At 60.4% G+C, this 56,580-nt stretch carries 50 protein-coding genes and 1 pseudogene (2 of these 51 running past the window's edge); 31 read left to right on the forward strand and 20 right to left on the reverse strand.

The window, feature by feature from the left end; translation table 11 throughout:
- The 3 genes from hydA to preA all read left to right on the forward strand — a co-directional run.
- Positions 1–677, forward strand: the 3' end of a protein-coding gene (gene hydA, locus QZH45_RS18410) for a dihydropyrimidinase (protein ID WP_024780068.1). Its footprint begins 763 nt before the window's first position; only the last 677 of its 1,440 coding nucleotides appear in the window; its start codon lies beyond the left edge, outside the window; the stop codon is at positions 675–677.
- A gap of 154 nt (positions 678–831) precedes the next feature.
- Complete coding sequence (locus QZH45_RS18415; RefSeq protein WP_024780069.1) at positions 832–2,199, forward strand: NAD(P)-dependent oxidoreductase; 1,368 nt, start codon at positions 832–834, stop codon at positions 2,197–2,199.
- The gene (preA, locus tag QZH45_RS18420) at positions 2,200–3,474 is read left to right on the forward strand and encodes an NAD-dependent dihydropyrimidine dehydrogenase subunit PreA (protein WP_024780070.1); all 1,275 of its coding nucleotides are present in this window, start codon (positions 2,200–2,202) and stop codon (positions 3,472–3,474) included.
- A 114-nt stretch (positions 3,475–3,588) separates the two neighbouring features.
- On the opposite strand, the gene QZH45_RS18425 is transcribed toward preA, so the two are convergent.
- Complete coding sequence (locus QZH45_RS18425; RefSeq protein WP_024780071.1) at positions 3,589–4,209, reverse strand: TetR/AcrR family transcriptional regulator; 621 nt, start codon at positions 4,207–4,209, stop codon at positions 3,589–3,591.
- A 465-nt stretch (positions 4,210–4,674) separates the two neighbouring features.
- Here QZH45_RS18425 and QZH45_RS18430 point away from each other — a divergent pair, with 465 nt between their 5' ends.
- The 8 genes from QZH45_RS18430 (at position 4,675) to QZH45_RS18465 (ending at position 12,256) form a co-directional block, all read left to right on the forward strand.
- Entirely contained in the window at positions 4,675–5,904 is a 1,230-nt protein-coding gene (locus QZH45_RS18430; protein ID WP_055137624.1) for an OprD family porin, read from the forward strand.
- 82 nt (positions 5,905–5,986) lie between these two features.
- A complete protein-coding gene (locus tag QZH45_RS18435; RefSeq protein ID WP_432783472.1) occupies positions 5,987–6,448 on the forward strand; it encodes a hypothetical protein in 462 nt (153 codons plus the stop codon).
- A gap of 33 nt (positions 6,449–6,481) precedes the next feature.
- A complete protein-coding gene (locus QZH45_RS18440) occupies positions 6,482–7,303 on the forward strand; it encodes an NAD-dependent epimerase/dehydratase family protein (protein ID WP_024777388.1) in 822 nt (273 codons plus the stop codon).
- Between the two features lie 43 nt (positions 7,304–7,346).
- On the forward strand, positions 7,347–8,252 hold the full coding sequence (locus QZH45_RS18445; protein ID WP_024777387.1) for an SMP-30/gluconolactonase/LRE family protein: 906 nt from the start codon (positions 7,347–7,349) through the stop codon (positions 8,250–8,252).
- Between the two features lie 54 nt (positions 8,253–8,306).
- Entirely contained in the window at positions 8,307–9,284 is a 978-nt protein-coding gene (locus QZH45_RS18450; protein WP_053191061.1) for a TRAP transporter substrate-binding protein, read from the forward strand.
- Positions 9,285–9,357: 73 nt separating this feature from the next.
- The gene (locus QZH45_RS18455; RefSeq protein ID WP_024777385.1) at positions 9,358–9,885 is read left to right on the forward strand and encodes a TRAP transporter small permease; all 528 of its coding nucleotides are present in this window, start codon (positions 9,358–9,360) and stop codon (positions 9,883–9,885) included.
- Positions 9,885–11,165 (forward strand): TRAP transporter large permease, encoded by a 1,281-nt coding sequence (locus QZH45_RS18460; protein ID WP_024777384.1) that lies wholly within the window; start codon positions 9,885–9,887, stop codon positions 11,163–11,165. Before QZH45_RS18455 ends, QZH45_RS18460 begins: the two co-directional genes overlap by 1 nt.
- A 221-nt stretch (positions 11,166–11,386) precedes the next feature.
- Positions 11,387–12,256 (forward strand): aldose 1-epimerase, encoded by an 870-nt coding sequence (locus QZH45_RS18465; RefSeq protein ID WP_024777383.1) that lies wholly within the window; start codon positions 11,387–11,389, stop codon positions 12,254–12,256.
- Between the two features lie 132 nt (positions 12,257–12,388).
- Here QZH45_RS18465 and bkdR read toward each other — a convergent pair whose 3' ends face one another.
- A complete protein-coding gene (gene bkdR, locus QZH45_RS18470; RefSeq protein ID WP_003202929.1) occupies positions 12,389–12,877 on the reverse strand; it encodes a Bkd operon transcriptional regulator BkdR in 489 nt (162 codons plus the stop codon).
- A gap of 191 nt (positions 12,878–13,068) precedes the next feature.
- Between bkdR and QZH45_RS18475 the strand changes: the two genes are divergently transcribed.
- The 5 genes from QZH45_RS18475 (at position 13,069) to QZH45_RS18495 (ending at position 19,288) form a co-directional block, all read left to right on the forward strand.
- Entirely contained in the window at positions 13,069–14,304 is a 1,236-nt protein-coding gene (locus QZH45_RS18475) for a 3-methyl-2-oxobutanoate dehydrogenase (2-methylpropanoyl-transferring) subunit alpha (protein WP_024777382.1), read from the forward strand.
- 1 nt (position 14,305) lies between these two features.
- Positions 14,306–15,364 carry an alpha-ketoacid dehydrogenase subunit beta gene (locus QZH45_RS18480; RefSeq protein ID WP_024777381.1) on the forward strand — a complete coding sequence of 353 codons (1,059 nt, stop codon included), beginning with the start codon at positions 14,306–14,308 and terminating at the stop codon, positions 15,362–15,364.
- The gene (locus tag QZH45_RS18485; RefSeq protein ID WP_024777380.1) at positions 15,365–16,639 is read left to right on the forward strand and encodes a dihydrolipoamide acetyltransferase family protein; all 1,275 of its coding nucleotides are present in this window, start codon (positions 15,365–15,367) and stop codon (positions 16,637–16,639) included.
- 14 nt (positions 16,640–16,653) lie between these two features.
- Positions 16,654–18,039 (forward strand): dihydrolipoyl dehydrogenase, encoded by a 1,386-nt coding sequence (gene lpdA / locus QZH45_RS18490; RefSeq protein ID WP_024777379.1) that lies wholly within the window; start codon positions 16,654–16,656, stop codon positions 18,037–18,039.
- A gap of 229 nt (positions 18,040–18,268) precedes the next feature.
- On the forward strand, positions 18,269–19,288 hold the full coding sequence (locus QZH45_RS18495; RefSeq protein WP_024777378.1) for a branched-chain amino acid aminotransferase: 1,020 nt from the start codon (positions 18,269–18,271) through the stop codon (positions 19,286–19,288).
- Between the two features lie 107 nt (positions 19,289–19,395).
- On the opposite strand, the gene QZH45_RS18500 is transcribed toward QZH45_RS18495, so the two are convergent.
- Positions 19,396–20,151: an ArsR/SmtB family transcription factor gene (locus tag QZH45_RS18500; RefSeq protein WP_053191053.1), complete on the reverse strand. Its 756-nt coding sequence runs from the start codon at positions 20,149–20,151 to the stop codon at positions 19,396–19,398.
- Positions 20,152–20,233: 82 nt separating this feature from the next.
- Between QZH45_RS18500 and QZH45_RS18505 the strand changes: the two genes are divergently transcribed.
- Positions 20,234–21,367, forward strand: a complete 1,134-nt coding sequence (locus QZH45_RS18505; protein WP_055136084.1) for a cytochrome P450 — start codon at positions 20,234–20,236, stop codon at positions 21,365–21,367.
- 15 nt (positions 21,368–21,382) lie between these two features.
- Here the strand turns inward: QZH45_RS18505 and QZH45_RS18510 are convergent, their stop codons facing one another.
- The gene (locus QZH45_RS18510; RefSeq protein ID WP_055136086.1) at positions 21,383–21,724 is read right to left on the reverse strand and encodes an FKBP-type peptidyl-prolyl cis-trans isomerase; all 342 of its coding nucleotides are present in this window, start codon (positions 21,722–21,724) and stop codon (positions 21,383–21,385) included.
- A 177-nt stretch (positions 21,725–21,901) separates the two neighbouring features.
- Here QZH45_RS18510 and QZH45_RS18515 point away from each other — a divergent pair, with 177 nt between their 5' ends.
- A complete protein-coding gene (locus QZH45_RS18515; protein ID WP_053191049.1) occupies positions 21,902–22,963 on the forward strand; it encodes a M4 family metallopeptidase in 1,062 nt (353 codons plus the stop codon).
- Positions 22,963–23,286, forward strand: coding sequence for a protealysin inhibitor emfourin (locus QZH45_RS18520; RefSeq protein ID WP_024777373.1), 324 nt, complete (start codon positions 22,963–22,965; stop codon positions 23,284–23,286). The genes QZH45_RS18515 and QZH45_RS18520 overlap by 1 nt, the downstream gene beginning before the upstream one ends.
- Before the next feature lie 26 nt (positions 23,287–23,312).
- On the opposite strand, the gene QZH45_RS18525 is transcribed toward QZH45_RS18520, so the two are convergent.
- Both QZH45_RS18525 and QZH45_RS18530 read right to left on the reverse strand, forming a co-directional pair.
- Positions 23,313–23,621, reverse strand: a complete 309-nt coding sequence (locus QZH45_RS18525) for an RcnB family protein (protein WP_024777372.1) — start codon at positions 23,619–23,621, stop codon at positions 23,313–23,315.
- A gap of 310 nt (positions 23,622–23,931) precedes the next feature.
- Positions 23,932–26,010, reverse strand: a complete 2,079-nt coding sequence (locus QZH45_RS18530; RefSeq protein WP_024777371.1) for a putative bifunctional diguanylate cyclase/phosphodiesterase — start codon at positions 26,008–26,010, stop codon at positions 23,932–23,934.
- A 319-nt stretch (positions 26,011–26,329) separates the two neighbouring features.
- Here QZH45_RS18530 and pncA point away from each other — a divergent pair, with 319 nt between their 5' ends.
- Together pncA and QZH45_RS18540 are read left to right on the forward strand one after the other, a co-directional pair.
- Positions 26,330–26,959: a bifunctional nicotinamidase/pyrazinamidase gene (pncA, locus tag QZH45_RS18535; protein ID WP_024777370.1), complete on the forward strand. Its 630-nt coding sequence runs from the start codon at positions 26,330–26,332 to the stop codon at positions 26,957–26,959.
- 3 nt (positions 26,960–26,962) lie between these two features.
- The gene (locus QZH45_RS18540) at positions 26,963–27,604 is read left to right on the forward strand and encodes a DUF1345 domain-containing protein (RefSeq protein ID WP_055137686.1); all 642 of its coding nucleotides are present in this window, start codon (positions 26,963–26,965) and stop codon (positions 27,602–27,604) included.
- A 96-nt stretch (positions 27,605–27,700) separates the two neighbouring features.
- On the opposite strand, the gene QZH45_RS18545 is transcribed toward QZH45_RS18540, so the two are convergent.
- Positions 27,701–29,005 (reverse strand): ATP-binding protein, encoded by a 1,305-nt coding sequence (locus tag QZH45_RS18545; RefSeq protein WP_024777368.1) that lies wholly within the window; start codon positions 29,003–29,005, stop codon positions 27,701–27,703.
- A gap of 4 nt (positions 29,006–29,009) precedes the next feature.
- Positions 29,010–29,711 (reverse strand): response regulator transcription factor, encoded by a 702-nt coding sequence (locus QZH45_RS18550; protein WP_024777367.1) that lies wholly within the window; start codon positions 29,709–29,711, stop codon positions 29,010–29,012.
- 267 nt (positions 29,712–29,978) lie between these two features.
- Here QZH45_RS18550 and QZH45_RS18555 point away from each other — a divergent pair, with 267 nt between their 5' ends.
- The 3 genes from QZH45_RS18555 (at position 29,979) to QZH45_RS18565 (ending at position 34,875) form a co-directional block, all read left to right on the forward strand.
- On the forward strand, positions 29,979–31,136 hold the full coding sequence (locus QZH45_RS18555; RefSeq protein ID WP_024777366.1) for an efflux RND transporter periplasmic adaptor subunit: 1,158 nt from the start codon (positions 29,979–29,981) through the stop codon (positions 31,134–31,136).
- Positions 31,137–31,150: 14 nt separating this feature from the next.
- Positions 31,151–34,249 (forward strand): efflux RND transporter permease subunit, encoded by a 3,099-nt coding sequence (locus tag QZH45_RS18560; RefSeq protein WP_055135628.1) that lies wholly within the window; start codon positions 31,151–31,153, stop codon positions 34,247–34,249.
- A gap of 179 nt (positions 34,250–34,428) precedes the next feature.
- Positions 34,429–34,875: a hypothetical protein gene (locus QZH45_RS18565; RefSeq protein WP_055135627.1), complete on the forward strand. Its 447-nt coding sequence runs from the start codon at positions 34,429–34,431 to the stop codon at positions 34,873–34,875.
- 109 nt (positions 34,876–34,984) lie between these two features.
- Here the strand turns inward: QZH45_RS18565 and QZH45_RS18570 are convergent, their stop codons facing one another.
- Complete coding sequence (locus tag QZH45_RS18570) at positions 34,985–36,691, reverse strand: autotransporter outer membrane beta-barrel domain-containing protein (protein ID WP_237140483.1); 1,707 nt, start codon at positions 36,689–36,691, stop codon at positions 34,985–34,987.
- Positions 36,692–36,716: 25 nt separating this feature from the next.
- On the opposite strand from QZH45_RS18570, the gene QZH45_RS18575 reads away from it, so the two are divergent.
- Entirely contained in the window at positions 36,717–37,202 is a 486-nt protein-coding gene (locus QZH45_RS18575) for a hypothetical protein (protein WP_237140484.1), read from the forward strand.
- 327 nt (positions 37,203–37,529) lie between these two features.
- Here QZH45_RS18575 and QZH45_RS18580 read toward each other — a convergent pair whose 3' ends face one another.
- The 4 genes and pseudogenes from QZH45_RS18580 to QZH45_RS18595 form a co-directional block, all read right to left on the reverse strand.
- On the reverse strand, positions 37,530–39,551 hold the full coding sequence (locus QZH45_RS18580; protein WP_055135626.1) for a hypothetical protein: 2,022 nt from the start codon (positions 39,549–39,551) through the stop codon (positions 37,530–37,532).
- Between the two features lie 121 nt (positions 39,552–39,672).
- Entirely contained in the window at positions 39,673–40,455 is a 783-nt protein-coding gene (locus tag QZH45_RS18585; protein WP_055135625.1) for a hypothetical protein, read from the reverse strand.
- Positions 40,456–40,656: 201 nt separating this feature from the next.
- Positions 40,657–41,823 (reverse strand): annotated as a pseudogene (locus tag QZH45_RS18590) (pyridoxal phosphate-dependent aminotransferase); the annotation flags it as partial.
- A 241-nt stretch (positions 41,824–42,064) separates the two neighbouring features.
- Positions 42,065–43,201, reverse strand: a complete 1,137-nt coding sequence (locus QZH45_RS18595) for a glycerate kinase (protein ID WP_055135624.1) — start codon at positions 43,199–43,201, stop codon at positions 42,065–42,067.
- 217 nt (positions 43,202–43,418) lie between these two features.
- Here QZH45_RS18595 and QZH45_RS18600 point away from each other — a divergent pair, with 217 nt between their 5' ends.
- Together QZH45_RS18600 and rarD are read left to right on the forward strand one after the other, a co-directional pair.
- On the forward strand, positions 43,419–44,432 hold the full coding sequence (locus tag QZH45_RS18600; protein WP_024777358.1) for an aldo/keto reductase: 1,014 nt from the start codon (positions 43,419–43,421) through the stop codon (positions 44,430–44,432).
- 175 nt (positions 44,433–44,607) lie between these two features.
- Positions 44,608–45,492 (forward strand): EamA family transporter RarD, encoded by an 885-nt coding sequence (gene rarD / locus QZH45_RS18605; RefSeq protein ID WP_024777357.1) that lies wholly within the window; start codon positions 44,608–44,610, stop codon positions 45,490–45,492.
- A gap of 126 nt (positions 45,493–45,618) precedes the next feature.
- On the opposite strand, the gene hppD is transcribed toward rarD, so the two are convergent.
- Together hppD and QZH45_RS18615 are read right to left on the reverse strand one after the other, a co-directional pair.
- Positions 45,619–46,695 (reverse strand): 4-hydroxyphenylpyruvate dioxygenase, encoded by a 1,077-nt coding sequence (gene hppD, locus QZH45_RS18610; RefSeq protein WP_024777356.1) that lies wholly within the window; start codon positions 46,693–46,695, stop codon positions 45,619–45,621.
- A 248-nt stretch (positions 46,696–46,943) separates the two neighbouring features.
- A complete protein-coding gene (locus QZH45_RS18615; RefSeq protein ID WP_024777355.1) occupies positions 46,944–47,888 on the reverse strand; it encodes a DMT family transporter in 945 nt (314 codons plus the stop codon).
- Between the two features lie 231 nt (positions 47,889–48,119).
- Here QZH45_RS18615 and QZH45_RS18620 point away from each other — a divergent pair, with 231 nt between their 5' ends.
- Both QZH45_RS18620 and QZH45_RS18625 read left to right on the forward strand, forming a co-directional pair.
- A complete protein-coding gene (locus QZH45_RS18620; RefSeq protein ID WP_024777354.1) occupies positions 48,120–48,986 on the forward strand; it encodes a LysR family transcriptional regulator in 867 nt (288 codons plus the stop codon).
- A gap of 325 nt (positions 48,987–49,311) precedes the next feature.
- Entirely contained in the window at positions 49,312–49,677 is a 366-nt protein-coding gene (locus tag QZH45_RS18625; protein ID WP_024777353.1) for a histone-like nucleoid-structuring protein, MvaT/MvaU family, read from the forward strand.
- A 90-nt stretch (positions 49,678–49,767) separates the two neighbouring features.
- Here QZH45_RS18625 and QZH45_RS18630 read toward each other — a convergent pair whose 3' ends face one another.
- Entirely contained in the window at positions 49,768–50,304 is a 537-nt protein-coding gene (locus tag QZH45_RS18630) for a DUF4946 domain-containing protein (RefSeq protein ID WP_024777352.1), read from the reverse strand.
- 173 nt (positions 50,305–50,477) lie between these two features.
- Here QZH45_RS18630 and gloA point away from each other — a divergent pair, with 173 nt between their 5' ends.
- Positions 50,478–50,999 (forward strand): lactoylglutathione lyase, encoded by a 522-nt coding sequence (gene gloA / locus QZH45_RS18635; RefSeq protein WP_024777351.1) that lies wholly within the window; start codon positions 50,478–50,480, stop codon positions 50,997–50,999.
- Between the two features lie 128 nt (positions 51,000–51,127).
- Here the strand turns inward: gloA and ahpF are convergent, their stop codons facing one another.
- The 4 genes from ahpF to galU all read right to left on the reverse strand — a co-directional run bounded on the left by ahpF (position 51,128) and on the right by galU (position 56,189).
- A complete protein-coding gene (gene ahpF, locus QZH45_RS18640; protein ID WP_024777350.1) occupies positions 51,128–52,690 on the reverse strand; it encodes an alkyl hydroperoxide reductase subunit F in 1,563 nt (520 codons plus the stop codon).
- Between the two features lie 124 nt (positions 52,691–52,814).
- On the reverse strand, positions 52,815–53,378 hold the full coding sequence (gene ahpC / locus QZH45_RS18645) for an alkyl hydroperoxide reductase subunit C (RefSeq protein ID WP_020294651.1): 564 nt from the start codon (positions 53,376–53,378) through the stop codon (positions 52,815–52,817).
- Positions 53,379–53,634: 256 nt separating this feature from the next.
- The gene (gene gorA, locus QZH45_RS18650) at positions 53,635–54,990 is read right to left on the reverse strand and encodes a glutathione-disulfide reductase (RefSeq protein WP_024777349.1); all 1,356 of its coding nucleotides are present in this window, start codon (positions 54,988–54,990) and stop codon (positions 53,635–53,637) included.
- Positions 54,991–55,349: 359 nt separating this feature from the next.
- Positions 55,350–56,189, reverse strand: a complete 840-nt coding sequence (gene galU / locus QZH45_RS18655; RefSeq protein ID WP_003182953.1) for a UTP--glucose-1-phosphate uridylyltransferase GalU — start codon at positions 56,187–56,189, stop codon at positions 55,350–55,352.
- Between the two features lie 234 nt (positions 56,190–56,423).
- Between galU and QZH45_RS18660 the strand changes: the two genes are divergently transcribed.
- On the forward strand, positions 56,424–56,580 hold the 5' portion of the coding sequence (locus QZH45_RS18660; protein ID WP_024777348.1) for a hypothetical protein. The gene runs 59 nt beyond the window's last position; only the first 157 of its 216 coding nucleotides appear in the window; the start codon lies at positions 56,424–56,426; its stop codon lies beyond the right edge, outside the window.

Below are 56,580 nucleotides of genomic sequence, written 5' to 3' on the forward strand. Positions count from 1 at the left end.
AAGGCCAACCGGTCTACGGTGAAGTGCTGGCCGGGCACCTGCTGCTGGACGACAGTGTCTATCGCCACCCCGACTGGCAGACCGCAGCCGGTTACGTGATGAGCCCGCCCTTCCGTCCCCGCGGACATCAGGAAGCGCTGTGGCACGGCTTGCAATCGGGCAGTCTGCACACCACCGCCACCGACCATTGCTGTTTCTGCGCCGAACAGAAAGCCGCAGGCCGCGACGACTTCAGCAAGATCCCCAACGGCACCGCCGGCATCGAAGACCGCATGGCCGTGCTCTGGGACGAAGGGGTCAACAGCGGCAAATTGTCGATGCAGGAGTTCGTCGCACTGACCTCCACCAACACCGCAAAGATCTTCAATCTCTACCCACGCAAAGGGGCGATCCGCGTCGGAGCCGACGCCGACCTGGTGCTCTGGGATCCTCAAGGCAGCCGCACGATTTCGGCCAAGACCCACCACCAGCAAGTGGACTTCAACATCTTCGAAGGCAAGACCGTGCGCGGCGTGCCCAGTCATACCATCAGCCAGGGTCGGCTGGTGTGGGCCGACGGTGACTTGCGGGCCGAGCGCGGTGCCGGGCGCTATATCGAACGACCGGCGTATCCGGCGGTGTTCGATTTACTGAGCAAGCGGGCTGAGTTGCATAAACCGACTGCGGTGAAACGCTGAAATCGAGGCCTTCGGCCGATCGCGAGCGGGCTCGCTCCCACAGGGGGCCGCATTTCCAATGTGGGAGCGAGCCTGCTCGCGATGAGGCCAGCGCAGCACCCAGAAAAACACTGCCCACCAGAGGCAGCACCTCCAACACCGTGAGGCCCATACCATGATCCAGCCCTTGAGCCATCTTCCCCATTCCCTGGAAGACCCGACCACCCTCGCCGCCCGCTTCAGCGACCTGGCACCACCGCTCAACGCCAGGCAAGCCCATCTGGAAGCGTCCCGGTGCCTGTACTGCTACGACGCTCCGTGCGTGAACGCTTGCCCGAGCGAGATCGATATTCCTTCGTTCATTCGCAACATCCACCAGGACAATGTCCAGGGCGCGGCCCAGAAGATTCTTTCGGCCAATATCCTCGGCGGCAGTTGCGCCCGGGTGTGCCCTACGGAAATCCTTTGCCAGCAAGCCTGCGTGCGCAACAACAGCCACGAGTGCGCCCCGGTGTTGATCGGCCTGTTGCAGCGCTTTGCCGTAGACAATGCCCGTTTCAGCGAACACCCGTTCAAACGGGCCGCCAGCACTGGCAAGCGCATTGCCGTGGTCGGTGCCGGCCCGGCGGGCTTGTCCTGCGCTCACCGCAGTGCGATGCACGGTCATGACGTGGTGATTTTCGAGGCCCGGGACAAGGCCGGCGGTCTCAACGAATACGGAATCGCCAAGTACAAACTGGTAGACGATTATGCCCAGCGTGAACTGGACTTCCTGCTGGAGATCGGCGGCATCGAAATCCGTCACGGTCAGAAGCTCGGCGAAAACCTCAGCCTGAGCGAACTGCACCAACAGTTCGACGCGGTGTTCCTCGGCCTCGGCCTGGCCGCCAGCAAACAACTGGGCCTGAGCGATGAACAAGCGCCGGGATTGCTTGCCGCCACTGACTACATCCGCGAGCTGCGCCAGGCCGACGACCTCAGCCAGTTGCCGTTGGCAGACCGTTGCATCGTGCTCGGTGCCGGCAACACGGCCATCGACATGGCCGTGCAGATGGCCCGCCTCGGCGCCCGGGATGTCAGCCTGGTTTACCGCCGCGGTCTTGAGGACATGGGCGCAACCGGCCACGAGCAGGACATTGCCAAGGCCAATCAGGTCCGCCTGCTGACCTGGGCCCAACCGCAGCAGGTACTGCTCGACGACGCCGGGCACGTGCGAGGAATGCGCTTCTCGCGCACCCATCTGGAAAACGGTCGACTGGTCATCGATGCCGACACGTTCGACCTGCCGGCCGACGGCATTTTCAAGGCCATCGGCCAGGCCTTTGACGAGCACGCACTGGCGGACCCATTGGCCCGGGAACTCAAGCGCCAGGACGGGCGGATCCTGGTAGATGAACAACTGCGCACCAGCATCCCCGGGGTCTATGCCGGCGGCGATTGCACCAGTCTGGACCAGGACCTCACCGTACAGGCGGTGCAGCACGGCAAGCTCGCCGCCGAGGCGATCAATGCCCAACTCATGCTCAACGTGGAGGCTGCGTAAATGGCCGATCTGTCGATTGTCTTCGCCGGCATCAAAGCCCCCAACCCGTTCTGGCTGGCCTCAGCGCCGCCCACCGACAAGGCCTACAACGTGGTGCGTGCCTTCGAGGCCGGCTGGGGGGGCGTGGTCTGGAAAACCCTGGGTGAAGACCCGGCGGCGGTGAACGTATCGTCGCGCTACTCGGCCCACTTTGGCGCCAATCGCGAGGTGCTGGGCATCAATAACATCGAGTTGATCACCGACCGCTCCCTGGAGATCAACCTGCGGGAAATCACCCAGGTGAAAAAGGACTGGCCGGACCGGGCGTTGATCGTGTCGCTGATGGTGCCCTGTGTCGAGGAATCCTGGAAACACATCCTGCCCCTGGTGGAAGCCACCGGTGCCGACGGTATCGAGTTGAACTTCGGTTGCCCCCACGGCATGCCGGAACGGGGCATGGGGGCAGCGGTCGGCCAGGTGCCGGAGTACGTCGAGCAGGTGACCCGCTGGTGCAAGACCTATTGCTCGCTGCCGGTGATCGTCAAGCTCACGCCGAACATCACCGACATCCGCGTCGCCGCCCGGGCGGCCCATCGCGGTGGCGCGGACGCGGTGTCGCTGATCAACACCATCAACTCCATCACCAGCGTCGACCTGGACCGGATGGTCGCGCTGCCCACCGTCGGCAGCCAGAGCACCCATGGCGGTTACTGCGGCTCGGCGGTCAAGCCGATCGCACTGAACATGGTGGCGGAAATCGCCCGTGATCCGCAGACCCACGGCTTGCCCATCTGCGGCATCGGCGGCATCGGCAGTTGGCGCGACGCCGCGGAATTCATCGCCCTGGGCAGCGGCGCGGTGCAGGTGTGCACGGCGGCGATGCTGCACGGTTTTCGCATCGTCGAGGAGATGAAGGACGGCCTGTCACGTTGGATGGACAGCCAGGGATACGCCAACCTCCAGGCGTTCTCTGGTCGCGCGGTCAGCAACACCACCGATTGGAAATACCTGGACATCAACTATCAGGTCATCGCCAAGATCGACCAGGAGGCCTGCATCGGCTGCGGCCGCTGCCACATCGCCTGCGAAGACACCTCGCACCAGGCCATCGCCAGCCACAGGCAGGCTGACGGAACGCATCAATATGAAGTGATCGATGAAGAGTGCGTGGGCTGCAACCTGTGCCAGATTACCTGTCCGGTGCAGGATTGCATCGAGATGGTGCCGGTGGAAACGGGCAAGCCGTTCCTGGACTGGGATCATGATCCGCGTAATCCCTACCATGTAGCCGTTTGAGAGCTGCGGTGCCTGGACTGGCGCCATCGCGAGCAGGCTCGCTCCCACAGGGGATCGCATTTCCAATGTGGGAGCGAGCCTGCTCGCGATAGCGCCGTCAGCCCCACCACAACACTAAGGCTCCAACCCGATCCCCCGCAGAATCACCGCGGTCACTGTCTGTACCGCCCGCTCGAACTGCATGTCCGACAGTGGCTGGTGATCGTTGAGGATGTTGATCTGGTGGTCGAAGTCGGCGTAATGCTGGGTCGAAGCCCAGATCATGTAGAGCAGGCTCGACGGCTCCACCGGCAGGATGCGTTTGTCCTCCACCCACTGGCGAATTTTTGCTTCCTTCATCTTGGCCCATTCATAGAGGCTGGCATCCAGCGCCTGCCCCAGCGTGGGCGCGCCATGGATCACTTCATTGGCCCAGACCTTCGAACCATAAGGCCGGCTGCGGGAATGATTCATCTTGGCGCGGATATAGCTGCTGAGCACCACCCGCGGATCGTCGAACATTTCGAAGCACAAGGCGTCCTGCTTCCAGACTTCCAGCAGATCGAACAGCACGGCGCTGTACAACTCGTTCTTGGTGCTGAAGTAGTAATGCAGGTTGGAACGGGGCAACTGCACTTCAGCCGCGATGTCAGCCATGGTGGTGCTGCCGAAGCCTTTTTCGGCAAAGACCTTCTCGGCGGCCAGCAGGATTTTCTCGACGTTACTGCGACGAATCTCGATCTTGTGATTGCCCATGAGGGCTCCCTGGCAACAGCGATGCCCAAGACTAGCATCCACCCTCTTTCGAAAACACCGGGGCTCCCTGTGGGAGTCGCTTCTTGTGGCGAGGGGATTTATCCCCTCGCCACAAGAACTGAGGTGCTTCGAGGGGACCATTCGACCAATGTCTTAGACCAGTCATCGCATAACTTTCAAGCAAGACCACAACCAGTAAAAAGCCCCCGCCAAGGCCTCGTTCTGCACTTTTCTTTGCTGCGACCATTGATCCAGCCGATTTTCAAGCGTCGCCCAATTGGATAATTCCGATCATGGCCAGTTGACAACGCGTAACGGGCCACAAATAATCCACGCCATGTTGTACGACGACGTATGACAAATAAAAACAACAAAAAGGTAGGAGCAGTCATAGTGAGCACACGTGTCCGTTTTTCGCCCGACAATCGTCCCACCCGCCGCGCCCTCTTCAATTCCAGTCCCGCAATGCTGCTGCTCGGTTGCACCGGCCTGGCCGCTTTCCTGCCAACCGTCGCCCACGCCGAAGGTTTTGTCGACGACGCCAAGGCCACGTTGACCCTGCGCAATGCCTACTTCAACCGCAACTTCACCAACCCGAACAACGCCCAGGGCAAGGCCGAGGAATGGACCCAGAGCTTCATCCTCGACGCCAAGTCCGGTTTCACCCAGGGCACGGTGGGGTTCGGCATGGACGTGCTGGGCCTGTATTCGATCAAGCTCGATGGCGGTCGCGGCACCACAGGAACACAGTTGTTGCCGGTGCACGATGACGGCCGCCCGGCCGATGATTTCGGCCGCCTGGGTGTCGCCCTCAAGGCCAAGGTGTCGAAGACCGAATTGAAGGTCGGCGAATGGGCACCGGTGTTGCCGATCCTGCGTTCCGACGATGGCCGCTCCCTGCCGCAAACCTTCCGTGGCGGCCAGGTCACCTCCACCGAAATCAGCGGCCTGAGCCTCTACGGTGGCCAGTTCCGCGCCAACAGCCCGCGCAACGATGCGAGCATGGAGGACATGTTCATGAACGGCCGCCCGGCCTTCACCTCCGATCGCTTCAACTTCGGCGGCGGCGAGTACGCCTTCAACGACAAACGCACCCAGGTCGGCGTCTGGTACTCGGAACTGAGCGACATCTACCAGCAGCAGTATTTCAACCTGACCCACAGCCAGCCCATCGGCGACTGGACCCTGGGCGCCAACCTCGGCTACTTCATCGGCAAGGAAAACGGCAGTGCCCTGGCCGGTGACCTGGACAACAAGACCGCCTTCGCCATGCTCTCGGCCAAGTACGGTGGCAACACCTTCTACGTCGGCCTGCAAAAACTCAGCGGCGACGATGCCTGGATGCGCGTCAACGGCACCAGCGGCGGGACCCTGGCCAACGACAGCTACAACTCCAGCTACGACAACGCCAAGGAAAAATCCTGGCAAGTGCGCCACGACTTCAACTTCGCCGCCGTCGGCGTACCGGGCCTGACCCTGATGAACCGCTACATCAGCGGCGACAACGTGCACACCGCCACGGTGGACGACGGCAAGGAGTGGGGACGTGAGACCGAACTGGCGTACACCGTGCAGAGCGGTGCACTGAAGAGTCTCAACGTGAAGTGGCGTAATGCATCGATCCGTCGGGACTACAGCAGCAATGAGTTCGACGAGAACCGCCTCTTTATCAGCTACCCGATCAGCTTGTTGTAAAGCGGCTGCGGTGGGTCTGTCGCTCAAGTGGCGACTGACCCACCGCTATCGCGAGCAAGCTCGGCTCCCACAGGGAATGGTGATGAACACATTATTTGCACGCGACGCCAAACCACTGTGGGAGCCGAGCTTGCTCGCGATGGCGGCGGTACATCCAACTTCTATGCGAGCTGACCCACCGCTTTTGCGAGCAGGCTCGCTCCCACAGGGGATGGTGATGAACACATTATCTGCACGCGACGCCAAACCACTGTGGGAGCCGAGCTTGCTCGCGATGGCGGCGGTACATCCAACTTCTATGCGAGCTGACCTACCGCTTTTGCGAGCAGGCTCGCTCCCACAAGGGATGGTGATGAACACATTATCTGCACGCGACGCCAAACCACTGTGGGAGCCGAGCTTGCTCGCGATGGCGGCGGTACATCCAACTTCTATGCAAGCTGACCCACCGCTTTCGCGAGCAGGCTCGCTCCCACAGGGGAATGGCGCTGAAGATCAGCATGAGGACAAGGATATTTTCCAGCGGTCAAACGGCAACCTATAACTGATACCTCTCACTGTTTGCTCAGGTAATTCAATGACTACCACACACATTCGTCACCCCTTCAATCGCTTGTTGCTGACCGGCGCCAGCGGCGGCCTGGGCAAAGTCCTGCGCGAACGCCTCAAGCCTTTCGCCCGGCACATTCGCCTGTCAGACATCGCCAACATGGCGCCCGCCATCGATGAAAGCGAGGAAGTGGTGCTGTGCGACCTGTCCGACAAGCAGGCGGTGCATCAACTGGTGGAAGGCGTCGATGCGATCCTGCATTTTGGTGGTGTGTCGGTAGAACGCCCATTCGAAGAAATCCTCGGCGCCAACATCAGCGGCGTGTTCCATATCTATGAAGCCGCCCGCAAGCACGGCGTCAAGCGCGTCATTTTCGCCAGTTCCAACCACGTCATCGGTTTCTACAAGCAGGACGAAGCCCTCGATGCCCTTTCCCCTCGCCGTCCGGATGGCTACTACGGCCTGTCCAAATCCTACGGCGAAGACATGGCCAGCTTCTACTTCGATCGCTATGGCATCGAGACCGTCAGCATCCGCATCGGCTCTTCGTTCGTCGAACCCCAGAACCGCCGGATGATGAGTACCTGGCTGAGCTACGACGACCTCACCCAACTGATCGAATGCTCGCTCTACACGCCAGAAGTCGGGCATACCGTGGTGTACGGCATGTCCGCAAACCGTGACGTCTGGTGGGACAACAGCCACGCCGCGCACCTGGGCTATAAGCCCAAGGACAGCTCCGAGATTTTCCGCGCCAAGGTCGAAGCGCAGCCAATGCCGGCCGCCGATGACCCGGCCAGGATCTACCAGGGCGGTGCTTTCGTAGCGGCCGGTCCGTTCGACGACTGATTCACCTGTATTTCATGGGATACGAATGCACAAGGGAATCACCATGCAAGCTGAATTGATTGTCGACGCACGCAACGCCGTCGGGGAAAGCCCGGTCTGGGTCCCCGAGGAAAACGCGCTGTATTGGGTGGACATCCCCAGCGGCGGCCTGCAGTGCTGGAACGCCGGGACCGGTCAACTCAAGGGCTGGGAAGCTCCCGAGATGCTCGCCTGTATCGCCCGCCACCAGAACGGTGGCTGGATCGCCGGCATGGAGAGCGGTTTCTTTCGCCTGCATCCCAACGATGACGGCAGCCTGGACAGCGAACTGCATGCGAATGTCGAGCACAGCCGCACTGACATGCGCCTCAACGATGGTCGCTGCGACCGCCAGGGGCGTTTCTGGGCCGGCAGCATGGTGCTGAACATGGGCGCCAACGTCGACCAGGGCCGGATGTATCGATATGACGCTGGCCAGCGCAGCCCGGTCGAGGCGCAGTTGAGCGGCTTCATCGTGCCTAACGGCCTCGGTTTCAGCCCGGACGGACGGACGATGTACCTCTCCGACTCCCACCCTCTGGTGCAACAGATCTGGGCCTTCGACTACGACACCGACAGCGGGACGCCCTCCAACCGGCGACTGTTCGTCGACATGCAGCCCTTGGCCGGACGCCCGGACGGCGCAGCGGTGGACGCCGAAGGTTGCTACTGGATCTGCGCCAACGACGCCGGGCTGATCCATCGTTTTACCCCGGATGGCCGGCTGGACCGCTCGCTGGCCGTACCGGTGAAGAAGCCGACGATGTGCGCTTTTGGCGGCAGTCGTCTGGAGACTCTGTTCGTCACCTCGATCCGCCCCGGCGACGACACCGACCCACAGTCCCTGGCCGGAGGCGTATTTGCCCTCAACCCGGGCGTCAGGGGCCTGGCCGAACCCGCTTTCGGGGGAGTGAACATTCCCGCCAACTGACCTGCAACGCCGTTTCACTCGATAGCTATAAAAACAACAAGACTGGAGATTGACATGAATTTCAAACGCACACTTTTGATCGCCGCGCTTCCCCTGGCCTTCCTGGCCCAGTCGGCGCAAGCCCTGGAGATCAAGTTCGCCGACATCCACCCCGAAGGCTACCCCACCGTGGAAGCGGAAAAGGTCCTGGGCAAGACTCTGGTCGACGAAAGCAAGGGCATGAAGGACCCTATTACTTTCAAGATGTACTCCGGTGGCGTATTGGGCTCCGAGAAGGAAGTTGTCGAGCAACTTCAAGTGGGGGCAATACAAATGGCACGCGTCAGCCTGGGCATCGTCGGCCCCGTGGTGCCGGATGTGAACGTTTTCAACATGCCATTCGTGTTCCGCGACCAGGCGCACATGCGCAAAGTCATTGACGGTGAAATCGGCCAGGAAATCCTCGACAAGATCACCAACTCCGAATTCAACCTGGTGGCCTTGGCCTGGATGGACGGTGGCACGCGTAACCTCTACACGAAGAAGCCTGTGCGCAAGCCCGAAGACATGCATGGCATGAAAATCCGGGTAATGGGCAACCCGATGTTCATCGAAACCCTCAATGCCATGGGCGGTAACGGGATCGCAATGGACACTGGTGAAATCTTCAGCGCCCTGCAGACAGGCGTCATCGACGGCGCGGAAAACAACCCGCCGACCATGCTCGAACACAACCATTACCAGAACGCCAAGTTCTATAGCCTGACCGGTCACCTGATCCTGCCTGAGCCGGTGGTGATGTCCAAGTTCACCTGGGAAAAACTCACCCCGGAGCAGCAGGAACTGGTGAAAAAAGCCGCCAGGCAATCTCAGCTGGACGAGCGCGTGCTGTGGGACAAGAAGACCGTTGCCAGTGAAGAGAAACTCAAGGCGGCAGGCGTCGAATTCATCACCGTGGACAAGAAACCCTTCTACGACGCCACCGCGCCGATCCGCGCCAAATACGGCGCTCCGTATGCCGATCTGATCAAGCGTATCGAAGCCGTTCAGTAATACCCCTTACTAGTACCCTGAAAGGCCTGGCGCGCCGGATATCTCCCGGCGCGCCCGGTTACGGTGGAACCCGATGAAGAATTTACTGCTGCGTATCAATGACACGATCTACATGACTTGCATCTGGGTCGCCGGTCTCTCTGTCCTGGCAATTGCGCTAATGATTCCCTGGGGTGTTTTTGCCCGCTACGTGTTGGGTAGCGGCTCGAGCTGGCCGGAACCCACCGCCATCTTGCTGATGATCGTTTTCACATTCATCGGCGCCGCCGCCAGCTATCGCGCTGGCGCACACATGGCCGTGGACATGCTCACCAATCGCATGCCTCCCGCCTTGAAAGTCATCTGCTCGGTAGTCTCCCAATTACTGATGGCTGCGATCTGCCTTTTCATGATCGTCGGCGGCACCAAACTGTGCATCGCCACGTGGAACCAGTTCATGAGCGCCCTTCCCACCCTGCGGGTCGGCATCACATATATGCCCATTCCGATCGGTGGTTGCCTGACATTGGTGTTTGTCCTGGAAAAACTCTTGCTGGGTGATCAAAGCCAGCGTCGGGTCGTGCAGTTCGACCTGGTTGAAGAAAACGAAGGTGCCGCTTAATGGACGCTCTGATTCTGCTGGGCAGTTTTTTCGTATTGGTCCTGATCGGCATGCCGGTCGCCTATGCACTGGGCGCTGCCGCCCTGATCGGCGCATGGTGGATCGATATTCCGTATCAGGCCGTGATGATTCAGGTGGCGGGTGGGGTGAACAAGTTCTCCCTGCTGGCCATTCCCTTCTTCGTGCTGGCAGGTGCAATCATGGCCGAAGGCGGCATGTCTCGCCGCCTGGTGGCTTTCGCCGGTGTTCTGGTCGGGTTCGTGCGCGGCGGCCTGTCGCTGGTCAACCTCATGGCATCGACCTTCTTCGGTGCAATCTCCGGGTCTTCGGTGGCCGACACCGCCTCGGTTGGTTCAGTGCTGATCCCTGAAATGGAACGCCGCGGCTACCCACGGGAATTCTCCACGGCGGTCACCGTCAGTGGCTCGGTCCAGGCGTTGCTGACCCCGCCAAGCCACAACGCGGTGTTGTACTCCCTGGCAGCCGGCGGGACGGTTTCCATCGGAGCACTGTTCATGGCAGGTATCGTACCCGGCCTGCTGATGAATGCATGCCTGATGGCGCTGTGCCTGATCTTCGCGAAGAAGCGCAATTACCCCAAGGGCGAAGTGATTCCCCTCAAGCAAGCGCTGAAAATCTGCCGGGAAGCCATGTGGGGCATGATGACCATGTTCATCATCCTTGGCGGCATTCTGTCGGGTGTGTTCACCGCCACTGAATCAGCAGCCATCGCCGTAATCTGGGCATTCTTCGTGACCATGTGCATCTATCGCGACTACAAATGGAGCGAGTTGCCCAAACTGATGCATCGCACGGTACGCACCATCTCCATCGTGATGATCCTGATCGGCTTCGCCGCCAGCTTCGGCTACATCATGACGTTGATGCAGATCCCGGCGAAGATCACCACCCTGTTCCTGACCATCTCCGACAACCGCTATGTGATCCTGATGTGCATCAACGCGATGCTGCTGATCCTCGGCACCGTGATGGACATGGCGCCACTGATCCTGATCCTGACGCCAATCCTGATGCCGGTAATCATGGGCATCGGTGTGGACCCGGTACAGTTCGGCATGATCATGCTGGTGAACCTGGGTATCGGCCTGATTACGCCACCGGTGGGTGCGGTGCTGTTCGTCGGCTCGGCTATCGGCAAGGTGAGCATTGAATCCACCGTCAAGGCGCTGCTGCCCTTCTACGGCATGCTGTTCCTGGTACTGCTGGCCGTGACCTATATCCCTGCGATCTCGCTGTGGCTGCCGCATCTGGTGTTGTAACTCGAAGCAATCCCCTTGTGGCGAGGGGATTCATCGAAACGTCGCACCGCCCCGCTGGGCTGCGCAGCAGCTCCAAAACCTCCCGACTCGGTGTGTCAGACAGATTGAGTCTGCTGTGATGGGGCTGCTGTGCAGCCCAGCGGGGCGGTGCGACGTTTCGCGAAATCCCCTCGCCACAACAGCGTTCGCATTAGACCTTCTCCTCAGCAGGCAAGATGATCATGACGCCCCCCCTATTACACCTCGAAGACAAGTTGACCCGCCTCACCGTGGCGCCACACCTGGGTGCCAGCCTGGTCAGTTGGACCTTGCGCAGCGACGGTCATCCCTTGCTGCGGCCACCCGCACCACAAGCACTGGAAAACCGCCTGCCCGGGAAACTCGGCTGTTTTCCATTGATTCCCTGGTCGAACCGGATTGCCAACGGCGGCTTCGATTGCCCCGGTGGCTGGCTGGCACTGGAGACCAACAGCCCCAACGACCCTTTGCCAATTCACGGCAGCGCCTGGCAACAAGCGTGGCAGGTGATCGAGCAAGGCCCTCAAGAGGCGTTGCTGCAACTGCACAGCCAATACCCGTTCGCCTACTGCGCCAGCCTGCGAATCCGCCTGGACGATGGCCACTTGCAGATCTCGATGCACGTCACCCACCTGGCCGAACAGGCGGCCTGGCATGGGTTGGGCTTGCATCCCTACTTTCCGCGCACCGCTGCTACCCGCCTGCAGACCCGTGCCACCAACGTCTGGCTGTGTGATGCCACGAAGCTGCCGACGGAACTGAGCGATGTTCCCGCGCACTGGGACTTCCAGCAGCCTCGCGTCCTGCCGGATACCCTCGTGGACAATGGTTTCGGCGGTTGGGACGGACACTGCCTGATTGAGCAACCCGACCTTGGCTATGCACTGGAATGCCGGGCCAGCGGTAGCGATTACTTCCTATTGTACTGCCCCGTGGGCCTGGACTTCTTCTGCATTGAACCGGTCAGCCACCCGGTCAACGCCCACCACTTGCCAGCACGACCGGGGTTGCGCCTGCTGGAGCAAGGGCAGTCGGTGGCGCTGGGGTTTTCGATGCAGTGCCGGCTGCTGTGAATTCCTGCTGACCACGCCCATGGGAGTTGCAAAGCTGCGATCTTTCGCTCCTGAGACTGCATTTGCAGGACGTCTTGGGCCCTCACTAAGCTACGGAGCGCTCCCACAGGGATTGCGGCTATCCATTGATGTTCAGGTACCCAAGGTCAATCCATTCGCCGGCAGCGGCAACGCCGTCTTGTAGCGAACCTGCTTGAGCGCAAAGCTGGAGCGGATATTTGCTACCCCCGGGACCTTGGTCAGGAAGTCCATCATGAACCGCTCCAGGGACTGGATCGTCGGCACCAGCACGCGGATCAGGTAATCCGGATCGCCCGCCATCAGGTAGCACTCCATCACCTCGGGTCGATCGGAGATCGCCTCTTCGAAATGCTGCAGAGCCTCCTCCACCTGCTTCTCCAGGCTGACGTGGATGAATACATTGACGTGCAGGCCCAGCAGATCGGCGTCCAGCAGCGTGACTTGCTCGCGGATCACTCCCAACTCCTCCATGGCCCGTACGCGGTTGAAGCACGGCGTCGGCGAAAGGTTGACCGAGCGGGCAAGATCGGCGTTGGTGATGCGGGCGTTCTCCTGAAGGCTGTTCAGAATGCCGATGTCGGTGCGATCCAGTTTACGCATGAGACAGATATTCCTGTTTTTTATCGTTGTGCAGATTTTTTATCTGCAAATAGTCCGAACAGCAAGCCAACAGAGAAAAATATTCTTCACGGTCGAGCCTATGATTGTTGTAGGACAATTCTCCGTACCCGGGAGACTTGTCAGCTAGCGCGCCCACTACAAGAAATTCACAAGATCGAGCGTAGAAAGCCATGAACCCAGCGTACGAACCGCTACGCCTGCACGTCCCTGAACCTTCGGGCCGTCCCGGCTGCAAGACCGACTTCTCCTACCTGCATCTGAGCGATGCGGGCACGGTGCGCAAACCGTCCATCGATGTTGAGCCTTCCGATACCGCCGACCTGGCCCGAAGCCTGATCCGCGTGCTCGACGACCAGGGCAATGCCCACGGTCCATGGGCCGAAGACGTGCCCCTCGACATTCTGCGCAAGGGCATGCGCGCCATGCTCAAGACGCGGATCTACGACAACCGCATGGTGGTCGCCCAACGCCAGAAAAAGATGTCGTTCTACATGCAGAGCCTCGGCGAGGAAGCCATCGGCAGCGGCCAGGCCCTGGCGCTGAACATCGACGACATGTGCTTCCCTACCTATCGCCAGCAAAGCATCCTGATGGCCCGTGACGTGTCTTTGGTGGACATGATCTGCCAACTGCTGTCCAACGAGCGGGACCCGCTCAAGGGCCGCCAACTGCCGATCATGTATTCGGTCAAGGAAGCCGGCTTCTTCACCATTTCCGGCAACCTCGCCACGCAGTTCATCCAGGGTGTGGGTTGGGGCATGGCGTCGGCGATCAAGGGCGACACCAAGATCGCGTCGGCCTGGATCGGTGACGGCGCCACCGCCGAGTCGGACTTCCACACCGCCCTCACTTTCGCCCACGTCTATCGGGCGCCGGTGATCCTCAACGTGGTCAACAACCAGTGGGCAATCTCCACCTTCCAGGCCATTGCCGGCGGTGAAGCCACCACCTTCGCCGGACGCGGCGTCGGTTGTGGCATCGCCTCGCTGCGGGTCGACGGCAACGACTTCATGGCCGTCTATGCCGCCTCGCGCTGGGCCGCTGAACGCGCCCGTCGCAACCTCGGGCCGACTCTGATCGAATGGGTCACCTACCGCGCCGGTCCGCACTCCACCTCCGACGATCCCTCCAAGTACCGTCCTGCCGATGACTGGAGTCATTTCCCGCTGGGCGACCCGATTGCCCGTCTCAAGCAGCACATGATCCGCATCGGCCAATGGTCGGAAGAAGAGCACGCCGCCGTCACCGCCGAGCTGGAGGCCCAGATCATCGCGGCCCAGAAGGAAGCGGAACAGTACGGCACCCTCGCCGGCGGCCAGGTGCCGAGCGCCGCGACAATGTTCGAAGACGTCTACAAAGAGATGCCGGAGCACTTGAAGCGCCAGCGTCAGCAGTTGGGGATCTGACATGAACGATCACAACAACACTATTGCGCTGGATACCGCCATGACCACTACCACCATGACCATGATCCAGGCCCTGCGCTCGGCCATGGACGTGATGCTCGAGCGCGACGACAACGTCGTGGTGTTCGGCCAGGACGTGGGTTACTTCGGCGGCGTGTTCCGCTGCACCGAAGGCCTGCAGAACAAATACGGCACCTCGCGAGTGTTCGATGCGCCGATCTCCGAAAGCGGCATCGTCGGCGTGGCCGTGGGCATGGGCGCCTACGGATTGCGACCGGTGGCCGAGATCCAGTTCGCCGACTACGTCTACCCGGCCTCCGACCAGATCATTTCCGAAGCGGCGCGCCTGCGCTATCGCTCGGCCGGCGAGTTCACCGCGCCGATGACCTTGCGCATGCCCTGCGGCGGCGGCATCTATGGCGGCCAGACCCACAGCCAGAGCATCGAGGCAATGTTCACCCAGGTCTGCGGCCTGCGCACTGTGATGCCATCGAACCCTTATGACGCCAAGGGCCTGCTGATCGCCTCCATCGAGAACGATGACCCGGTGATCTTTCTCGAACCCAAGCGCCTGTATAACGGCCCATTCGACGGCCACCACGACCGTCCGGTAACGCCGTGGTCGAAACACCCGACAGCACAAGTACCCGACGGCTATTACACGGTACCGCTGGATGTCGCCGCCATCACCCGCCCTGGCAAGGACGTGACCGTCCTCACCTACGGCACCACGGTGTACGTGTCCCAGGCCGCCGCCGAGGAAACCGGCATCGATGCCGAGGTCATCGACCTGCGCAGCCTGTGGCCGCTGGACCTGGACACCATCGTCAAGTCGGTGAAGAAGACCGGCCGTTGCGTGATCGTCCACGAAGCCACCCGTACCTGCGGCTTCGGTGCCGAGCTGGTGTCGCTGGTCCAGGAACACTGCTTCCATCACCTGGAAGCCCCTATCGAGCGTGTCACCGGTTGGGATACTCCCTACCCGCACGCGCAAGAGTGGGCGTATTTCCCAGGGCCGTCCCGTGTGGGCGCGGCGTTGAAACGGGTCATGGAGGTCTGAATGGGCACGCACGTTATCAAGATGCCGGACATCGGCGAAGGCATCGCGGAAGTAGAATTGGCGGCATGGCACGTCAAGGTTGGAGACCTGGTGACCGAGGATCAGGTCCTGGCCGATGTCATGACTGACAAGGCCATGGTGGACATTCCTTCACCGGTGCATGGCCGGGTCATCGCCCTGGGTGGTGAGCCGGGTGAAGTCATGGCGGTGGGCAGCGAACTGATCCGTATCGAAGTGGAAGGTGCCGGCAACCTGAAGGAATCGGCACAGCCACCGGCTGCGGCTGCGACTCCAGCCGCCGAGCCCGCACCGCCCAAAGCGCCTGAGCCGCTGGCGGAAAAACCTGCCGCCGCACCCCGCCCGGCCCAGCAACCCCAGGCCCCCGTGGCCCGCAATCCCGACGAGCGCCCCCTGGCCTCGCCAGCTGTGCGCAAACACGCCCTGGACCTGGGCATCCAACTGCGTCTGGTCCAGGGCAGCGGCCCTGCCGGCCGGGTACTGCACGAGGACCTGGAAGCGTATCTGGCCCAAGGCCCCTCGACGCCAGCCAAGGGCGGCTCAGGCTACACCGAACGCCACGACGAGCAGCAGATCCCGGTGATCGGCATGCGGCGCAAGATCGCCCAGCGCATGCAGGAAGCCACCCAACGCGCCGCCCATTTCAGCTATGTCGAGGAAATCGACGTTACCGCCCTCGAAGAGCTGCGGGTTCACCTGAATGAAAAACACGGCGCCAGCCGTGGCAAGCTGACCTTGCTGCCATTCCTGGTGCGGGCGCTGGTTGTGGCCTTGCGGGACTTCCCGCAGATGAACGCGCGCTATGACGACGAAGCCCAGGTCATCACCCGATCCGGTGCAGTGCACGTCGGTGTTGCGACCCAGAGCGACGTCGGCCTGATGGTGCCGGTGGTGCGTCATGCCGAGACCCGCAGCCTGTGGGACAGCGCGGCGGAGATCGCACGCCTGGCCACGGCGGCCCGCAATGGCAAGGCCAGCCGCGACGAACTGTCCGGCTCGACCATCACCCTGACCAGCCTCGGCGCGCTGGGCGGGATCGTCAGCACTCCGGTGCTGAACCTGCCGGAAGTGGCGATCGTCGGCGTGAACAAAATCGTCGAGCGGCCCGTGGTCATCAAGGGCCAGGTGGTGATCCGCAAGATGATGAACCTCTCCAGCTCCTTCGATCACCGGGTGGTCGACGGCATGGATGCTGCGCAATTCATCCAGGCCATGCGTGGCCTGCTTGAACAACCCGCCACCTTGTTTGTGGACTGATACCAGGAGCAGGCATGCAACAGACTTTGAACACCACCCTGCTGATCATTGGCGGTGGCCCTGGCGGTTACGTAGCGGCGATCCGCGCTGGCCAGTTGGGCATTCCGACCATTCTCGTAGAAGGCCAGGCACTGGGCGGGACTTGCCTGAACATCGGCTGCATTCCGTCCAAGGCGCTGATCCATGTGGCCGAACAGTTTCATCAGGCAAGACACCATAGCCAGGGCTCTGCCCTGGGTATCACGGTGTCGGCGCCGGTGCTGGACATCGACAAGAGCGTGGAATGGAAGAACGGCATCGTCGATCGCCTGACCACCGGCGTTGCGACACTGCTGAAAAAGCACAAGGTCCAGGTCATTCACGGCTGGGCCAAAATCATCGATGGCAAGACCGTTGAAGTCGGCGATACCCGCATCCTGTGCGAACACCTGCTGCTGGCGACCGGCTCGAAAAGCGTCGACCTGCCGATGCTGCCCATCGGTGGCCCCATCGTGTCTTCCACCGAAGCCCTCGCCCCGACCTCGCTGCCCAAGCATCTGGTAGTGGTCGGTGGCGGTTACATCGGCCTGGAATTGGGTATTGCCTACCGCAAGCTCGGTGCCGAAGTCAGCGTCGTGGAAGCCCAGGAACGGATCCTGCCGGCCTACGACGGCGAGCTGACCCAGCCGGTGCATGAGGCGCTCAAGCAATTGGGCGTGAAGTTGTACCTCAAGCACAGCGTCGAGGGTTTCGACGCCCAGGCCAGCATGTTGCAAGTGCGTGACCCCGCCGGCGATACCTTGAACCTGGCCACCGACCGGGTCCTGGTGGCGGTCGGTCGCAAGCCCAATATCCAGGGCTGGAATCTCGAGGCCCTGGACCTGACGATGAACGGTTCGGCAGTGAAAATCGACAGCCGCTGCCAGACCAGCATGCGCAACGTCTGGGCTATCGGCGACCTGAGCGGCGAACCGATGCTCGCCCACCGGGCCATGGCCCAGGGCGAAATGGTTGCCGAACTGATCGCCGGCAAGGCGCGCGAATTCGCCCCGGCGGCCATCCCTGCAGTGTGCTTTACCGATCCAGAGCTGGTGGTGGTGGGCAAGACACCGGACGAGGCCAAGGCAGCCGGCCTGGATTGCATCGTTTCCAGCTTCCCGTTCGCCGCCAACGGTCGGGCGATGACGCTGGAATCGAAGAGTGGTTTCGTACGGGTAGTAGCGCGTCGGGACAACCATGTGATCGTCGGCTGGCAAGCGGTCGGCGTCGGCGTCTCGGAACTGTCCACCGCGTTTGGCCAGTCCCTGGAAATGGGCGCACGGCTGGAAGACATCGCCGGCACCATCCACGCCCATCCGACGCTCGGCGAGGCGGTACAGGAAGCGGCGCTGCGGGCATTGGGGCATGCGTTACATCTGTGAGATAGCGACCTGGGGATCGTTCCCACGCTCCGCGTGGGAATGCAGCCAGGGACGCTCCGCGTCCCAAAGCCGAACGCGGAGCGTCCGTTGAAGTATTCCCACGCGGAGCGTGGGAACAATCATGCGAGTGAGGCTGCGAAATACCCCCGGAATGAAGTATTGTTGTCCCCATCCAAAAAACGTCAGAAGCCTTGACCGTTTCGACGGTTATGAAGATATAGAGGGTGTCATGGGTAACGAGAGCATCAATTGGGACAAGCTGGGCTTTGACTACATCAAGACCGACAAGCGCTACCTGTCGCACTGGCGCAATGGTGCCTGGGACACCGGCACCCTGACCGACGACAACGTGCTGCACATCAGCGAGGGCTCCACTGCCCTGCACTACGGCCAGCAGTGCTTCGAAGGCCTCAAGGCCTACCGCTGCAAGGACGGTTCGATCAACCTGTTCCGCCCGGACCAGAACGCCGCCCGCATGCAGCGCAGCTGCGCCCGCCTGCTGATGCCACACGTCGACACCGAGCAGTTCATCGACGCCTGCAAGCAAGTGGTTCGTGCCAACGAGCGCTTCATTCCACCTTACGGCACCGGCGGCGCGCTGTACCTGCGCCCCTTCGTGATCGGTGTGGGTGACAACATCGGCGTGCGCACCGCACCCGAGTTCATTTTCTCGGTGTTCTGCATTCCGGTCGGTGCCTACTTCAAAGGCGGCCTGACCCCGCACAACTTCCTGATTTCCAGCTTCGACCGCGCCGCCCCACAAGGCACCGGCGCCGCCAAGGTCGGTGGCAACTATGCCGCCAGCCTGATGCCCGGCTCCCTGGCCAAGAAGGCCAGCTTCGCCGACTGCATCTACCTCGACCCGCTGACCCATTCGAAAATCGAAGAAGTCGGCTCGGCCAACTTCTTCGGCATCACCCATGACAACAAATTCGTCACGCCCAACTCCCCGTCAGTCCTGCCGGGCATCACCCGCCTGTCGCTGATCGAGCTGGCCAAGACCCGTCTGGGCCTGGAAGTGGTTGAAGGTGATGTGTTCATCGACAAGCTGTCGGACTTCAAGGAAGCTGGCGCTTGCGGTACCGCGGCGGTAATCACCCCGATCGGAGGCATCAGCTACAAGGACAAGCTGCACGTGTTCCACAGCGAAACCGAAGTCGGCCCGATCACCCAGAAGCTCTATAAAGAGCTGACTGGCGTGCAGACCGGCGACGTTGAGGCGCCGGCTGGCTGGATCGTCAAGGTCTGATCCGATTGTACCGGGGGGCTTGCTCCCCCGCGTGGCGGTGCTGCTGATGACGCCATCGCGAGCAGGCTCGCTCCCACAGGGATTCTCAGTGGTCATGAGGCTTGCGTTCAACGCAAATCCACTGTGGGAGCGAGCCTGCTCGCGATAGCGCCGGCGGGTTCGACATCCCTCTGCGCACTGACACCCAATCGCCCGGGCATTTCCCGGCGCCCCTTGGCCGTCACTGCCAACGCCCGGCTGTCCAGATCCTGGATCACCCACTGGCGCTTGATCGCCAGTTGCAACAACGCCGCCCCCAAGGCACCGCCCAGATGCGGCCGACGCATGCTCCAGTCCAGGCACGGGCAGGCGAATCGGCGTCGTTCACTGGCCAGGGCCTGGGCGTCAATGCCTAACGCCTCGAACAGCATCTTGCCGGATTCGCTCAGCCGATAATCCTGCCCCTCCACCTCCACCAACCACCCGGCTTCGATCATGCGGTCATGCAACCGTACCGCCAGGGTGCCGGCCATGTGGTCATAGCAGGTGCGGGCGAATTGCAGGCGATCCGGGGTACGCGACACAAAAGCCGGCGCGGGCTTCTGACCGATCACCATCAGCGCTTCCAGAGCCTGGGCGACACGCTTGTCCGCCAGGCTGTAGTAGCGATGGCGACCCTGGACATGCAGACGGACCAGGGCCAGGTCCTTGAGCTTCGCCAGATGGGCACTGGCAGTGGAGGCGCTGACCTCGGCAATGCTTGCCAATTCCGTACTGGTGCGGGCATGGCCGTCCATCAACGAACAGAGCATCCGGGTACGCGCCGGTTCGGCAATGGCCGCAGCCACCTGGGACACACCGATATCTGAGTGCTCTGCGTTCATATTTCGCTCCCGGACGAATCAAGCCATGTATCAGCTGGAGATAGTAGCAACACTTTCGCCCTCACGAACAAGGCAGCGCTTCATGGATCCGATCACCGTCGCGACCCATCCCGACCCCTACCCTTACTACGCCAGCCTGCGAGCCCTGGGCGGGCTGACATTCGACGCTCACCTGACACTGTGGATCGCCAGCAGCGCCGAAGCGGTGTGCGCCGTGCTGCGCCACCCCGATTGCCATGTGCGCCCGGCCCACGAACCCGTGCCGAAAGCCATTGCCGATGGCCCTGCCGGCCGGGTATTCGGACGCCTGATGCGCATGAACGAAGGCGAGCGCCAGCACTGCCCCCGATCGGTGATTGCACCGGCGTTGCAGGACATCGATCCGCAACAGGTGGAAACACTGGTCAGGGCCCCTGTCATCACGGAGGCCGCCGAAGGTCTGCACCATGGACAATTCGTCGGACCGACCAGTGTAATAGCCACACTACTGGGCTTCAGTCCAACGCAAAGCCGCCTGGTCAGTGCGCTGACGGGGGATTTCGTCGCCTGCCTGTCGCCCTTGAGTCAAGCGACCCAGTTGCAAGTGGCGCACCGGGCCACCGAGCGATTGGAAGCACTTTTCCGGGAACGCATCGAGGCGCCGCATACCCCCTTGCTGGCGAGTATATGCCGAGGCTTGGCAACCGACCCCGACAGCCTGATCGCCAACCTGATCGGCCTGCTTTCGCAAACCTTTGAAGCCACGGCGGGCTTGATCGGCAACACATTACTGGCGCTGATCCGCGATCCGGCGTTGCGCCGGGCAGTCATGGCCGATCCCAAGCGGATCAGTCTGTTGCTGGCCGAGGTCCAGCGCTTCGACCCTGGCGTGCAAAACACCCGCCGCTTCGTCGCCGCCCCCTGCGAGATCCTGGGCACGACACTGAACCCCGGCGAAGTAATCCTGGTGCTGCTGGCCTCGGCCAACCATGACCCGCGGCTCAACCCGCAACCGGATGACTTCTTGCTGGATCGCCCGAACCGTCGCAGTTTCAGCTTCGGAACCGGGCGTCATGAATGTCCCGGGCAAACCCTGGCGCTGAGCATCGCCCACGCCACACTCCAAGCGATGCTTGAACGAGAACCGCGATGGGACCGTTTGACCTGGAGCTACCGCCCCTCGATCAACGGACGCATCCCGATGTTCAGCGACCGACCAGGCACCCAAGCACCTTGACGTGCCCCAGCGCCATCAGTCGTCCCTGGTCAGCACTTCCAGCAGTTCGATTTCAAAGATGAGGTTGGCGTTGGGCTTGATGTGGGCACCCATGGATCGCTCGCCATAGGCCAAGTGCGCCGGCACCAGCAGCTTGCGCTTACCACCGACCTTCATACCCATCAGGCCCAGGTCCCAGCCCTTGATGACGCGTCCGGTTCCGATCACGCACTGGAAAGGTTTGCCGCGACTGTAGGACGAATCGAACTCGGTGCCGTCCTCGAGGGTGCCGCGGTATTGCGTCGTAATCAGCGCACCTTTGACTACGCTTTTGCCATCGCCCTGTTCCAGGTCGATGATCTGCAGTGCTTCGTTCATGAGCATTACCGTGTGATTTCCAGGCGCGGGTTTTCGCAGAAATCAGCGCGCCTGGCAACTCCAACGGCCTGTGGGCTCAGTCTGCGCCTGCAGATGAACCCCGTGAACAGGAGGGAACCACAGCGTCCGCGTCGGTTCACATGGGTATCGACCCTGTATTCAGATAAGGATGTTCTGATGATCGACTCTCGTGCGCCCCATGGCTTCATTCCTCCCTATATTCTCAATCGCATCATCGCCCACGGTTCCGAACAACAACGTTCCTGTGCCCTCGGCACCCTGACCCATGTGCGCAGCCTGCGGCACAACCCGGGTCCGCCCCACAACCCTGCCGCCACCGCTGCGCCAGCCAAGCCGGACAAGGCCGGACACCCCCAGCGTAGCGTGCACGACGCACAGAACAGAATGGAACTGCCCGGTCAGCCCATACGCCTCGAGGGCCAACCAGCCAGTGGCGATGCGGCAGTGGACGAGGCCTACAACGCCCTGGGCGCCACCTATGACTTCTTCTGGAAAGTCCTGGGCCGTGACTCCATCGACAACAAAGGCTTCGCCCTGGTGGGCAGCGTGCATTATGGCGAAGGCTACGAAAACGCCTTCTGGAACGGCGCGCAGATGGTTTTTGGCGACGGCGACGGGGAAATTTTCCAGCGCTTTACCCGGTCCCTGGACGTCGTGGCCCATGAGCTGGCCCATGGCGTTACTGAAAGCGAAGCCGGGTTGATCTATGCCAATCAGTCCGGCGCCCTGAACGAGTCCATGTCCGATGTGTTCGGTGTGCTGGTCAAACAGTTCGTCCTCGAACAGACTGCCGACCAGGCAGACTGGCTGATCGGCGCCGACCTGCTCACCGACAAGATCAACGGCGATGGCCTGCGCAGCATGGCCAATCCTGGCACCGCGTACGATGACCCGCTCCTGGGCAAGGACCCGCAGCCCGCGCACATGCGCCAATTCGTCATCACTCGCGAGGACAACGGTGGTGTGCACATCAACTCCGGTATTCCCAACCGCGCCTTCTATCTGATAGCCACCGCACTGGGCGGATTTGCCTGGGAAAAGGCCGGGCGGATCTGGTATGAAACATTGTGCGACAGGAAACTGGCCAACGACGCAACCTTCAGTGCCTTCGCCCACCTGACCGTCGAGCATGCCCGCCGACGTTTTGGCGAGCGGGAGGTACGCGCGGTACAGGACGGCTGGGCCCAGGTCGGCGTCAACCTGACCGAGGAAAGCTGATGAAAACCCTTCCAGACCTTGGCGACCACGCCGTGGTGCGCCTGTCACGCCAGGGCGGCGTGGCAGCGATCCATGCCTTGACCCGCCCGCGGGAAATCGAATTCGCCCAATGCGACCTCGACCAGCGCACGCGCATCCATTCGGTTCTGGAGGGTTGCCTGCCGCTGACCTCCTCCACCTCGGGTCAGGGGGATCAACGCTTCTTCCAGATCGAAGTACGCTATCGCACTGACGATCAGGACAATGAAATGGTGTTACAAGTGCCCGAGGACCGGGCACCCGGCGAGCTGGTTCACTTGTGGGACAAAGGAGAAGTGCTCTGAAGTCCTAAAGACTTTTCACACAGAGCCTAACGCGTGGCCGGAACGATCTTGACGATCGCGCCGGACACGATTTCGATCAGCAAATACTTGTCGTCGATATGCACCCATTGCTGGTCGTTTGTCGGCTGTTCGAGCTTCTTCTGTTTCCAGTCTTTCATCGCTCTGTCCGCGCGCTGGTAATCGGCGGGTACCCGGTCGTTCTCCACCAGCCTGCGGCCATTGCTCGGCGAATGCTCCAAGGCATCCCCGGTTTTCTCGACCGCTTGTGCGACAGGCCCAAGGGCTCCAAGGCCGACGATCAGGACCAGGCTGGCGATCAGGGTTGGTTTGCGCATAGAAAGACTCCAGTTATCAAGGTACTGAATCTCCGACTTCAACAGCGGCGAATCATTCCTTTTACTGTAGCTACCCACCAAGGTACATAAAACCTGTGGGAGCGGGCTTGCTCGCGAAAGCGGTGTATCTGCCACAAAGATGTTGAATGAACCGCCGCCTTCGCGGGCAAGCCCGGCTCCCACAGGTCCAGCGGCGTACTCGATGTCTCCTGCACCATGACTCCCCCTGTGGGGGCGAGCCTGCTCGCGATGACGGCTCAACTGAACCATCGCTATCGCGAGCAGGCTCGCTCCCACAGGCGATGCTGTTTCAGACCACCGCCAAGTCTGGCACCTTGCGAATATTCTGCAGGAAGCGATCGGCCGGCAGTGGGTGGCCCAGCAGGTAGCCTTGCAGCGAGTCGCAGCCCAGTTGGGTCAGGAAGTCCTGTTGTACGTCGGTCTCAACCCCTTCGGCGACGATCCGCAGGCCAAGGGCCTGGCCGAGGGCGACGATGGCCGAGACGATGGCGGCGTCGTCACTGTCGTGTTCCAGGTCGCGCACGAAGCCGCGATCGATCTTCAGCTCGTTGGCCGGCAGTCGCTTGAGGTACATGAGGCTCGAGTAGCCAGTACCGAAGTCGTCGATGGACAGGTCCACCCCCATATCCGAAAGCTGCTGCAGCACCGTCATGCTGGCATCGGCGTCGCTCATCGCGGTGGTTTCAGTGATTTCCAGGGTCAGGTTGTTGGGCAGCAGATGATGAATCTCCAGCGCCTTGGCGACACTCTGCACCAGCCCGGTGTGGCAGAACTGCAAGGCCGACAGGTTCACAGCGATACGCCAATCGGCATAACCGAGCACGTACCATTCACGCATCTGGCGACAGGCCTCATTCAATACCCATTCGCCGATGGGAATGATCAGCCCGGTCTTTTCCGCCAGGTCGATGAAGGTGTCGGGCATCAACAGGCCCTGGGTCGGATGGTGCCAGCGCAGTAACGCCTCGGCGCCGACCGGACGACCGTTGGCGGCGTCGAACTTGGGTTGGTAATGCAGGCTGAACTGCCGCTGTTCGACGGCGATACGCAAGTCTTGCAGCAACTGCAATTGCTTGCGGGCATTGCTGTTCATCGAGACATCGAAAAAGCTGTAGCCGTTCTTGCCGGCCCCTTTGGCGTGGTACATCGCCGCGTCGGCGTTCATCAACAACTCTTCGGCGCTCAGACCATTGCCCGGGAATACCGCGATGCCGACGCTGGCCGAAATCTGCAGATCATGCTCGGCGACCCGGAAAGTGCGGCCGATCAACCCAACCTGGCGCGCCGCCAGCCGCAAGGCATCGTCAGGCTCGGCCAGTTGCACCAGCAGCACAAATTCATCACCACCGATCCGCGCCAGGGTGTCATGGCTGCGCAAATCTTCGCGCAAGCGCAGGGCCACGTCCCGCAGCAGTAAATCCCCCATGTGATGGCCAAAGGCGTCGTTGACCGGCTTGAAGCCGTCCAGGTCGATGAACATCAAGGCGAAGCAGCCACCCTGCTCCTGCACCCGGTGCATGGCTTGGTCGATACGGTCGGCCAGCAGCACTCGGTTGGGCAATCCGGTGAGAGGGTCGTGCAGGGCCAGTTGAGTCAGCTCCCGATTCGCCAGGGTCAACGATTGGGCCAGTTCCGCGGTGCGGGCTTCCAGGCGCGCGTCGAGAATCGACGTCAGCAAGGCGATGGCCAGCACCGCCAGCGTCGTGATCAGCACCACATTGTCCAGGCCTTTACCGCTCAAGCCGTCGAGGGAACCACAGAAGCTGCCCTCCCTGAACTGTGCTCCGGCCATGCCGGTGTAATGCATGCCGACAATGGCGATGCCCATGATCACCGCGGCACCGGCACGGGCCAGTCGTACATGGGGGCTGTTGTGGCGCAGGCGAAAGGCGATCCACAACGCCGCGGCGGAAGCCCCTACCGCGATCACCAGCGAAGCGCCGAACAGCGTCGGGTCGTAGTCGATGCCCGGCTGCATCCGCAAGGCCGCCATGCCGGTGTAATGCATGGCGCTGATGCCGGCGCCCATGATCAGCGCGCCGAAAGCCAACTGCCAGGCCGGCAAACGTGGCTGACTGACCAACCAGAGGGCAAAACCGCTGGAAAGGATGGCGATCAACAACGACAGCGCGGTGATCGACACATCGTAGCCAAGCTCCACCGGCAAGGTGAATGCCAGCATGCCAATGAAATGCATGGACCATATGCCCACCCCCATCGCCAGCGCGCCACCGGCCATCCAGAGGTGGGCAGCATGGCCACGGGTGGTAGCGATACGCCCGGCCAGATCCAGCGCAGTGTAGGACGCCAGTATTGCTACCAATAGGGAAATCGAAACAAGGGCGGGGGAATAACTGCCGATGAGCATGGGGAGTTTTTTCTCGTAGCTGAAACGCGAATTGCCTCCATGCCCGGTTGAGGCCGGGATTGTACCCAATCCCTTCGCAAGAAGTATCAAAAAGCCATCAACCTTGGAATATTTGCGACGAAAGACATCTTTGCCTGTATGGAGATCGTCACTGGATGTGCCACCGCTTCGCGGGCAGGCCGGCTCCCACTGAGCAACGCGAGCAATTCAGTCAATTGGGGGAGCAAGGCTGCTGGCGATTACGCAGTCAGCGTCGCGGCGATACTGGATCCGATCCGGTTCGGCTAAGCTTGCACACGACTCCAAGGAGAACGCAGCAATGACCCGCGCCACATCCACTGCATTACTGGTGATAGACGTACAAAACGACTTCATCCCAGGGGGGCCGTTGGCCGTGCCGGAGGGCGACCAGATCGTGCCGCTGATCAACCGGTTGGGGCGCTCATTCAACCAAGTCATTCTCGCCCAGGACTGGCACCCGGCCGGGCACGCCTCGTTTGCATCCAGTCACCCAGGCAAGCAACCCTTCGACACCGCCGAGCTGCCCTACGGCGAACAAACGCTGTGGCCCGACCATTGTATACAAGGCAGTCCGGGCGCGGCGCTGTATCCGACACTGGACCTGCCCCACGCCCAACTGATCATCCGCAAGGGCTGCAACCCGGACATCGACAGTTATTCGGCGTTCATGGAAGCCGACCGCCAGACACCCACCGGTTTGGCGAGCTACCTCAAGGAGCGCGGCATCGACACAGTCTACGTAGTGGGACTCGCTCTGGATTTCTGCGTAATGTTCACCGCCCTGGATGCCCGGATCGCGGGGTTCAACGCCGTCGTGGTGCTCGACGCTTGCAGGGGAATCGATATCGAGGGTTCGATAGACGCGGCGCTCCGACGGATGCAACAAGCGGGCGTGCAATTGATTCAGTCCACCGACATGACGAACTAGCCTGTGCCCTTCCTCGCCCGCACCCACCCACGCCTTTCCGCCGCGACGGCCCTTGGCCTGATGGCCGGACTCCTGGTTCCCGCGGATTCGGTCATCGGCAAGATCCTCATCGGCTGGAATGTCGGTGTCTGGACGTACCTTGCGTTGATGTTCTGGCTGACCGTGCGAGCCAAGGCGCCCGACGTCAGGCGCATCGCCGAAACCGAAGACGAAAATGCCGGGCTGGTCCTGCTGGTCGTCTGCATCGCGGCGTTGGCCAGCCTGGCAACCATCACCTTCGAATTGGCCGGCAGCCGCGATCTGCAAACCGCAAGCAAGCTGATGCACTACGGTTTCACCGCGCTCACGGTCATAGGTTCATGGTTGCTGATCGGGGTGATCTTCAGCGTTCATTACGCACGGTTGTATTACACCTGGGACGGCAAGAAGCCGGCCCTGCGGTTTGCCGAAGGGCTGACCACGCCCAATTACTGGGACTTCCTGTATTTCTCGTTCACCATCGGCGTGGCCGTCCAGACGTCGGACGTGGGCGTTGCCACCCGGCAGTTACGCAAGATCGTGCTGGCGCAGTCGTTGATCGGGTTTGTGTTCAACACGGCGATTCTCGGGTTCTCGATCAATATTGCGGCGGGGTTGTTTGGGTGATGAAGGGGGGGCCGCTTTGCGGCCCAGCGGGGCGGTGCGACGTTTCGCTAAATCCCCTCGCCACAGATAAACCTCCTCGCCACAGGAAACTGCAGGTTATGGCTGGGGCGTTGGCAGCCACAACCTGAAGCGTGCACCGCCCAGCGGTGAGACGTCAGCCGTCAAGGTGCCCCCCTGGGCTTCCAGGGCGCGGCGACTGATGGCCAGGCCCAGGCCGAAACCGCCCGTGGCGCGGTCGCGGCTGCGGTCCAGGCGGTAGAACGGCTCGAACACCCGCTCGCGCTCGCCGTCGGGAATGCCGATACCGTCGTCGTCGACCCAGATCTCGCAGCCCTCAGCGCCCACCCGCACACCGACCTGGATCCGCCTCTCGCAATAACGCATGGCATTGCGCAACAGGTTCTGCAGTGCCCGGGCCGTCAGCCGCGGGTCCAGCACAAAACGCTCCAACGTCCCATGCAAGAGCACGTCGATCACCACGTCCGGCGCCGCCAGGTCCTCATCGACGCTGCCCAGGATGCTGTCGATGAACTCGTCCAGCGGCACTTCGACCTGCTCTGGCAGGCGCTCGGGATTCTGCAACCGACTGTAGGAGAGCAATTCCAGCACCAGCTCGTCCAGTTCGCGGATGTGCGCCACCAACCCCTGCAGACGCTCGCGACTGGCCGGCGGCAAGTCATCGGACAGCGCCAGGGCCAGGCCGAAGTCGAGCCGAGTAAGTGGGGTGCGCAGTTCATGAGAGACCGCGTTGAGCAAGTCCCGCTGCTGGTTGAGCAGGTTCTCGATGTCACTGGCCATGGTGTCGAACACATGGGCCAGGCTACCGATGTTCGAGCTGGAGGCGATGTGCGTGCGCTCGCTCAAGTGCCCCTTGCCGAAGCGCTCGGCGGTGCTCCTGAGGCGTTCAAGATCACGCCAGTGCGGCCGCAGCCACAGCAACAGGCACGCCAGCATCGTCGCGCCGATCAACACGTTGATGCTCCAGTACAACCAATTGACGTCGGTCGGGTCAGGGGGAACGATCATCTTGACCACCGTGCGCTCGTCCAGCGGCGCCACCGCCAGGGTGCGCCAGGCCCAGTCACCGAGGCGCACCACGTTCTCGCCACGCTTGAGACGCGCCTGCTCGTCCGCGCTGAAATCCGCGTCATCAATGGCAGCCAACTCGATGCGCAGCGGTTCGAATTCCTTGTCCATCTGCGCCGCCAGCGCCGGCCATTGCTCACTCGGCACGGCATGGAACTGCTTGCTCATCAGGGTTTGCAGGCCACGGGAGTAGTCGAGGTTGTAGCTCATGAACCGCTCATGGAACAGGCGGATCACCAATTCCGGCATCAGGTAGATCGCTGCGCTGTAGGACACGATCGTGACCAGATAAAGACGGATCAACAGCTTCCACATCGACTCAGCACTCCCACTCGGAGCGGCTGAACAAATACCCCTTGCCCCACACCGTCTTGATCTTGCGCGCTTCGCCAGCGTTGTCGTCGAACTTGCGCCGCAGCTTGGAAATTGCCACGTCCACCGAACGATCGGTGCCGTTGAATTCGATGCCGCGCAAGCGTTGCAGGATCTGGTCGCGGCTCAACACTTCGCCGGAATGACGGGCCAGCACCACCAGCAGGTTGTACTCGCCACTGGACAACTCCACCGCTTGCCCGCGCCAGGTCACGGTACGTTCGGATAAATCGATGCAGAGGTTGCCCATGAGGATGCGGTCGTTGGCCGTCTGCGGCTCGCTGAGGCTGCTGCGCCGCAGCAAGGTGCGCACCCGCGCCAGCAACACCCGCGGCTCGCACGGCTTGGTGACGTAGTCGTCGGCGCCCATCTCCAGGCCCAGCACCTGGTCGTGACTGTCGTCCCGGGCGGTCAGCATCAGGATCGGCAAGGTCGCCGAATCGGCCCGCAGCAAGCGGCACACCTGCAAGCCGTCCAGCCCCGGCAACATCAGGTCGAGGATCACCAGGTCCGGCGGATCGACCCGCGCCCGTTCGCGCACATGATCGCCCCGGCTGAGCACGCTGACCTGATAGCCGTTGCGTTCCAGGTAACTGGCGATCAGTTCGCTGAGGGCGGTGTCGTCTTCCACCAGGAGGATGTTGGGCATGGGGGTTTCCAGAAAGTGCTGTGGCACCTGGCAGGGCCCCATCGCGAGCAGGCTCGCTCCCACAGGGTTTTGCGTAAGCCTTGTGGGAGCGAGCCTGCTCGCGATGGTGCCCTGCCAGGCGCAGAAAATCTCAAGCTGCCAAGGATATACGTCCTCACCCGCTCGCGAGCAAACCCCTTACACAATTTCACACACCCCCTACAAAGCTTTACCGCTGTCCCCAATCGCCCCCCGTAGCATGGCGATGTTCATCATTGGGGAAGCACCATGCCAAAGAACTCTTTCGCCACCCTGGGCCTGCTGCTCGGGGTTCTGTCGTTGAGCGCCTGCGACAAGGCCTCGCCGCCCACGGACGAAGCGCCGCGCCCCACCGTTGCCATCGAAACCGTCGAAGCCCGGCCGCTGTCCATCAGCAGCGAGTTGAGCGGGCGTATCGCCGCGCCGCGCATCGCCGAAGTCCGCGCACGGGTGCCCGGCGTGGTCTTGCAGCGGGTCTACCGCGAAGGCAGCGACGTGAAAAAGGGTGACGTGCTGTTCCGCATCGATCCGGCCCCGTTCAAGGCCGACCTGGACAGCGCCAACGCGGCGTTGCGCAAGGCCGAGGCCAACGCATTCCAGGCGCGCTTGCAGGAGCAGCGCTACGCCCGGTTGATCGAGGACAACGCCATCAGCGCCCAGGACTACGACAACGCCCGCGCCGCCGCACGCCAGACCGCCGCCGATGTCGCCGCCAACAAGGCCGCCGTCGAGCGGGCCCGGTTGAACCTGGGTTATGCCACGGTCACCGCGCCGATTGCCGGACGCATTGGCCGGGCACTGGTAACCGAGGGGGCGCTGGTGGGGCAGAACGAAACCACGCCGCTGGCCCTCATCCAGCAACTGAACCCGATCCACGCCGACCTCACGCAATCGACCCGCGAACTCAACGAGTTGCGCCGGGCCTTGCGTTCCGGTCAGTTGCAGCAGGTTGGCCAGGACCAGGCCAAGGCCACGCTGATCCAGGACGACGGCAGCCTCTATCCGCTACCGGGCAAGTTGTTGTTCACCGACATCAGCGTCGACCCGGGGACCGGCCAGATCACCCTGCGCAGTGAGTTTCCCAACCCCGACCTCGACCTGTTGCCCGGCAGCTTCGTGCGCGTGCGCCTGGAGCAGGCCTTCGACCGTCAGGGCATCAGCGTGCCGCAACGGGCCATCCAGCGTGACAGCGCAGGCACAGCCCAGGTGTTGCTGGTCGATGCCGAGCAGCAAGTCAGCGTGCAACCGGTGGAACTGGGTGGGGTGCAGAACGACCGCTGGATCGTCACCCATGGCCTGAAGCCGGGCGACCGTATCGTCGTCGAAGGCCTGCAACATGCCCGTCCCGGTGAAAAAGTCCAGGTCGACAACTCCCCTCTTCCACTCGCCCAGGCACCTGGTCAGTAAGCAGGACGTTTCCCATGCCGCAGTTTTTTATCGACCGTCCGGTGTTTGCCTGGGTGGTCGCGTTGTTCATCCTGCTGGCCGGTGTGCTGGCGATCCCGCAATTGCCGGTGGCCCAGTACCCGGACGTCGCGCCACCACAAATCGAGATCTACGCGGTGTACCCCGGTGCCTCGGCGCAAACCGTGGACCAGAGTGTCGTCAGCCTGATCGAGGAAGAGCTCAATGGCGCCGACAACCTGCTGTACTTCGGTTCCCAGAGCAGCCTGGGCAGCGCCACCATCACCGCGACGTTCAAGCCCGGCACCAACCCGGAACTGGCCCAGGTCGACGTGCAGAACCGCCTCAAGGCGGTGGAGTCGCGCCTGCCCCAGGCGGTCACCCAGCAAGGCTTGCAAGTGGACAAGGTCTCGGCCGGTTTCCTGCTGCTGATCACCCTCACCTCCAATGACGGCAAGCTCGACGACGTCGCCCTCAGCGACTACCTGGCGCGCAACGTGATGAACGAGATCAAGCGCCTGGACGGCGTCGGCAAGGCGCAGTTGTACGGCGCCGAACGGGCGATGCGGATCTGGATCGACCCACAGAAACTGCTCGGCTTCAACCTGACTCCGGCCGACGTCAACGCCGCCGTCCTGGCGCAGAATGCCCAGGTTTCAGCGGGCAGCATTGGCGACTTGCCGAGCCGCGGCACCCAGGAAATCACCGCGACCATCCTGGTCAAGGGCCAGCTGTCGACGCCGGAAGAATTCGCCGACATCGTGCTCAAGGCCAACCCCGACGGTTCCACCGTGCGCATCGGCGATGTGGCGCGGGTGGAGGTCGGCAGCCAGGAGTATCAGTTTTCCACCCGCCTCAACGGCAAGCCCTCCACGGCCGTCGGCGTGCAGTTGTCGCCGGGGGCCAATGCCTTGAGCACGGCGACCCTGGTACGGGCGAAAATGGACGAACTGGCGCGCTACTTCCCGGCCGGCGTGGAATACAAGATCCCCTACGACACCTCGCCATTCGTCAAGGTCTCCATCACCAAAGTGATCTACACCCTGGGCGAGGCCATGCTGCTGGTGTTCGCCGTGATGTTCCTGTTCCTGCAGAACATCCGCTACACCCTGATCCCGACCCTGGTGGTGCCGGTGGCGCTGATGGGCACGTTCGCCACCATGCTCGCCCTGGGCTTCTCCATCAACGTGCTGACCATGTTCGGCATGGTGCTGGCCATCGGCATCCTGGTGGACGACGCCATCGTCGTGGTGGAGAACGTCGAACGGATCATGGCCAGCGAAGGGCTGTCGCCCGAAGACGCGACGCGCAAGGCGATGCGCCAGATCACCGGGGCCATCATCGGCATCACCCTGGTGCTGGTGGCGGTGTTCATTCCGATGGCGTTCATGCCGGGCTCGGTGGGGGTCATCTATCGACAGTTCTCGCTGTCCATGGCCACATCGATCCTGTTCTCGGCGTTCCTGGCCCTGAGCCTGACACCCGCACTGTGCGCCACCTTGCTCAAGCCCATCGGCCAGGGCGAGCATCACGCCAAGGGTGGTTTCTTCGGCTGGTTCAACCACCGCTTCGATCAATTGGGTGAGCGCTATCAAGGCTGGGTCGCCTATGCCCTCAAGCGCACCGGTCGCTACCTGCTGATCTACTGCGTGCTGCTGGTGGGCATGGGCCTGCTGTTCAGTCGCCTGCCCTCCTCGTTCCTGCCGGTGGAAGACCAGGGCTACACCATCACCGACATCCAGCTACCGCCCGGCGCGAGCAAGAACCGCACGGTGCAAGTGGTTGAGCAGATCGAGGCCCATAACGCCGGCGAGCCGGGTGTGGGTGACAGCACGGTGATCCTGGGCTTCAGTTTCTCCGGTAGCGGGCAGAACGCGGCGTTGGCGTTCACCACCCTCAAGGACTGGTCGGAACGTGGCAGCGACGACTCGGCCAGTGCCATAGCCGAGCGTGCCAATCAGGCCTTCGGCGGGATCAAGGACGCCATGGCCTTCGCCGTGCTGCCACCACCGGTGGATGGCCTGGGCACGTCCAGCGGCTTCGAGTTCCGCCTGCAGGATCGCGGCGGCCTCGGCCATGCCACGCTGATGCAGGCCCGCGACGCATTGCTCGCCGCCGCTGAAAAAAGCCCGGTGCTGATCAACGTGCGCGAAAGCGCCCTGGCCGAAGCGCCACAAGTGCAACTGGAAGTCGACCGCAAGCAGGCCAATGCCCTGGGAGTGTCTTTCGCCGATGTCGGCAACGTGCTGGCGACCGCTGTGGGTTCGAGCTACATCAATGACTTCCCCAACCAGGGGCGCATGCAGCGGGTGGTGGTCCAGGCCGAAGGCGACCAGCGCAGCCAGGTGGCCGATCTGCTGAAGATCCATGTGCGCAACGATGCCGGGAAAATGGTGCCGTTGTCGGCCTTCGTCCAGGCCAAGTGGACCCAGGGCCCGACGCAACTGACCCGCTACAACGGCTACCCGGCCATTAGTATTTCCGGCGAACCGGCACCGGGCTACAGCACCGGCCAGGCCATGGCGGAAATCGAACGATTGGTGGGCCAAGGCCCGGCAGGCCTGGGCCAGGAATGGACCGGTCTGTCGTTGCAGGAACGCCTGTCCGGCAGCCAGGCGCCAATCTTGCTGGGTCTGTCGCTGCTGGTGGTGTTCCTGTGCCTGGCGGCGCTGTACGAGAGCTGGTCGATTCCCACCGCGGTGCTGCTGGTGGTACCGCTGGGGGTACTCGGCGCGGTGCTGGCGGTGTCGTTGCGCGGCATGCCCAACGACGTGTTCTTCAAGGTCGGCCTGGTGACCATCATCGGCCTGTCAGCGAAGAATGCGATCCTGATCATCGAGTTCGCCAAAAGCCTGTACGACGAAGGCCATGACCTGATCGACGCCACCCTCCAGGCCGCACGCTTGCGCCTGCGGCCGATCATCATGACCTCCCTGGCGTTCATTCTCGGCGTGGTGCCCCTGGCAATCGCCACGGGGGCCAGTTCGGCGAGCCAGCAGGCCATCGGGACCGGCGTGATTGGCGGGATGATCAGCGCGACATTGGCGGTGGTGTTTGTGCCGGTGTTTTTCGTGGGGGTGATGAGGTTGGTGCGCAAGCACCGGAGAGATCTATGACCATCCGTCAGGATTTACATGACGGTTATGGATAGCAACCACAAAAAGACTGCGCTGTATAGTTGTCATGTCTGACAGTATACAGAGGAAAAAGATGGGGCTTAGATAGACACTCCAATGCAGAGGACATCACAGGATGCTCGCTGGATCTCCCGTCGAATATTACGGAGCTTATACTCATGAGCAGCGCTACCACCAAACCCGCTCAAGACGCCCTCGGATCCGAAGTAAATTTCACCGCCAATCTTGAGGATGCGTCAAATTTCAGCGCCGTCATGACCACATTAAAAAGTTCTACCACCCCTAAACGGGGTGAAGTGTGGATCGTGGTGGCGACTGAATGGAAGAACGACCGGCCAAGGACTTTTACCATCGTTTTCTCCAAAGAATTCAAGGAAGCAACTGCCGCCGTTATCACGGCCAATGACGAGCATGTCGACTTGATCTACAACAACTATGAGGATCCTGATGTTCCGACATTACAGAGGGCACGGTCAGGTACCATTACCTACAAGGTCGGCCCGGATATGGGCTTCACTGGATCATTCGAAGCGCAGATTGATAAAGCTGACGGAGGTGGTAGCTACCTGTGTACCGGCCAATTTGACACGGTGCTCAGTTGGTAGAGATGAATTAATAAAAAGCCCTGACTTTTCAGCCAGGGCTTTTTTCCAGTTGTCCTGGCTAATTCATGCATTCGCATCAAACGCTAGCCAGGCAGCCGCCTTGCGCGTTTCACCACTTGAATTGCACGCCGATTGTGCCACCCATTGGCATTTCAATACCCTTGCCATTCATGTACTCAACTTCCGCATGTGCCTGCCAGCGCTCTGAGAGATTAACGGCAATACCTGCGCCCAACTCGGCACGTGACCCTGAAAGATCATTATTGAATACGTTGTTGTTGACCTTCACTTCGTTATTCTTGGCGAACTCGTGGGCCAATGCCGCACGCACATAAGGTTGTACCGTCGCCCCATTGTCCAGTTGCATATCGCGCCCCACCGTCACACCGACCTTGCCGAGCAACGAATAGGTACGATCACCCTCGGCCCGAAGGCCATTGTCCAGATGGTAATCTTTACCCTGGATAGCCACGGCGGACCACTGGGTAAACGGCTCGATGAAGTAACCGTCGTTCAGCTTGATGTTGCGACCGACTTCAACCGAACCGCCGAGACCACTATTGTCGTAATCACCCTTGGAACGTTTGCCATCGCTCATGCCGACCTTGGCGTCATTCTGGAAGCGGTTGAGTTTGAGCACGCTGTCGACGTAGTAACCACTGACGTCGTCCATCCAGGTCAGGTAAGTACCGACGTAGTAACTCTTGATCGTGCCGGAGGTGCCACCGTGCAAATCCAGGTCAGAAGTGCTGTGACCCGCCATTACCCCCAGCAACCACTGCCCGTCGCCCACTGGCAAAGGCGCGTCGGCACCGAGCGTGAAGCCTTGCTGGGCCTGGCGGTAGCCCGCGCCGTAACCGTCAGACACGTTGTATTTGTTGCCATACACCCTCATCCAGGCACCGGATTTCTGCGAATTGAAGCGCAGTTCTCCCACTCGGCTGCGCAACGACATGAGCTCGCCATACCACACCGTCTGCGCGGTATTGAATAACGCCATGACTGCGCGAGTGGAAGGGCTGACTGTGCGGGCCGTAGGATCCAGGAACCAATCATTGCCGGTGTCGCTCTGCTTCAAACCATAGGAGTATGCCCCCAGGTCGACCTCGCCACCGGCATTGGCCAGGGAGAATGACGCATCCCCCCCTCCGGTATGGACCACCTGGATGGGTTGACCACTGGCGGGGTCAATGCCGCTACTGGCGATCATGAGCTGATGATTGCCCGTAGCGGTGCCCGTGACGTTGAGGAAGTCGGTCTGGTTCGTCGAAAAATCAGTGCCTATTTCAAACAGGCCATTGCCGGACAATGTACCCAGGTTCAATTGATAGAACGCGTCATCGGCACCAAACCGCACCGTACCGCCGTTGAGGCTCAAATCACCGACCTGGCTGTTGCCGGTCATGTTCCAGCTCGATTGTTCATCGATACTCGCTGTGGCGACGTTATCCATGACGCCGGTCATGCGCGAACCTTGCTGCAAGGCCACTGTTGCGGTGCCGCCCGCCTCGGCCCGTACGTCGCCGGTCAACGACGCTTGGGTGAAGGTCAGAGCGGCAGTGCCGTCGGCGGCAACCTGGACATTACCCGTCAGGTCGCTGAGCCCGACGTTCATCGCCGCATTGCCTGCTCCCTTCACCTCAAGAATCGTCCCATTGCTACCGGTCAGTGTCGAACCATTAAGGATATCGATCCGGGAAGCCGGCGCGGAGACGCCCGCGTAATCCACAACAATGGCGGAGCCGTTCTTGCCCTCGACGCTGGATTGGTCGAGCGTCAGTTGACTGGCCTCCAGGACGCCGCTTTCAAGCCTCATCGTCACACCATTCTGGCCGCCGATAATGCGCGTGCCGTTGCTTGCAGCAGCCGACCCGCTAAGCAGCGAAAGACCAAAACTGGTAGCACCAGTCCCCTCGATCACCGAATTTGAAAACGATAGGGTACTGAAGGCCGAAGCCTGTGCCCCGCCCCTCACACCTGTAAAGCTGCTGTCGGTGGCGGTTACCGTCGAGCCGGCAGGACTGCCTACCTGTACTTCACGCACCGCCAATAAGCCGAATTGGTCGCTGCTGATGTTACTGCCGCTGATCGTGGCAGTGCTGTTCAAGAGTTCCAATCCGGCACGGGCGCTCCCGCCGCTGACGGTCGTGTTGACTAGGTTAATCGTCGAACCGTTGCGGGCGGAAATGGCTTGGGTGGTGGCCCCGGTGGCATTCAACGTGGATTCCGAAGTCCGGATATTAAGCGTTTCCGCTCCATTGACATTTAATGTGGCATCTTGGGAGAGCTGCCATTGCTCCACGGCATCGCCGTTGTTAACGGTCTGACTGCCACCAATCAGCGTTCCTCCGAATGCGAACTCAGGCAGCAGCAACGAAAAACACAGCGATGAACCGCTGAGCCAGAGTAACGGCCTGGGTCGCGCCCCATCATCTTTAATTGACCACATGTAGTATTACCTCTCATTTGTCCAGCCGATGGCATAACGAAGCTCATGAACGAACGAAAGCCCCGCACCCGAAACGGCCGGTAAACTACAGATCTATGCAACAGTGGTATGTAGGAGTAATCCGATGGGCTGGGAGGACTTTTCCTCATTGGATCAATTTCGGTATAGGGAGAGATAAAACCCTCCCCATACCGAACAACAAAGATTAAAGCGTGGGATTCTCCTCGCAATAGTTATAACTGCTATTAAGTAGCGAGACTTCCTTGAACAGTTCTTCCGACGGATCCGGCACCCCGGGCACTGTGTACCAGATCTTTATCCAGCCTCTAGGAGCGCCAGTACCGTGGGCCGGTTGGATTGGCCTTATTTTGGTCATATAGGGCTGGATATCGTGCTCAAACACCCCCGCAGTCACTTCTGCATCGGTGACCCTGTGCGTATCGGTGAAGTCCGTCCCCCCAACCATTCCCGTGCCCGTACCATCTTCGTACCCCTGAGACTTCAGAGTCACCACCGTACCGGCCGGCATATAGCTAACATCGATCGGAACAGTGACCGGCAACTCCCATGTGCCTCGTGTCAATGATCTGCATGAAATCAGGGAACCGTACAGATCCACTTGAGGTGCCGGCATTGTAATCAGAACCGGATCCACCTGAACCTCGGTATCTTCCGATTTCATGACGTTACGGCCACCGAGCTCTTCGATCGTCCAATAGGCAATGACTATACCCAGCCCGTAATCCACGACGTTGGGATCCATATCGAAAGTCAACGTCGCTGGAGGCGCCCCGGCAGTCAGTTGCTCGCTATGTACTTCCGTGCCGTTGAACCATAGCCGGACAATCTCGTCCCCCACTGCTGTCCATGTACTACCGGACGCAACCAAGGTGGTACTGATGGTCGCCGTAGCATCACGGTCTGTGGAACTGAGATGATCATCGACACCAGACGCCCCTACGACTTTGACCTTCACCATCGCCGGATTCGTTCGATCGGGAAAATCGGGATTGTCTGGGCCGCGATAACTAAAGTCGATACTGGAAGGTATCGTGGTGGAACCAATGGGAGTACTTGTCCCCCTTACAAGCTCATATCGAACCGTGACAGGTACCTCTACCGTGGAGCTCCCCCAAAGATCCATCAGCCTGGAGGAGGTAATAGGAAATTCAAGCTGGGAGCTCGTCCCCAACGGCTGGTTTCCCAGGTTAATCGGGGGAATTACTCCATTGCTGATAACAGGACGAATCCTGTCGTCATCCTGGCCGTTGATTGCACGAGGAACAACCAGAAAAACCCCGGATTCCCGGTCTTCCAGATCAATGGCATCTGGACTCATTCCCTGAGGAATATAACAATCGATGAGCGAAGGAGGCGGTAGACGAACAACATTGAAGCGGGCGGCATCAGACAACTCGCTTTCATTTCCCACTATATCGATCAACTTATACCAAAGATAATATGCCCCATCCAATACCGGAAGATTATCCTTTGGAATAGAGATACTATTTGACGCAAGCGAACCCGAGTATATGGGTGTTCCGGGCACACCATAGCTAGTATCCGCATAAATCTCAATCGTGTCATCCGGCCGGTAAAACATATAAGCAATATTAACTGTGAGATTCAGTGAAGCATTATTAGCCAGCCACGCTTCATCAATGGTTGAGCCGGGCGATAGATTCGTAAACCTGGCGAAGTCCGGCTTATAAAAATTACCCGTCTGCTTGTCTTGCTCAGGCGCATACCGGTCGATTGCAGCAGGAAGCCACAATGTGGCAGAGCCGTTCCCGTCCTCCCCTTTATAGACGACAAATTGATATTCATAGATGGTTGATGGCTCATTCGGATCATCATCCAGCAGTACGCTGGTGTCCACAGGAATTTCTGTCTCTGCCGGACGCCCTACCGCTTGACCAAACACATCCTGAGCAATTTCAGTTCCCGCCCCCGTGTCTCCTCCTTTACGCTGATACAGCTCCCATTCATCACCATCGTGAGGCACAGGAATTTTGCTGTTATCGAAGCGAACAATCATTTGCGACGAATCCAATACGCTCTTGGGAATCAGGTTATCGACAAGTTGATCATCAATGCTGGCACCTTCCTGCGGCGGAGCAGTCAAGGGATTACTGAGGGCACGCGCCGCCAACCGGGAGCGCTTGGCAACTTCCTGGCGCGTCAGTTGTTCACCATTAAGATCAATGAGTTTGCTTTGAACAGTCATCAGGCTTTCTCCATGACAAATAAAATGGGGTCAGTCCACCCGAGCAAACAACGTCAACACTAGCATTAGCGCTTTCGGAAAGTTATAAGAGACTGACAACAACATTCGACATTTACGCTTATCAGGCAAATCCTCCGCATGGTTCGTCCTGCCCGGGAATTATCCGATCAATCTTGACAACTTCTGCCTTGGATTTAGCAATAGGTACATTGTTTCGAATAATTGTGTATTGAGCCCGGCCCGAATCGTTATTCATCATGGGTTTTACATAGGGATCGAAAGGAATTTCCATAATGAACCCATTGAGCGCCTCATCCCGGGTCAGAATTTTTCGAAACTCATAGAGCGGTGTCAACGCCGGAGGCGCGCCATTCAGTGTCCCAAAGCCCTGCCATTCAAGGACGCATTCATCGAGCTCTTCGAATACCGACTCGGGCCCAATCTGCACCCTGATTTTTTCCCAAATGGGGGGCGACGACGAGCAGTTCAGGTATCCATATAGATTTCTATCTGGAAAATCTGGTTCTTCAAGGGTTGGCACCAGTGTGTGATCAATGATCAGGGTACGTCTTGGTGAGTTGTCCGGATTATCGGCCAGCCATTCATAATAAATAATTGCCTGACCATCAACACTCATCTGTTGAGGTGTTATCGGAAATGGAAACTCTGGCTGACTATCTGCAGACGTATAGGCTCTCTGAAAAATCTCCGTTTTATTAGGTTGCTCCCAATAAACCGTCAACTTTATGTCTTCGCCAGGTTGCGTGGGAAAACCCAGCGGGCGCGGTACTCTTCCCGTTGTTCCGTTAAACAGCACGTCCCGTGGTACCCGGGCAGGTTCCGTGTTGGCTATCCCATCTATCAGCAATGGTGCAGCCTTAGTCTGCTCGTTGAACTGTGGCATGGATATATGCTCTCCGAAGAAGTGCGCCTGAAGCGCGCTTCATCTGGCCCGGTCGTTGAAATCCATTAAGCGCCGGGCATCCAGAGCTGCCAACTGTCATATCTGACAGGGTAAAATACCGCTGGTCGGAATATCCCCTGATGTCGATTCCTTACGGGCGGACGGAAAATCAACGCAATTGCTCAGACCCGCCATGCCGGTAACATTCGCCGCGTGCAAGGCAATCCGCCGACACGCTTCCGCCAACTGCACCCGGTCAACCACCAACCCAATCCGAATATGCCCCGCCGCACTCGGCCCGAACGCCTCCCCCGCCAGCACCGACACGCCATACCCGTCCAACAGTCGCTCGGCAAACGCCTGGGCACTAAGGCCGGTCTGGCGCACATCAACCATCACGAACATGCCGCCATCGGGCCATACGGGCTTCAGGCCGGGGCAACCCTCTAATGCAGCACACACCAAGTCCCGGCGCAGGCGGTACTCTGCGTGCATGTGAGCCACTTCAGGTAGATCCGTTTCCAGCGCAACCAGGGCCGCCCGCTGCACGAATTCCGGCAGGCCGAACAGCATGCACAACGAAATATTCGCCAAGTGTGAGGCCAGGGGTTCGGGGCCGATGACCCAGCCGATGCGCCAACCGGTCATGGCGTGGGATTTGGACAGGCTGTTGATGGTTGCGGTGCGTTCGGCCATGCCCGGCAGGCTGGCCGGGCTGACGTGCTCACCTTCGTACAACAGGTCGCTGTAGACCTCGTCACTGATCAGCCACAGGTCATGCTCGATGCACAGTTGCGCCAGCGCCTGCCAGGTGGGCAAGCGCAGGCTGGCCCCGGAGGGATTGTTGGGGCTGTTGAGCAGCAGCGCCCGAGTCCGAGGGGTGATCAGGCGGGCCACATCGGCCGGTTCGACCCGGAACGCATTCTCCGGACATACCGCCACCGGTATCACTTTCGCACCGCAGGCGCCGAACACCGCTTCGTAGGTGACGTACATCGGCTCGGCCAGGATAACTTCGTCGCCGGGGTCGAGCAGGCATTGCGCGACCGCATACACCGCGCATTGCGCGCCCGGCAGCACCGTGACGTGCTCAGCCCCGACCGACTGGCCGCTACGCCGACGATGACGACCCGCGATGCTAGCGCGCAGACCGTGGAGGCCGCGCACGTCGCAATAGTGAGTGTCCCCGGCCCGCAGGCTGTCCACGGCGGCGTCGACGATGGCCCGCGGCGTGTCGAAATCCGGATCGCCCACTGATAGCAACAACACGTCCCTGCCCTGCTCACGCATGGCCAGCGCCCGGTCGTGGATCTGCCACGCGGCGGCACCCTCGCCGGTGATGCGTTGGGTCAAGGCTGAATAGCGCATGTACTGCTCCTGATTGATGCAATGTCCAGCCTCAACCCTATCTCAAATCACGAACCGCGCCACCATCGCATTCAAGCCCACCGTAAGGCGCGACAGTTCGTGGGGCGCGTCGCCAGGTTGCGGTCCACCTCAAGCTGGTCCTGGCGGGATAGCTCAAGAGCATCTCCTGGTCCTTCAGATATTTTTCAAGGGTCACAGATCTCGGGATGGCGAGGGCGAGGGCTCCCTGGTCACAGTCGAGTCACCGGGCTGCGACCTGCCAGAGCCGGGCAATGTCCCGGGCTCGTTCGCGCAGCAGGCGTGGTGCGTCGGCACAGGCCTGCTGCAGCGTCATCGGCCCGCTGACCAGTGCGAAGGCTGCATCAATGCCATGTTGATACAGCGCCTGATAACCCTCCCCCAGGGTGCCGGCTATGACCACCACGGGTACGCCGTGACGGCGCGCAACGCGGGCCACGCCAAAGGGCGTCTTGCCGCGCAGGGTCTGGGCGTCGAAGCGGCCTTCTCCGGTAATCACCAGGTCAGCGCCCTCGATCGCATCGGCCAGGCCCGTCAGTTGGGCGACAACGTCCACGCCGGTGCGAAACTGCGCCCCCAGAAATGCCTTGGCCGCGAACCCCAGGCCACCGGCGGCGCCACTGCCCGGTTCGTCGCGTACATCGCGGCGCAACGCTTGGGCGCAGTGTCCGGCGAAGTGCGCCAGGGCCTGATCAAGTTGCTGCACCTGCTGTGCGGATGCGCCCTTCTGAGGACCGAAAATCACTGAAGCGCCATGGGGCCCGCACAGGGGATTGTCGACATCGGCGGCAATCTCGACACTCACCCCGACCAGGCGCGGGTCCAGGCCACCCAGGTCGATGCGCGACAGCTTTGCCAGGGCCAGCCCGCCGGGAGGCAGAGGTTGCCCCTGCTCATCCAGCAACGCCACGCCCAGCGCTTGCATGGCCCCCGCGCCGGCATCGTTGGTGGCGCTGCCGCCGATCGCCAGAATCACCCGCCCTGCTCCTTCATCCAGGGCCGCGCGAATCAACTCTCCGGTGCCATAGGTGCTGCTGGAACAGGCATCGCGTTGTCCTGGCGGCACCAGTTGCAAGCCACTGGCCTCGGCCATTTCGATAATCGCCGTGCGGCTGTCGGGCAACCAGCCCCAACGCGCTTCGACCGCAGCACCCAGGGGCCCCAGGACGCGGGTATGGCGCCATTCGCCGTTGCACGCGGCCAGCACCGACTCCACCGTCCCCTCGCCGCCATCGGCCATCGGGCATTTGATCAGCTGCGCATCCGGCCAGACCTCGCCGAGTCCGGCGGCGATGGCATCGGCTACGCCCTGGGCGCTGAGGCTGTCCTTGAACGAGTCGGGGGCGATGATTATTTTCATTTGGGTCTCCGGTTCCGATACGGCGTTATACCTGCTGGTGGCGGTGATTGTCCGCACCAGTGTGCCGGCGTTGCGCGTTCTCCCCACATTGAAAGCCTGACACCCTGAGCCCTGCTCGCTCCCACGGGGGTTCACGGGTGTTTGATAAATGTGTTTGATCCATACAGCCGTTCTGGGGTTTGATTGAGCCTTTCCCATCGATAAAAAGGAACTTGTCATGAGCTACCGCACACTGGGCCACTCCGGGTTACAAGTCTCGACATTGACCCTGGGCACCATGATGTTCGGCGAACAGACCAGCACCGAGGATTCGCTGCGGATCATCGACAAGGCCTGGGACCAGGGCATCAACTTCATCGACACGGCGGACGTCTACACCAACGGACGCTCCGAAGAAATCGTCGGCGAGGCGATTGCCAATCGACGCCAGGAGTGGGTGCTCGCCACCAAGGTCGGCTTCGGCCCGGCGGACGGCGTGCCCAACCGCAGCGGCCTGAGCCGCAAGCACCTGTTCAATGGCATCGAGGCCAGCCTCACCCGTCTGGGCACCGATTACCTGGACATCTACTACCTGCACCGCGAAGACCACAACACACCGCTGCACGTCACCGTGTCGGCCATCGGCGACCTGATCCGCCAAGGCAAAATCCGCTATTGGGGCCTGTCGAACTACCGTGGCTGGCGCATCGCCGAAGTGATCCGCATCGCCGACAGCCTGGGCATCGACCGTCCGGTGATCAGCCAGCCGCTGTACAACATCGTCAACCGCCAGGCAGAAACCGAGCAGATCACCGCCGCGCAGAACTATGGCCTTGGCGTGGTGCCCTTCAGCCCTCTCGCCCGGGGCGTGCTCAGCGGCAAATATGCGCCGGACGTAGCGCCGGACGCCAACAGCCGCGCCGGCCGCCAGGACAAACGCATCCTGGAAACCGAATGGCGGGTCGAGTCCCTGCGCATTGCCCAGCAGATCCAGCAGTACACCCGGGAACGGGGCGTGGGTATCGTCGAGTTCGCCATCGCCTGGGTGCTGAACAACCGCGCCGTCACCTCAGCCATCGTCGGGCCGCGCACCGAGGAACAGTGGGATGGCTACACCAAGGCGCAAGCCGTGACGATCACCGCCGAGGACGAAGCCTTCATCGATTCGCTGGTGACGCCGGGGCATGCGTCGACACCGGGGTTCAACGACGTGGGGCATTTCGTGCCGGGGCGCGTGCCGCGGACGTCATAAAACCACTGCGTACAGCGAACCTCATTGTGGTGTGCCGGGCTGTGGGAGCAAGGCTTGCCCGCGACGAAGGCGCCTCGGTTCCAGGTGAATCGCGTTGACTTCATCGCGGGCAAGCCTTGCTCCCACAGCGTTGTGCTCATTGTTCAGGTGCTGTTTCATTTCCCAGAGAATTATCGTGTCCAAAGGCATCGTCCTATCGGTTTCGGCCTCCGCGCTGTTCGCCGTCATGTACTACTACACCTCGCTGCTCTCTCCACTGAGCGGCCTGGAAATCTTTGGCTGGCGCATGCTGCTGACAATGCCTTGTATGACAGTGTTCATGCTGATGGCAAAGGAATGGACACGGGTCACAGAGCTGGTCCGGCGTCTGATCGCCGCGCCACGCCTGTTGCTTGGAGCGATGGTTTCTTCTGCGTTGATGGGATTGCAACTATGGCTGTTCATGTGGGCGCCGCTCAACGGCTACAGCCTGGATGTGTCGCTGGGGTATTTCCTGTTGCCGCTGTCGATGGTCCTGACCGGGCGCTTGTTCTTTGGCGAACGCTTGTCCTACTTCCAGAAAATCGCCGTCTTCCTCGCCTCCCTCGGCGTGCTGAACGAACTGGTCCAGGCCGGCGGTTTTTCCTGGGCGACCCTGCTGGTGGTGGTGGGCTACCCAATTTATTTCATCCTGCGCAAACGCCTTCGAACCGACCACCTGGGCGGTCTCTGGCTGGACATGGCCCTGATCGTGCCGGTGGCCTTGTGGTTCGTGCAAAGCGGTGAACAGGGTTTCGCCGTTTTCGATCAACATCCGTGGTTATCGCTGCTGATCCCCGTGCTCGGCGTGATCAGCACCTCAGCGCTGGTAACCTACATCGTCGCCAGCCGGTTGTTGCCATTCAGCCTGTTCGGATTGTTGAGCTACGTCGAACCGGTCTTGCTGTTGTGCGTTGCGCTGCTGTTGGGAGAAAGCATCAAGGCCAACGAGTGGCTGACCTATATTCCCATCTGGCTGGCGGTGGCGGTGTTGGTGTTCGAAGGTTTCAAGCATCTGACGCGGCAACGGCGCCGGACCTGAGGCTTACCCCAAACCCATGTGGGAGCGAGCCTGCTCGCGATGGTGGCCGGTCAGTCAACGCATGGATGACTGACACACCGCCATCGCGAGCAGGCTCGCTCCAACAGGGTTACAGGGCTTCAGGTATTACTCGGTCGCCAACACCCCACGCCGCACCTGGTCACGCTCGATGGACTCGAACAGCGCCTTGAAGTTGCCTTCGCCGAAGCCATCGTCGCCCTTGCGCTGGATGAATTCGAAGAACACCGGTCCCATCAGGGTTTCCGAGAATATCTGCAGCAGCAGGCGCTTGTCGTCCGGGTTGGAAGAGCCGTCCAGCAGAATGCCCCGCGATTGCAGTTCGTCCACCGGCTCGCCGTGGTTCGGCAAACGGCCTTCGAGCATTTCGTAGTAGGTGTCCGGCGGCGCGGTCATGAAGCGCATGCCGATCTTTTTCAGCGCGTCCCAGGTCTTGACCAGGTCGTCGGTGAGGAACGCCACATGCTGGATGCCTTCGCCGTTGAATTGCATCAGGAATTCTTCGATCTGTCCGGCGCCTTTGGATGATTCTTCGTTCAAAGGGATACGGATCATGCCGTCCGGGGCGGTCATGGCCTTGGATGTCAGGCCGGTGTATTCGCCCTTGATGTCGAAGTAGCGGATCTCGCGGAAATTGAACAGCTTCTCGTAGAAACCGGCCCAGTAGGCCATGCGGCCGCGATACACGTTATGGGTCAGGTGATCGATGATCTTCAGGCCCGCGCCCACCGGATGGCGGTCGACGCCTTCGAGGAACACGAAGTCGATGTCATAGATCGAGCTGCCTTCGCCAAAACGGTCGATCAGGTACAGCGGCGCGCCACCAATGCCCTTGATCGCCGGCAGGTTCAGTTCCATCGGTCCGGTTTCGATGTGGATCGGCTGGGCACCGAGTTCCAGGGCACGCCTGTAGGCCAACTGAGAATCCTTGACCCGGAACGCCATGCCACAGACAGAAGGACCGTGCTCGGCCGCAAAGTACGAGGCCACGCTGTGGGGTTCGTTATTGAGGACCAGGTTGATCGCGCCCTGGCGATACAGGTGCACGTCCTTGGAACGGTGCGTGGCGACTTTGGTGAAGCCCATGATCTCGAAGATCGGCTCCAGGGTATTGGGTGTAGGGGATGCGAATTCGATAAATTCAAAGCCCATCAGGCCCATCGGGTTTTCGTATAGATCTGCCATGTCGGCGCCTCATCATGCTTGTCAATTAACGGAACGTCAGTTGCTGGCCATGCTGAGGGCATACGGTGGCGCGCAGGAGATACCGCGAACGCTGCGGGCGAGGAAATCGCCATAGATCAGTTGTAACCCAAGTATCTTCATTGTCGACCCAAGGCTTTTGCGGGCGAGGCTTCTGCTGCCAGAAGTCATTATTCTTGTATGCGTAAATCGATTCTACACAGCGTAACCTGATTTGTCCGCCTCCTCTATCAAATCGTCTTTTTCGCCGGCCGCGCAAGGGGTCTGTTACACAGTAAAATGCCCGCCAGGATCAACCCGCCGCCCACGCACATCAGGGCCGTGAGCCGTTCGTCCAATAGCAGCGCCCCCAGCAGTACCGCCGTCAGCGGGTTGAGCGCAATGAATACACCGGAACGGGTTGCGCCGATCCGGCGAATACCGTCGTACCAGGCGATGTAGGCCAGCGCCGAACCCAGCACGCCAAGATAAAGCAAGCTCAGCCATTGCCTGCCGTCCAACCCACGCAGGGCTTCGAAGCGAACCTCACCGCCGACCGCACAGGTCAGCCACAGCATCAGCGTGCCCAGCAGAATCGACCAGGTGACGGTCTGCAACGGGCCGAGACTTTCATTCAGGCTGCGCGAAAACAACGAATAGACGCCCCATCCCAGCACGCAGCCGAAAATCAGCAGGTCGCCGATCCAGCCCTGCGCGGACGCCTGCAGCAAGGAAGGATCGCGACTGACAATGACCAGCCCTGCGCCGCCGATGCATAACACAATCCCGCCGACCTTCGACCGGCTCAACCGCTCCTTGAACAACCACCAGGAGGCCAGGCCGATCACCGCCGGGTTCAAGGCCACGATCAGCGAAGCCCGCGACGCGTTGATGTAGTGCAGGCCATAGAAGAAACACAGGTTGTAGAAAAGGATCCCGAAAAAACCCAGCACCGCCAACTGCATGCCCTGCTTCACGGTCGGCCTCGCCAGCGGGATCCTTGCCAGGCCGAGGAACAGCAGCAGCGCCACACTGGCCAGCAAGAAGCGCAGGCTGGCGGCCAGCAGGGGCGCCAGGGCATCGGACAGAATCCTGCCGGCCACAAAGGTACCGCCCCAGATCATGGTGACCATGGACAGCTTCAGGTAGACCGACAGGTCCGACGGGGTCGAAAAGGTGTGTTCGAGGGTTTTCATGTTCACCACAGACAAATGAAACGAGGTACACCACCTTGTGGCGAGGGGATTTATCCCCGCTGGGCAGCGTCGCGGCCCCAGAAATCTTGCGATACAGCAGATCATTCAAAGGGACCGCTGCGCACTCCAGCGGGGATTTATCCCCTCGCCACAAGGTGGTGCCTATACGGTTCGAATCGGATGCCCCATTATCAAGCTCATATTAAGTCATCGTAAAATGAGCAATCACTCATGACCCTTACCCAGCTCGAAATCTTCTCCCTGGTGGCCGAACTGCATGGTTTCACCGCTGCGGCGACGCGCTTGGGCATCAGTCAGTCTGCGGTGTCCCATGCCATCAAATCGCTGGAACAGGAACTGGGGGTCGAACTGCTCAGGCGTCACCAGTCCGTGGTGGAGCTCAGCGACATCGGCCAGCAATTGCTCCTGCGCGCCCGCGCCATGCTCGGGCTGGCCAACACCCTGCGCCAGGAAGCCGCCGACGCCCGGGGCATGCGCCGTGGCACTTTGCGCATTGGCTCGTTCGGCCCGACCTCATCGATGAAGCTGTTGCCCGCCATCCTGCAGCGCTATCGCGCCTTGCATCCAGGGATTGAGGTGCACATCGACGAAGGGCCGGACCGGCAAGTCATCCAATGGTTGGATGAGCGACGGATCGATGTCGGTTTCGTGGTGCTGCCTGAGGACCGTTTCGATACGTCTCCCCTGATGGAGGACCAGATGGTCGCCCTCCTGCCCACCACCCACCCCCTCGCCGCCCGGTCCAACCTCAGCCTCAGCGACCTGTGCGACACCCCCTTCGTACTCACCGAGGCCGGATCGTCAGAGTTGGTCACACGCTTGTTCAATGCCGCCCGACTCACGCCAAACGTGCGCTATCGCTGTTCACAGCTGCTCAGCACGTTGAGCACCGTCAGCCGGGGTGAGGCCGTGACCATAGTCTCCGAAGGCTCGCTGCCGGAGGGGGATCATCCAGGCTTCGTCGTACGCCCGCTCTCACCCCCGGTTCCGCGCCGGATCGGCCTGGCGGTGCTGGACAGTCGCCAAGCCTCGCCCGCCACCCGGGCGTTTATCGAACTGGCCTCGTCTATTGAATGAAGAAAGGCAGGGTTCTACTGAATGATATCGCAATGCCACCTATCGACAATCGAAGCACAACTTTCAATCCGATCATCCATTTGAATCTATACTTGGTATACACACCGGCCCGGCGCAGACAGCGATGCAACTTGAGGAACACGCTTACTCTCTTGTTACATGACGAAAAAGATACGATTTACACTGTCCGGTTTAACTACTACAATTTTTCTGCCTGTGCTGGATAGCAGGAGAGTCATCTATCACCGAGGCGCTTCAAAGCGCTTGGCTTATAGCTTTGTCTGCGGTTGGTCTCAGCCAAATATTTGATTGGAGTAACGATAAATTGTCCAGACTCGTTGAATTTCGTAAAGCCGAAAAGGCCCTTCAGGATCAGCTCAAACAGTTGGAATTGCTGAAGAATGATGCCGGGCTCAAGAAAGAAATCGAATTCGAAGAAAAGCTCCAGGGACTGATGAAGACCTATGGCAAGGGCCTGCGCGACATCATCGCAATTCTTGACCCGAACCCGTCAAAAGCGGGGGCTTCATCGGCCAAGGGGCCTAAAACCCGCCGTGCGCGAGTGGTCAAGGTCTATCAGAACCCGCACACTGGCGAACTGATCGAAACCAAGGGCGGCAATCACCGCGGCCTGAAAGCCTGGAAAGAACAATACGGCGCGAGCACTGTCGATTCCTGGCTACGTACCTGATATTCAGGCTGAATAAAAGCCCTGAACATTGCAGGGCTTTTTTATGGACTCGAACTTCTGGAGTAACCCCGGCGTATTAGGTTGATAGCCTTATAGTTTCAGACTATTTCGTACCGCCTGTATTTCATCCTGGCTCTCAACAAACACCTGCGCTTGTCCCGCATAGGACAGTACATAAGCCCGGCCTTCATTAAGTGCTGCGACCAGTGTCTGAGACAACACATGTCGGCCGTTCTGCGTGATCGTACAGGTAGTTTCCAGGGCAGTTACCCCGCCCAATAGGGATGCATGAATCTTATTGCATACACTTTGATAACCACCCTGAAAAAAATCCTTCTGGATTGACTTGCGCATTTCCAGGAGCACGCCTTGCAAGTTGACTTGATGATCGGGCTTGATGGAGGTTGCGGTCAGCTCCATGACCATGACGGCATTGCCTGCCGAGTCATTCTTGGTCGCCCGTTGACGAGAGGTTCCCGGTGCCACCGGCGTGGCAGATGCATCGGAAGGCAGCGGCTCGATGAACCAGCCCTGGGGCCAGGTGACCTGCGGTTCGGCGGCCTGGACGCCAACACTCGCAACAACGGCAAAAAACAGGACGAACGACGAAAGGAACGGTCGAATCATTGCGCTGCACTCAAGGACGAATCGCGAAGTCTGAAGCTCACCGCGGCACCAGGCAATAGCCGCACACGGTTTGGCGATGCTGCGCCCCCTGCGTATCATGTTTGACGCAAGCCACAGAACCGTCGCGCCAAGCCCTGCGACGTCGTTTGCCCCACTTATTTTCCGGAGGGCCCATGAGCCTGCACGAACTCGACACTTTCCCGGGCGTCACCGCCCAACCCGATGCCGCCACGGCCAAATTCGTCTTCAACCACACCATGCTGCGGGTCAAGGACATTACCAAGTCCCTGGATTTCTATACCCGCGTCCTGGGTTTCTCGCTGGTGGAAAAACGTGACTTCCCTGAGGCCGAATTCAGCCTGTATTTCCTCGCGCTGGTGGACAAGCGCCAGATTCCGGCGGACGCTGCGGCACGCACCGAGTGGATGAAATCGATCCCCGGCATCCTGGAACTGACCCACAACCATGGCACCGAAAGCGACCCGGCATTCGCTTATCACAATGGCAACACCGATCCACGCGGGTTCGGTCACATCTGCATCTCGGTACCGGACGTAGTCGCAGCCTGCGAACGCTTCGAAGCGTTGGGTTGTGACTTCCAGAAGCGCCTGAGCGACGGCCGCATGAAAAGCCTGGCGTTCATCAAGGACCCGGATGGCTACTGGGTCGAGATTATCCAGCCTGCTCCACTCTAAGACCCACCGAGAAACCTACCTGTGGGAACAAAGCTTGCTCCCACAGGGCTCGGCGGTGGATATGAAAGCTCAATAAAAAACCCCATGGGCCAGGCCCATGGGGTTTTGTTTTTCCAGTGCCTGGCTGTTTATGCTGGCGCGGAAGTCCGGATCAGATGATCGAAGGCGCTCAACGAAGCCTTGGCGCCCTCGCCTACGGCGATCACGATCTGCTTATACGGCACGGTGGTCACATCGCCGGCGGCGAATACGCCAGGGATAGAGGTTTCACCCCGGGCGTCGACGATGATCTCGCCACGCGGTGACAGCTCTACAGTACCTTTGAGCCAATCGGTATTGGGCAACAGGCCGATCTGCACAAATATCCCTTCCAGCGTCACGTCCAGCACTTCACCGCTTGGACGATCCTTGTAGCGCAGCCCGTTGACCTTCTGACCGTCGCCTGTCACCTCGGTGGTCTGGGCGTTGGTAATCACCGTCACATTCGGCAAGCTGTGCAGTTTGCGCTGCAACACCGCATCGGCGCGCAACTGCACATCGAACTCCAGCAAGGTGACATGGGCCACGATACCGGCCAGGTCGATGGCCGCTTCGACGCCGGAGTTACCCCCGCCGATCACCGCCACGCGCTTGCCCTTGAACAGCGGACCGTCACAGTGTGGGCAGTATGCTACGCCCTTGTTGCGGTATTGCTGCTCGCCCGGCACGTTCATTTCACGCCAGCGGGCACCGGTCGCCAGGATCACGGTCTTGGCCTTGAGGCGCGCACCGCTGGCGAACCGGACTTCATGCAACATGCCGTCCGTGCCAGGCACCAGCCCATCGGCACGTTGCAGGTTCATGATGTCCACGTCGTATTGCTTGACGTGCTCTTCCAAGGCTACGGCCAGTTTCGGCCCTTCGGTTTCCTGGACCGAGATAAAGTTCTCGATGGCCATGGTATCGAGTACCTGTCCGCCGAAGCGTTCAGCCGCCACACCAGTGCGGATGCCTTTGCGGGCCGCATAGATCGCAGCCGAAGCACCGGCCGGGCCACCGCCAACCACCAACACATCGAAGGCGTCCTTGGCGCTGATTTTTTCGGCCTGGCGCTCGATACCGCTGGTATCGATCTTGGCGAGAATCTCTTCCAGGCCCATGCGGCCCTGACCGAAGTTCTCGCCATTCAGGTAGATACTCGGCACGGCCATGATCTGACGCTCATCGACCTCAGCCTGGAACAGCGCACCGTCGATAGCGACGTGGCGGATGTTCGGGTTCAGCACCGCCATCAGGTTCAGCGCCTGGACCACGTCCGGGCAGTTCTGGCACGACAGCGAGAAATAGGTCTCGAAGTTGAACTCGCCTTCAAGGGCGCGGATCTGTTCAATGACTTCGACACTGGCCTTCGAAGGGTGGCCGCCGACTTGCAGCAAGGCCAACACCAGCGAAGTGAATTCGTGGCCCATGGGAATACCGGCGAAACGCAGGCTGATATCGGCTCCCGGGCGGTTCAACGAGAACGATGGCTTGCGCGCATCGGTGCCGTTGTCGAGCAAGATGATCTGGGTGGAGAGACTGGCAATGTCTTTGAGCAACGCCAGCATTTCCTGGGATTTCGCACCGTCGTCGAGGGATGCAACGATCTCGATCGGTTGGGTGACCCGTTCCAGATATGACTTCAACTGAGCTTTAAGATTGGCGTCCAACATACGGGCGATTTCCATTTTTTGAATTTCAGAAAAAACAACGCCCGAGCGAATCTCGCCCGGGCGTTTTTGGGGGCGAAGCGGCTTACTTGATCAAGAGCTGATCGCCCTCGGATGACTCATGGAGTTAGATCTTGCCGACCAGGTCCAGAGACGGAGCCAGAGTGGCCTCGCCTTCTTTCCACTTGGCTGGGCAGACTTCGCCAGGGTGAGCAGCGACGTACTGGGCGGCCTTGATCTTGCGCAGCAGCTCGGAAGCGTCACGGCCTACACCGCCGTCGTTGATTTCGACGATCTTGATCTGACCTTCAGGGTTGATCACGAAAGTACCGCGGTCAGCCAGGCCAGCTTCTTCGATCAGCACGTCGAAGTTGCGGGAGATGGTCAGGGTCGGGTCGCCGATCATGGTGTACTGGATCTTGCCGATGGCTGGCGAAGTGTTGTGCCAGGCAGCGTGGGCAAAGTGAGTGTCGGTGGACACGCTGTAGATCTCGACGCCCAGTTTCTGGAATTCGGCGTAGTTGTCGGCCAGGTCTTCCAGTTCGGTTGGGCAAACGAAGGTGAAGTCAGCCGGGTAGAAGAACACGACAGACCACTTGCCTTTCAGGTCGGCGTCCGACACTTCGACGAAAGCGCCGTTTTTGAATGCGGTAGCTTTGAACGGTTTAACTTGGCTGTTGATGATAGGCATCGGTGTTTCTCCATCAGGGTTGAAAAGTTGATGGAGAGAAGCTTACCCACTCATTCCCATGCTGGCTCATTGGCAAAGCTGATGCGAATAATTGGTTTTGGCTATCAGGGAACGGTATAGATAGAAAAAATCTCTGTAGGAGCTGGCGAAGCCTGCGATCTTTTGATTTTGCTTTCGTTCAGGACTCAATTTCCCGGGGAAAGATCGCAGCCTCGCTGTGCTCGACAAGTCCTACATGGCTCCTACATGAAACAGCTCAGGCCGCGGGAGTGCGCATCGTGACGAACTCTTCGGCGGCAGTCGGGTGCACGCCAATGGTTTCGTCAAAATCGCGCTTGCTGGCGCCGGCCTTGAGGGCGATAGCCAGGCCCTGGACGATTTCCCCGGCATCCGGGCCGACCATATGGCAACCCAGGACCTTGTCGGTGCGGGCATCCACCACCAGCTTCATCAGCGTGCGTTCCTGGCAGTCGGTCAGACTCAGCTTCATCGGCCGGAAACGGCTTTCGAAAATCTGCACCTCATGCCCCTCTTCCCGGGCCTGTTCCTCGGTCAGGCCGACCGTGCCGATGTTCGGCAGGCTGAACACCGCCGTGGGGATCATCCGGTAATCCACCAGCCGGTACTGTTCAGGCTTGAACAGGCGCCGCGCCACCGCCATGCCCTCGGCCAAGGCAACGGGTGTCAGCTGTACGCGCCCGATCACGTCGCCAATGGCAAGGATCGACGGCTCGGTGGTCTCGTATTTTTCATTGACCTGGACAAAGCCCTTCTCATCCAGCGTGACAGCGGTGTTCTCCAGGCCGAGGTTATCGAGCATCGGCCGCCGGCCGGTGGCGTAGAACACGCAATCGGTCAATAGCGTACGGCCGTCCTTGAGGGTCACCTCCAGGCTGCCATCGGCCTGCTTGTCGATGCGCTGGATATCGGCATTGAACTGCAGATCCAGGCCTCGGCGCGTCAGCTCTTCGGCCAGATGCTTGCGTACTGCGCCGTCAAAACCGCGCAGGAACAACTCACCGCGATACAGCAGGGACGTCTGCGCGCCCATGCCGTGGAAAATCCCCGCGAACTCCACTGCAATGTAGCCCCCCCCCACTACCAGCACGCGCTTGGGCAGTTCCTTGAGAAAAAAAGCCTCATTGGAGCTGATGGCATGCTCGCGGCCCGGAATCTGCGGGATGACCGGCCAACCACCGGTGGCGACCAGGATGTGCTCGGCGCTATGGCGCTGGCCATTGATCTCGACCTCATGGGGACCGGTGATCTTCGCATGGCCCTCATGCAACGCCACGCCGCTGTTGACCAGCAGGTTGCGATAGATGTCGTTGAGGCGGTTGATCTCCCGGTCCTTGTTGGCAATCAGCGTAGCCCAGTCGAAACTCGCCTCACCCGCCGTCCAGCCATAGGCCGAAGCCTGCTCGAAGTCTTCGGCATAATGCGCACCATAGACCAGCAGCTTTTTCGGCACGCAACCGACGTTCACGCAGGTACCGCCCAGGTAGCGGCTTTCCGCCACGGCCACCCTGGCGCCAAAACCGGCGGCGAACCGCGCAGCCCGCACACCACCGGAACCGGCGCCAATCACATACAGGTCAAAATCGTAGGCCATTACTGTCTCCTTAGGCAGGCCATCAGCATACCCGCTGTTTCCAGACGGGTCAGCGTTGCGTTGGTTATGGGGGCGGAAAATTAAAAAGCCAGGGTGAGCGTCATCAAGCCGAGCGCGGCTCCTGTGGCGAGGGGATTTATCCCCGCTGGGCTGCATAGCAGCCCCAAACCAACCAACTCAATCTGCCTGGCACACCAAGTCGCCTGGCTTTAGGGCTGCTTCACAGCCCAGCGGGGATAAATCCCCTCGCTACAGATAACTCCCCTCGCCACAGGATTCTATGCCAGACACGGCAATACATTGCCCCAAAAAAAACGCCCCGAACCAGTCGGGGCGTTTTTCAGTCGCGGCGTGGGGTATCAGTAAGCCTTGCCGGTCTTGTAGAAGTTTTCGAAGCAGAAGTTGGTCGCGTCGATGTAGCCTTCGGCGCCACCGCAGTCGAAACGCTTGCCCTTGAACTTGTAGGCCATGACGCAGCCGTTCTGGGCCTGTTTCATCAGGGCGTCGGTAATCTGGATCTCACCGCCCTTGCCTGGTTCGGTCTGTTCGATCAGGTCGAAGATGTCCGGCGTCAGGATGTAACGACCGATGATCGCCAGGTTCGACGGAGCGTCTTCAGGCTTCGGTTTTTCAACCATGCTGTGCACGCGATAGATGTCATCGCGGATCATTTCGCCGGCGATCACGCCGTACTTGTTGGTTTCCTGCGGATCAACTTCCTGGATCGCCACGATGGAGCAGCGGAACTGTTTGTAGAGCTTGACCATCTGGGTCAGCACGCCGTCACCTTCCAGGTTGACGCACAGGTCATCCGCCAGCACCACGGCGAAGGGTTCGTCGCCGATCAAAGGACGGCCAGTCAGGATCGCGTGGCCCAGGCCTTTCATTTCGGTCTGGCGGGTGTAGGAGAACGAACACTCATCCAGCAGTTTGCGGATACCGACCAGATACTTTTCCTTGTCGGTGCCTTTGATCTGGTTTTCCAGCTCGTAGCTGATATCGAAATGATCTTCCAGCGCGCGCTTGCCACGGCCGGTCACGATGGAGATTTCCGTCAGGCCCGCATCAAGGGCTTCTTCTACACCGTACTGGATCAGTGGCTTGTTCACCACCGGCAGCATTTCTTTGGGCATGGCCTTAGTCGCTGGCAGGAAGCGAGTACCGTAACCGGCTGCAGGGAACAAGCATTTCTTGATCATATGAATCCTTTAAAAGGCGGTGTGTACGACGAGTTTCGGCGCAGTCTAATCAGGCCGCAGGCACCTTACAATGCCTGCACTGGCCAACCGATGCCATCATAGAGAAATAAACCGGCGGATAGTTCAATCGCCTTTCGTTTCGGGGGTTCAACGGTCCGGTTGCACGCCTGCAGGCCCCGTTTTCGTGCATTTGGCGTATCATGGCGCCCTTGATCCCGCCAATGAGGCAGTTAGATGTCGGCAACACGAAACGCAAACGGTTATTCGGTCAGTCAGGACAAGGACGGCCAGTGGTGGATTATCAATTACCATGGCGAGCAGGTTGCCGGTCCCTTGCCCACCAAGACCATGGCGGTGGAAGTGGCCGCGGTCTTCCAGGATGAACGCGCTG

The organism is Pseudomonas corrugata, from assembly GCF_050920615.1.
Classification (GTDB): Bacteria; Pseudomonadota; Gammaproteobacteria; order Pseudomonadales; family Pseudomonadaceae; genus Aquipseudomonas; species Aquipseudomonas corrugata.

What these genes read in the sequence shown, in the direction of transcription:
- QZH45_RS18415 (WP_024780069.1), top strand. Translation starts at nt 832, where the DNA reads ATGATCCAGCCCTTGAGCCATCTTCCCCATTCCCTGGAAGACCCGACC.
- preA (WP_024780070.1), top strand. Translation starts at nt 2,200, where the DNA reads ATGGCCGATCTGTCGATTGTCTTCGCCGGCATCAAAGCCCCCAACCCG.
- QZH45_RS18425 (WP_024780071.1), bottom strand. Translation starts at nt 4,209, where the DNA reads ATGGGCAATCACAAGATCGAGATTCGTCGCAGTAACGTCGAGAAAATC.
- QZH45_RS18430 (WP_055137624.1), top strand. Translation starts at nt 4,675, where the DNA reads ATGCTGCTGCTCGGTTGCACCGGCCTGGCCGCTTTCCTGCCAACCGTC.
- QZH45_RS18435 (WP_432783472.1), top strand. Translation starts at nt 5,987, where the DNA reads ATGAACACATTATTTGCACGCGACGCCAAACCACTGTGGGAGCCGAGC.
- QZH45_RS18440 (WP_024777388.1), top strand. Translation starts at nt 6,482, where the DNA reads ATGACTACCACACACATTCGTCACCCCTTCAATCGCTTGTTGCTGACC.
- QZH45_RS18445 (WP_024777387.1), top strand. Translation starts at nt 7,347, where the DNA reads ATGCAAGCTGAATTGATTGTCGACGCACGCAACGCCGTCGGGGAAAGC.
- QZH45_RS18450 (WP_053191061.1), top strand. Translation starts at nt 8,307, where the DNA reads ATGAATTTCAAACGCACACTTTTGATCGCCGCGCTTCCCCTGGCCTTC.
- QZH45_RS18455 (WP_024777385.1), top strand. Translation starts at nt 9,358, where the DNA reads ATGAAGAATTTACTGCTGCGTATCAATGACACGATCTACATGACTTGC.
- QZH45_RS18460 (WP_024777384.1), top strand. Translation starts at nt 9,885, where the DNA reads ATGGACGCTCTGATTCTGCTGGGCAGTTTTTTCGTATTGGTCCTGATC.
- QZH45_RS18465 (WP_024777383.1), top strand. Translation starts at nt 11,387, where the DNA reads ATGACGCCCCCCCTATTACACCTCGAAGACAAGTTGACCCGCCTCACC.
- bkdR (WP_003202929.1), bottom strand. Translation starts at nt 12,877, where the DNA reads ATGCGTAAACTGGATCGCACCGACATCGGCATTCTGAACAGCCTTCAG.
- QZH45_RS18475 (WP_024777382.1), top strand. Translation starts at nt 13,069, where the DNA reads ATGAACCCAGCGTACGAACCGCTACGCCTGCACGTCCCTGAACCTTCG.
- QZH45_RS18480 (WP_024777381.1), top strand. Translation starts at nt 14,306, where the DNA reads ATGAACGATCACAACAACACTATTGCGCTGGATACCGCCATGACCACT.
- QZH45_RS18485 (WP_024777380.1), top strand. Translation starts at nt 15,365, where the DNA reads ATGGGCACGCACGTTATCAAGATGCCGGACATCGGCGAAGGCATCGCG.
- lpdA (WP_024777379.1), top strand. Translation starts at nt 16,654, where the DNA reads ATGCAACAGACTTTGAACACCACCCTGCTGATCATTGGCGGTGGCCCT.
- QZH45_RS18495 (WP_024777378.1), top strand. Translation starts at nt 18,269, where the DNA reads ATGGGTAACGAGAGCATCAATTGGGACAAGCTGGGCTTTGACTACATC.
- QZH45_RS18500 (WP_053191053.1), bottom strand. Translation starts at nt 20,151, where the DNA reads ATGAACGCAGAGCACTCAGATATCGGTGTGTCCCAGGTGGCTGCGGCC.
- QZH45_RS18505 (WP_055136084.1), top strand. Translation starts at nt 20,234, where the DNA reads ATGGATCCGATCACCGTCGCGACCCATCCCGACCCCTACCCTTACTAC.
- QZH45_RS18510 (WP_055136086.1), bottom strand. Translation starts at nt 21,724, where the DNA reads ATGAACGAAGCACTGCAGATCATCGACCTGGAACAGGGCGATGGCAAA.
- QZH45_RS18515 (WP_053191049.1), top strand. Translation starts at nt 21,902, where the DNA reads ATGATCGACTCTCGTGCGCCCCATGGCTTCATTCCTCCCTATATTCTC.
- QZH45_RS18520 (WP_024777373.1), top strand. Translation starts at nt 22,963, where the DNA reads ATGAAAACCCTTCCAGACCTTGGCGACCACGCCGTGGTGCGCCTGTCA.
- QZH45_RS18525 (WP_024777372.1), bottom strand. Translation starts at nt 23,621, where the DNA reads ATGCGCAAACCAACCCTGATCGCCAGCCTGGTCCTGATCGTCGGCCTT.
- QZH45_RS18530 (WP_024777371.1), bottom strand. Translation starts at nt 26,010, where the DNA reads ATGCTCATCGGCAGTTATTCCCCCGCCCTTGTTTCGATTTCCCTATTG.
- pncA (WP_024777370.1), top strand. Translation starts at nt 26,330, where the DNA reads ATGACCCGCGCCACATCCACTGCATTACTGGTGATAGACGTACAAAAC.
- QZH45_RS18545 (WP_024777368.1), bottom strand. Translation starts at nt 29,005, where the DNA reads ATGTGGAAGCTGTTGATCCGTCTTTATCTGGTCACGATCGTGTCCTAC.
- QZH45_RS18550 (WP_024777367.1), bottom strand. Translation starts at nt 29,711, where the DNA reads ATGCCCAACATCCTCCTGGTGGAAGACGACACCGCCCTCAGCGAACTG.
- QZH45_RS18555 (WP_024777366.1), top strand. Translation starts at nt 29,979, where the DNA reads ATGCCAAAGAACTCTTTCGCCACCCTGGGCCTGCTGCTCGGGGTTCTG.
- QZH45_RS18560 (WP_055135628.1), top strand. Translation starts at nt 31,151, where the DNA reads ATGCCGCAGTTTTTTATCGACCGTCCGGTGTTTGCCTGGGTGGTCGCG.
- QZH45_RS18565 (WP_055135627.1), top strand. Translation starts at nt 34,429, where the DNA reads ATGAGCAGCGCTACCACCAAACCCGCTCAAGACGCCCTCGGATCCGAA.
- QZH45_RS18570 (WP_237140483.1), bottom strand. Translation starts at nt 36,691, where the DNA reads ATGAGGCTTGAAAGCGGCGTCCTGGAGGCCAGTCAACTGACGCTCGAC.
- QZH45_RS18575 (WP_237140484.1), top strand. Translation starts at nt 36,717, where the DNA reads ATGCGCGTGCCGTTGCTTGCAGCAGCCGACCCGCTAAGCAGCGAAAGA.
- QZH45_RS18580 (WP_055135626.1), bottom strand. Translation starts at nt 39,551, where the DNA reads ATGACTGTTCAAAGCAAACTCATTGATCTTAATGGTGAACAACTGACG.
- QZH45_RS18585 (WP_055135625.1), bottom strand. Translation starts at nt 40,455, where the DNA reads ATGCCACAGTTCAACGAGCAGACTAAGGCTGCACCATTGCTGATAGAT.
- QZH45_RS18595 (WP_055135624.1), bottom strand. Translation starts at nt 43,201, where the DNA reads ATGAAAATAATCATCGCCCCCGACTCGTTCAAGGACAGCCTCAGCGCC.
- QZH45_RS18600 (WP_024777358.1), top strand. Translation starts at nt 43,419, where the DNA reads ATGAGCTACCGCACACTGGGCCACTCCGGGTTACAAGTCTCGACATTG.
- hppD (WP_024777356.1), bottom strand. Translation starts at nt 46,695, where the DNA reads ATGGCAGATCTATACGAAAACCCGATGGGCCTGATGGGCTTTGAATTT.
- QZH45_RS18615 (WP_024777355.1), bottom strand. Translation starts at nt 47,888, where the DNA reads ATGAAAACCCTCGAACACACCTTTTCGACCCCGTCGGACCTGTCGGTC.
- QZH45_RS18620 (WP_024777354.1), top strand. Translation starts at nt 48,120, where the DNA reads ATGACCCTTACCCAGCTCGAAATCTTCTCCCTGGTGGCCGAACTGCAT.
- QZH45_RS18630 (WP_024777352.1), bottom strand. Translation starts at nt 50,304, where the DNA reads ATGATTCGACCGTTCCTTTCGTCGTTCGTCCTGTTTTTTGCCGTTGTT.
- gloA (WP_024777351.1), top strand. Translation starts at nt 50,478, where the DNA reads ATGAGCCTGCACGAACTCGACACTTTCCCGGGCGTCACCGCCCAACCC.
- ahpF (WP_024777350.1), bottom strand. Translation starts at nt 52,690, where the DNA reads ATGTTGGACGCCAATCTTAAAGCTCAGTTGAAGTCATATCTGGAACGG.
- ahpC (WP_020294651.1), bottom strand. Translation starts at nt 53,378, where the DNA reads ATGCCTATCATCAACAGCCAAGTTAAACCGTTCAAAGCTACCGCATTC.
- gorA (WP_024777349.1), bottom strand. Translation starts at nt 54,990, where the DNA reads ATGGCCTACGATTTTGACCTGTATGTGATTGGCGCCGGTTCCGGTGGT.
- galU (WP_003182953.1), bottom strand. Translation starts at nt 56,189, where the DNA reads ATGATCAAGAAATGCTTGTTCCCTGCAGCCGGTTACGGTACTCGCTTC.